We start from the raw sequence: 57671 nt of genomic DNA on the forward strand, positions 1-57671 counted from the left end.
GCCACAGCAGTGTCTTGTCCAGCATGTATGGCTGAACGGTGTGGAACATATACCGACGCCGGATGCGTACCAGCTCAGATTGCTGTGTGGGATTGATTATATTCCGTTTGAAAATGATAAGTATTACGAAGTACCCGCATCATCGCGTTGGAAATTCGGTATCGGTTACTTGGCTTTGGCCGTATTCCTGATGGGGATGATGTATGTGGTGCACCAGCATATAGGGGATATTAGGCTGTGATCCGATGATGAGAGCTTGGTCAAGATTTTAGATCATTAAGGCAACGGGTACAGCTTATAGAAAATAGAGTCAAAAGAGCGCGACAACCGCAATATTCGGTGTCACGCTCTTTTTTTTGTTGAATAACACGGAGGAGCCTTTGCTATCCGTCCTTATATCTTAATCCTTTGTTCATCAGTAATCGGCTTTAACGTTTGGCGGTATTTAAGTGGGCTGGTGCCTGTCCAGCGCTTGAACTGTCTGCTGAAATGAGCCAGACTGGAGTATCCGAGCAGGGAAGCTACCTTGTTTAGTGGTAGATTGGGCTGCTGGATCAACACCTTAGCTTCATGCAACTTGGTCTCCGATAGATAGTGACGTGGTGAATAGCCGTATACCTTGCGGAACACTTCCTGGGCATAGCCAGGACTGATCCCGAGAGAAGCCGCCACATCTTCAAGCCGGAACGCTTGCTCGCCAGATTCATCTTCCCGATAAGGCTTAAACCTCGATTGAATAGCTTCCATGATGGCCTTGGCATATTGAACGGATGAAGGCGCAATTCTGGGCTCCAAACTGGTAGATATCATTTGCGAGAATATCCCGAATAGCTCAAATAAGGCAATCTGCATGCGAAAACGGTCTGCTGTCGTATATTCTCCGCTTTCCCGCACCATGCCAATCCAGCTATGGACAACCTTTTGCAGCTTGGCATTCGTTTCAGTACCCGCCGGAAAAAAGAGCTGATTGCTCTTAATCATTTCCTGACGGAATAATGGATCATCGACATTAAAATGAGAGCTAAAATAGTACATGCCGTTTGGGGAAACACACTGACTCACATGTTTAAAACCCGGCGGAATGATTAAAATATCACCTTCTCCAACCGAATATACGTTATTTTCCATGATCGTTTCCTGACGACCTTCCAAAATGAGTGCAATTTCAAAACCGATATGAGATTCCTCAGGCATGCACCAATCCGCTTTGACCCGGTGAATATGGGCGCCAAAAAATTTCACATTCCAGTCAATAATGGGCAGCCATTGGCAATCATGGAATAGAGCTGGATCAACATCAGGATTTAATATCATCAGATCACCTTCGATTAGGGCAAATTTTGCACCGCTTAGACAATCTCATTGTATCTAACATTCAACTATAATAAAAGAGCGTTTACAAATGCTATAGTATAAGCTTTTATATAAAAGAAAGCGCTTATATATAGATATTTTGAAAGCGATGCGGATTATGTTGACATATCTGTTTCAATTATCAGTACTTTATTTGTACTAGTCCGTATATGGAATGCACTTAGTGCTCCGATCTTCGGCGTGACTGGAATAGAATTTTGCACAATCCTGATGAACCTAATTGGAGGACGACTCGATGAAAAAGCTACTGTACGGTGTTGCCTATTATGATGAGTATATGCCTTATGACCGTTTGGATCAGGATATCCAAATGATGAAGGAAGCGGGCATCAACGTGGTACGGATTGCCGAATCCACTTGGAGTACGCATGAACCGCAAAATGGCGTGTTTGATTTTACCTCTGTGGATCGGGTGCTGGACGCCATGCATAAGGCAGGCATTGAAGTCATTGTGGGAACGCCCACCTATGCCGTACCCACATGGCTGGTGAAGGAGCATCCCGATGTATTGGCGACAACGCCTCAAGGTCCGGGCAAATATGGATCTCGCCAGATTATGGACATTACGAACCCGGTGTACCTGTTCCATGCCGAGCGAATCATACGCAAGCTGATCGGACGGGTGAGTCATCATCCGGCGGTCATTGGCTTTCAGACAGACAACGAGACCAAGCATTACCACACGAGCGGTCCCAATGTGCAATTGCAATTTGTGAAGTATCTGCGGGAGCGGTTCGAATCGCTGGAGGAGCTAAACCGCAAATTTGGTCTGGACTACTGGAGTAATCGCATCAATAGCTGGGAGGACTTTCCTTCAGTGGTCGGAACAATTAATGGGAGTTTGGGCGCAGCCTTTTCCCAATTCCAGCGCAAGCTGGTGACGGATTTCCTGGCATGGCAGGTCGCGCTGGTGAATGAATATAAGCGGGAAGACCAATTTGTTACGCAAAACTTTGATTTTGAATGGAGAGGTCATTCCTTTGGTGTTCAGCCAGACGTGGATCACTTTGCGGCATCGCAAGCCTTTGATGTGACTGGGGTGGATATTTACCATCCATCACAGGATGACCTGACTGGAATTGAAATTTCTTTTGGTGGCGATGTAGCGCGTTCGACAAAAAATAACAACTATCTGGTGCTGGAAACGGAAGCGCAGGCTTTTACCCACTGGGTTCCCTATCCGGGGCAATTGCGTCTGCAAGCGTTCAGCCATCTGGCCTCCGGGGCGAATATGGTAGCATACTGGCACTGGCATTCCATCCATAATTCCTTCGAAACCTACTGGAAGGGTCTGCTCAGCCATGATTTTGAGCCGAATCCAGTGTATGAGGAAGCACAGACTATAGGAGAGGATTTTGCCAGATTGTCTCCGCATTTGGTTAACCTGAAAAAGAAAAATAAAACGGCGATTCTGGTCAGCAATGAAGCATTGACGTCAATTGACTGGTTTAAATTTAATATGAGCAGCCCGTTAAATTACAATGACATCGTACGTCGTTTGTATGACGAGTTGTATAAACTGAACATCGGGACAGATATCGTTCATCCAGGTACAGAATCGTTTGACGACTATGATCTCTTGATCGTCCCGGTTCTCTATTCTGCCCCAGACGCACTACTGGAGAAGCTGAACCGATATGTGGAGAAAGGTGGTCATGTAGTATACACATTCCGAAGCGGATTTACCGACGAGCATGTGCAGGTGAGAACGTCCCGACAGCCGGGCGTGATTAGCGAAGCCTGCGGCATTCATTACAGCTTGTTCGTGGAGCCGAAGAAGGTGACGCTCAAAAATAATCCTTTTGAGGTGGCAGCAGAGGACAATCAGGTAGATACGTGGATGGAGCTGATTACCCCGACGACTGCCGAAGTATTGGCCTATTACGATCACCCGCATTGGGGCAAATATGCAGCAATTACGCAAAACCGCTATGGTCAGGGAACAGCGACCTACATCGGCTGTATCGTTAGCCCGGCGGTTATCCGCGAACTATTCAGCTCTGTAGCCAAAAAGGCAGGAGTATGGGGACTGGATCAGGAAGCGTCTTATCCGATCATTGTTAAATCCGGCACGAATGAGCTGGGACGGACAATCCGGTACTATTTTAACTATTCCGAACAAGCAGGCTCGGTGGTCTATCCGCATGGAGACGGCAAGGAGCTGATTGGGGAGCATGCGGTTACCCAAGGAGAAACGCTTCCATTAGAGCCTTGGGGTGTTATAATTATCGAAGAAGCGTAAATGATGAATAATGAGCTGAAACCAACTTACGAATAATATCATATAGGTTTTCCCCGGGAGTATCCGGTACATGAAGCGCCCCTGCGAATTGCGGGGCGTTTTCGCATATGGCTGAATAGAGGAGTGCATCGCTATGACAACCCGAGCAGTTCGCTGGTTCCGGGCGCTGACGGCCCCGTATCGACGCAGCATTCAGCTCAAGCTGATCTTGACGATGATTGTTCTATCTGTGCTGCCGGTCATTGCTGTCACGGTGCTGGCTGCGGAAAAAAGTAGAGCTTCCATGGAAACGGAAGTAGTAGAGACGAACATGTCCAATATGAAATGGACGGGGATTTATATCAGCGACCAGCTAGATCGTCTGAATCATCTGATTTACAGCATTCAGATCAGCCCTGATCTGAGCGATTACTTGAATGAACGCGAGCCTGACAATCTTTCAAGCCAATTTAATGCCCAGCGAAAAATGCTGAATACGATGGCGAATGTGTATTATTCGGCCGGAAGTCATGTGATCGGCATCCAGCTTTATTCGAAGCAATCGCAAACCCTGTTTACCTTCAATAGTATGCAAAATGAAATTACGACAGTGAGCGGTATTCCCTTGCAGTATGCCGAGATGTGGCAAGCGAATAAGGATTATTTGATTCGCCCAAGCTCTACTGACCCGGAACGCTTTACTCTGACGCGCAGTATTCGGCGTTTTGAAGACCAGAAGCAGACGGGGGCCATTTCTTTGGATGTATTGTGGTCGCAATTCGATCAGACGCTGGGCCTGCTGGGACGAGGGGATCAGCATCAGGTGCTTATTACAGATGGGGATGGCAGGGTTATGTACCCAGCACAGGCTCGGCACTCGCCTCCACCTGCAGGTGTGCTGACAGCTCTTCGTGACGTTAAGCCGGGCCCCGGAGTGATTCAAACGGCTGAGCATTATGTGTTCTATAATGATCTGGATGTGGTTGGGCTGAAGCTGGTCAAAATCGTACCCACTTCCTCTATTAACCACAGCGCTTTTTCAACCATGCTGTATGGTATTATCGTCGGCGTGATTTCAATCCTGGTTTCTATCTGCATTGCCGTTTTCATCGCATGGCGGACTGCACGTCCGATTGTTCATTTGGCACGTTCCGTACAGGAGCTGGATATGATCAAAGGGCCGGTTGGACAGCCAAGTACACGTCCGGATGAGATAGGACTGCTGGAAAGAAGTCTGCATGGGATGGCAGGCCGAATCCGCGAGCATATCCAGACGGAATACAGTATCAATTTGCAAAAAAAGACGGCTGAATTGAAAGCGCTCCAGGCACAGATTCATCCACATTTTCTGCAAAATACACTGCAAATGATCGGGAGTATGGTATTTTCTCAAAAGCCGGAGGACACCTATGAAGTTATTCGGTCGCTGAGTGAGATGTTCCGTTACGTGGTACGGGAGCCTCAGGATTTGGCCTCTTTACGCGCAGAGCTCGACCATGTAGGGCATTATATGCGCATCCAACAACGTCGATTTCCCCAAAGATTAGTGTTTCAGGTGGAGACGGAAGAACAGGCGATGGATATTCGTCTGCCTAAGCTATCGCTTCAGCCATTGTTAGAAAACGCGTTTCAGCACGGTCTTGACCGTAAGGCAGGGGCATGGCGAATGGGAATTCGAGTGGAGATTATGAGAGAAGATGTGTGTATTACGGTTTGCGATAATGGAAACGGCATGACCCCGGACAAGCTGGAAAAAGTACGGGCAAAGCTGGAAAACGCGTCGGAGGAACCGATCTGGGCGCAGGGTAGTCATATCGGATTGAGCAATGTGTCTTCACGCATACGGATGAATTTTGGAGTGCACTACGGAGTGATGATAGATAGTGAGCAGGGTGTTGGTACACGTGTTACCATCCGCATTCCATTCATCTCAGCAGAGGAGGGAAAAGTATGATCAGAGTATTAATTGTGGACGATGAGCCGTGGAATCGCGATATTCTGAAGACATTTGGCACATGGGAAAAACTCGGAATGTTGGTAGTGGGTGAGGCTGAGGACGGAGACGAGGCGTTCAGACTAGTCGGGGAGTTAGCTCCCCATATTGTGATTACGGATATGCACATGCCGGGTGCGGACGGAGTGGAGCTGCTGCAAGCGCTAAATAACCATTGTCCTGATGTAAAAATCATTGTCGTGAGCGGATATGATGACTTTGCGTATGCCAAACATGCCATCCGTTACAAGGCCGTCGATTATTTGTTAAAGCCAGTCAATCCTGCCGAGCTGAATGCAGTGTTGCTCAAATGCAAAAACGATCTGGAGGTCAAGGCTGCTGAACAGCAGCAAGAAGCGACGGAGCTGGATTATGAGTTTTTTCACAAGCTGACCCGGTATAAGCAACTGCTGCGTCTTTATTTTAATGAGTTGAACTGTGACGGGGTGAACCTAACCTGCAGACAGGTTATGCAGGAGCTGGAGAGTTATGGAGCGCCGAGTCCACCTATGCTGGGCAGGCTGGTGCAGGAGCTTCTTTCCCTGCTGAAAGAGCTGGCAGCGGATAACGGGCTGGATACTTCTACGGCAAAGGCAGGATTTCTACTGTCGCAGGATGCCGTATCCTCTGTGGAACATGCGCTGGAATTCGTATCGTCGTGCTATGTTCAGGAACTGGATCAGCTCATTCGGCAGCGGAAATACAAAAACAAGCTGAATTTAGAAGAGGTACGGCGATATATCGACAGTCACTTTGCTGGGCCGATTACACTGGAGCAGTTGGCGAAAAACTTTTTTGTGAGCAAAGAGTATATGAGCAAGGTATTTAAGCAGGAGTATGGTCAAAATGTAACGGACTATATTGTAGCGCGAAGAATGGAAAAGGCGCGAGAATGGCTGGTCAATAAACAGGTTTCAATTAAAGCAGTTGCGGAGATGGCAGGATATGAGGATGTGTCTTATTTCTATCGGGTATTTAAAAAGCATTTTGGCATGGCACCCGGTGAAATGAGGAAGGAAGTTTAAAAAAGTCCAATCCAATAAGCTAAGGGTGTCCAATGGCAGAAGTGACCTCCCATCCTATAATGAAAGCGTATACAAAAGGGGCGATACAAAGGAATTTGGCCTCTATGAAGTTCGCACAGAGCTGAATAGAGGTTGAAGACCGGCGGCATAGCTGCTTTGAATAACAACTGATTTGCCGGTGGGTAGCAGTTATTTTCAAAATAGGGGAGGTCATTTTTTATGAAAATGTGGAAAGGTGTATTGAGCACAATGCTGGTTGGCACGTTATTGGCCGGGTGTGGAGCGAATTCTTCAGGCAGTGACAGCAGCGGTTCCGGTGGAGACGGCAAAACGGTGAATCTCAAAATGTTTATTGCTCAGCCCCGTTTGAAGGAGCACTACGATAAATACATTAATGCGTTCGTAGCGAAAGAGAAGAAAGATAAAAATATCGACGTTACGGTTCAACTGGAGATGCCGCCTGCGGACAACGCTGCACAAATTTTGAAGACAAGACTCGCATCCAACGATGCGCCGGACGTATTTGCATTGCACGCGGTGAATGAAATCCCTCCGTTTTATAAAGCGGGCTATTTGGAGGATTTGTCCGGTCAGCCTTTTGTTAACAAATTGATGGATAGTGTGAAGCCTTCGGTGACAACCAAAGACGGAAAGGTCGTAGCGGTTCCTTTGGAGACGATCTCATGGGGCTACTTGTACAATAAAAAGATATTTAAGGATTTGGATTTGCAGCCGCCGGGAACGTTGACCGAAATGAAGGCAGTGGTCGAGAAGCTGAAAGCGAATAATGTGAAACCGTTCCTGTTGTCCTACAAGGAATCCTGGATTCCACAGCTGTTCGTGCCGCTGACAGCGGGTGCGATGATGAACACACAGAATAAGGATTTTATCGACCGGATGAATCAGGATAAAGGCTCCTTTTCCGAAATGAAGAGCATGTTCGATATTATTGATCTGGTGAATAGTAACGGTACAGACAAGGCGCTGGAAATCGGTGGGGATGATGGATCGGCTGCGTTTGCCTCGGGTAAAGCGGCGATGTGGATTCAGGGACCGTGGTTTGCGGAAACGATTTTAAAATCGGATCCGAAGATGGATTTTGGGGTAGCACCGCTGCCAATCAATGACGATCCCAATGCGACACTGATCAATTTGTCCACTTCGACTTCGCTGGCTGTATCCTCTACAAGCAAGAATAAGGAGGTTGCGCTCGATTTTGTTAACTATGTACTGGATGACAAGGATTCTAGCGCGTTCTATGAAGCATTGAAATTTAACCCGATCTCCAAAGTGCATACGTTTAAAAGCTATCCTTGGGTTAATGACGCTACCGAATATGTGAAAGCAGGCAAGTCGTACCAAGATCCATCGATCCCGCAAGCGGTCAAGGACGAGGCAGGCAAATCGCTACAATCCTATTATGCGGGTCAGCTCTCGCAGGATGACGTCATTAAGGCGCTGGATAAGGCATGGAAATCGTATAACAAAGTGAACAAGTAACGGTAACCTATAGAATTACACCAGGAGGGAGAGACTCCATGCCTTTTAAAATCTATAAAAAATACGTCATGCTACTGGCGTTTACCGCCCCGGCGCTGATCTTTTATGCCATCTTCCTGCTCATTCCAACGATCAGCGGCATGTACTACAGCTTTACAGACTGGAACGGATTGAATCCCAATTACAGCTTTATCGGCTTGGGGAACTTTGTGGAATCGTTGAAGGAAGACCCCGATTTTCTCAATTCCCTTTGGTTTACCCTTAAATACGTATTCGTCATGATTGTGCTGCAAAATGTACTGGCACTGGCTCTGGCAGTGTTGATTGAGTCGCGTACACGTACCAAAGGATTTTTCCGGACGATATTTTTTATGCCCAATATGATCAGTACCATTATTAGCGCATTTATGTGGACATTCGTTTTTTCCTCCGTGCTGCCACAGATCGCCGAAAAGACGGCTATCGCCTTTTTGGGCCAATCGTGGCTGGGCGATCCGAAAGTATCTTTCTTCGCTATTATTATCGTGTCGCTCTGGAATGGCGTCGGTTATATGATGATCATCTATCTGGCTGCGCTTCAAGGCGTGCCACAAAGCTTGAAGGAAGCTGCGATTATTGACGGGGCGAACGCATTTCAAACATTGCGAAGCGTAACGATGCCGATGATTACCCATGCGATTACGATCTGTTTCTTCCTGACGCTGAATGGTGCCTTCAAGGTTTATGAGGTCGTATACGGACTGACTGGCGGGGGGCCGGGGCGCAGTACACAGGTGATTACAATGAACATTTATGAGGAGGCGTTCTCCAACAACTTCCGTTATGGTTATGCGAGTGCCAAATCTGTAATTTTGTTCGCGATCGTTCTCATTTTCACCCTGATTCAGCTGCGTGTCATGAAGAAGAGGGAGGTGGAGGCATGAGGTTGAAGAAAGCCAATTCCTTGCTGATTACGCTGATTTTGTGCATGGGCGCAGTCGTGTCCTTCTTCCCCATCTACATGGCGGTAATTAACTCGTTTAAAACACAGGGTGAGATGTTTGTATCCTTTACGGCGCTGCCGACAAAGCTTCACTTTGAAAATTACAGTCAGGCTTTTCATCAGACTCATTTGCTGAACAGCGCCCTTAATTCCACGATTATTTCTTTTATCGGCATTGGTGGCATTGTGATCTGTTCGGCGCTGGCAGGCTACAAGCTGTCTCGTACACAGGGGAAACTGAGCAGTGCGATTTTCTTCCTATTTGTCGCATCGATGCTGGTGCCGTTTCACTCCATTATGATACCGATTACACGAATGGCAAAAGATTTGTCCGTTCAGGGCAGTACGTACGGCTTGGCCCTGATCTATATCGGCTTGGGCGTGAATATGGCGATCTTTTTGTATCATGGATTCGTCAAATCCATCCCGCGTGAGCTGGAAGAATCCGCGCAAATGGACGGCTGTAATGAGTTTCAGACGTTCTTTCGCATTATATTTCCTTTGCTACTGCCGATTACAGTTACTATCGCGATTTTGGATTTTCTGTGGATTTGGAATGACTTTTTGCTTCCATTGTTGATGCTGACGGATGTGAACCATTACACCTTGATTCTCTCGACCAATATGCTGTTTGGAGAGTACAACAAGGAATGGTCACTTATTCTGGCCGCACTCGTGCTGACCTCCATCCCGGTTATCCTGATCTATGCATTCTTTCAGAAATTCATTATGGAAGGAATCGCGGAGGGAGCGGTTAAGGGATAAGGTGGAGACGTGGGTAGGCGGATGGTACTTCCCATCATCCCCATGACATAAATACCAAAGCCTTCCTATAATTAAGGAAGGCTTTTGTTTTGGAACGACGCAGATCCAATTTTCACTTCGAGAAATTACTTATTATAAAAAATAAAAGCGAAATGATGATCAAAAATAGATATATACTAGAAATCCGTTTTCCGATTGTAGCTCCAAACTCTTTAGGATTTTTATATCCAATGATTAAACTGGGAATAAAAAAAATACTGGATAGATAAATGGTGTAGTGAAACCTAGTATTATCGACAGGATTGGACCATGCGGACAATCCAAAAAAGGAAAGCAACTGGTCTCCCAATATGTAATCGCCAAATTCAAAAGAAACAGCTATGCCAAGAAGAGATAACAGCAGTGAAAGTGATCCCCAGCCTACTTTTTTTCTGTTTTTTCTCAACAATTCAAAGATAATTAGTAAAATTGCAATTGCTTGTATGCTGTATGTCAACATGATTGAAAACATAAAGTACCTCCTTGAACATCAGAATCAAATGATAAGATGTCAATTTCGGAAATAAGTATACCATTTTATGGTATGTCTTCATATGCCTTTCAATACAGCGATCGTAAGATCAAATGGAACGCGAAGCGGCCTTAGCCATACAATATTTCATCTGAATGTAAAAGGAGATGATTATGTTGGCTACCTTCTCGGCCGCGCTTCAAGTGAAAAAGCGGATGGCCAAGCGAGTCTTAAAAATGTCCGGTGTCCACGGCATTGGCGTAGGATACAGGGACCCTGCCCATCCCAAAAGGGGAGCCGCTGTCATTGTGTACACGGACCGTTTAGCGTCGGCCTCTACTGGACTCCTGTCGGCCACCGCATTAGGAAAGAAAACGAACGTTCCAGTCCGAATTGTAAAGACTGGAAAGATCAGAGCCAATGCTACGGACTACAAAGTGCGCATACGCCCGGTCATCGCCGGCTACAGTGTCGGGACGATTGAAGGCTCCGGTACAACCGGACTCATCGTTGCCCCAACTGGAGCGCCGGCTACACGTTATCTTTTTAGCAACAACCATGTCCTCAATCCCTCCAATACAGACAATCGAGAGGCTACAATTCAGCCAGGCGGAGCCGATGGGGGGACGGTTGCTCAGGATCGTATAGGACGGCTATATCGTTACGTACGCTTGAATCCCACCGGAACGAACCTGATTGATGGGGCGCTTTCGCTTCCGACCCGTAACAACCTGCTCAATCCGCGTTATGCCACAGTAGGAGCGATTCCGGGTCATGTGACCGCTTATCGCATAGGGGATAGGTTGAAGAAGGTTGGGCGTACGACCGGACGAGTCAATGGCACGGTAGAGTCCGTCTATACGGACCTGCAAATCAATTATGGTGGAGAGTTGGGCTTACTGACCTTCGAAGATCAGACGGTTATTAGAGGTACGACTCCTGTATCACTACCCGGGGATTCTGGCTCTGTATGGCTCAGACAGTCAGATAATTATGCAGCTGCGGTTAATTATGCAGGCACGGCAGATGGTCGCTTATCCATAGCCTTTCCAGTGCAGTGGGCCATGCAGGTATTCAACACACGGGTAGCCCGCCCCAACGGGGCAGGCAGGGTGCTGAGGGTAGATACAGGGTCTTCCCCTCGCTCCTATACTAGACAACTCACCAGTGAGGAACTCGTACGTTTAAGACCAAGAACGACACGTATTAGACGAAGCTAATTGATCTATAGATGGAATAGCTGCCGCTGATTGCTTTGGTAAAGTGGTCGCTTTAAGAGATTTCCACAGGAAGGCTCACTTCGGAAGCATCACCTCCCCGGATTTCTCCCCTGATTACAGAATTAATATAAGAAATCCGGGGTGGAGGCAATGAGAAGCACCAGCAGAAATAATTCACGATCCCAATCATTTACGATGCAAATGTTTCACGATACAAATCATTCATAATACAAATCATTCACAATCTAAAACGTTAACGGCATGAATGAATGCATAATGCATTCTAATCTGCCCCCTCAGCATATGCTTGGACTCCCACATCAGGGGCTGTAATGATGCTACTTGCCGAGGCCAAGCCCCGGATTTCCTGAGCGGTCAGGGCTCTGTTGTAAATGATCAGTTCATCTACTGCGCCGTTCAGATAGGGATCATCAAACTGGGATTTCCCAATATAGTTCCGGTTTGTCAGTCCAAGACTGGAAGGATTCAGCGTCATGTTCGTGTTACGCGTCGCCTCTACACCGTCCACATACATCATTCCAGTATTGCCTGACAAAGTCACGGCGACATGCTTCCAAACCCCTGTTGCTAGCTCTGGCGCATTCAACTGTTGTTCCTTTCCGTTCCCCGAGATAGTGATAGCGAAGCGCATACCAGTTCCCTCGGCCTTAGGTGTCAAAAACATATACCGATCCGTGCCTGCTCCAAAATCAAACAGGCGTGCCCAGCCATTATGCGTGTTCACTCGTACCCATGCGGCAATGGTAAAGTCATTGAGGCTGCTAACTATTCCGCCGGGCAGGCTGGCATAGGCGTCTGTACCGGTAAGGCGCAGAGCATTGCCATTCCGTCCCGCGCCCCACGAGCCTCCATTTACACTGGCCTGCTGTCCATAACCGGAAGAATCGACTGCGGTAGATCCGGTCGTTTCGTCAAATTCATAATGGGCTATAATGTCTCCAGCGGGAGACGGATTACCTGTACTCGACTGAATACGGATATCATAGTTGGCTGCCGTACCGATATTCAGTCTGACCGTGATCGCAGAGCTGTTAGCAGCCGTGACTGATCCGGTTTTTGTGCCGTCTACGAGCACGTCATACGTACCTGCCGCGAGTCCGGTCAAGCTCATAACGGTAGTATGAGTCGTGCCTGGGGTCATATTTTTCAGTGTCAGGCGCATGTTGTTCTTGGACTTGGACACGATGGCCAAGCTATATTGATCCCGGTTCAACTCCAGACTCAGCTTCTGGGTGATCAGATGCAGACGTTGGAATACGCCGTCTTTTGGAGTAACTGTATAGCTGTTATTGCTTTCTGTAACGTCACAGCCGTAACCGAACAAACCGAATATGGGATCGACAGCAACATCCGAGCTTAGGATTTTAATGGCTCCAAACAGCCCTAGATCGGCTTCCCCGGACATGCCGCGCCATCCGTTAAACAGAGGGCCGCCGTCCAGACCCAGGGCGCCGTAATTGCCCTTGCCTGCCTGATATGTCCACGATACCGCTCCGATATTGGCAGGATCAGAGCTGATCTGTCCCGAGTTAATCGCCCCGATGTTCGCCAGCTTGGCGGCATAGGATAGGCGCTGGTCCACTTCGGGGTTGGACGAATAACGGCGTGTCCAGTCATCCATCGCATAGCCTGCCAGCGAGGTCGTGTACTGGAAGTTCCACCAATTTTCTCCGGTGATTGTGACCGGATCGGCGTAATAGTACCAGACAGGCATATGACCACGTGCAGCACGCGTTTTGGCGTTGATTTTGCTCATCATCGTCGTGTTGTTGTTCATTTTGGCGAGTGTATATACGGCTTCTTCGCCTGTATTGTCATAGTTATACTCAGAGCCATAAGGATAGGTGGTGTTTTTGAAATTGTTGTACTTGGTAGTCATTTTGGCAATCAGGTCGTTAGCCTCGGTGGTCAAGCCTTCTTCCTGAAGCGCTTTAATCATATCAGGTGTAGTTAGCTCACCCATGAGTCCCGTGTTCCAATTATAGGCAACAGGGCCTTCATACAACGCTTTAAAAATACGATAAGCACGTAGCAAATATGTGTTTTTGCTATTTCGATAGCTGATCAGGTTGGGATACAGCTTGGCAAGTTTATACATGCTAAAAAACGTATTATAAATATGCGGATAGGCATAGCCCCGGTATGTTGGTGTCGTATTAGGCTGCGCCATCAGGAAATCAGGAACCAGATAATCGGTATGATGGCCTTCCATCAAATTCGTCCAGATGGCCACTTCCAAATAATCATCGACTGCCTTGATCTCAGATGCCACGGGCTTCTGAACGTTTTTCTCCGCCAGAAACTGACCGTGAGTTAGCCCCCAATCATCACCCCAGCCCCAGTAACCAGCAAAGCTGTTGCGTTTGGCCTTGTACTGCATCATCCAGTCATCAAAGACCTTGTCCCTCAGGTCGCCCGGCACGTTCCATTGGGTGCTGTTGACCATGAAGGTAGAGTGACGCTGAAGTGCAGCTTCGACTGGCTCGATGGCATAGAACTGGAGAACGGTTTTTTCGCCGTTACCATAGTTAACCGTAATATTGTTATGTCCCAGTCGTCCCAGTGTAAGTTCATATATTTTATGGTTTGTAGGGGCTGTTTCCAGATAGCTGATGGTCGTTTCCGACGGATATTGCGCGGTGACAGAGGTAATGGATTTGCTGGTATGCAGATCGAATTTAGCCTTGAGATTGGTTGGGAAGATCATACCCGGAACCACGGTCACATCCACATGTCCCTCACTGTACAGCCTGTCCTTTACGGCCTGCTCGTCCGCTACTTTGTAAAATTTAAAAGCATACGTTTTGCTTTCCCCAGGAGCCAGCGACAGACTGGTGCTTCCAAGATAGCCACGGTTGGTGCTCTTGATGACATTGGAGTGGATATAGAACACATTCAGTCCTTCGGACCAGCCCCCTTGCTCCATAGCCCATGTGCTGCCGGGATGCTCCTCAGTTCTCCAATGGTCCTGATATTCGAGACCAGCCCCCGTTGAGGCATCAGGGATTAGTAGTACATACGGTCCGATGCCGCTAGGTCGTCCGGCGGTAATAAAGAAGCTATTATGGCCTACAAAGGAGTGTGAGAGTACTCTGGTTTCATAAATTTGTTCATTATTGCCACCGGACCAGTACTCGTTAAACGGAAGTGGCAGTCCCCAATCTCCGATCTCCAGCGTTTGATTAGAGCTGTTCGTTACTTTCATTTGCCAGTGCAAATAATCGTTAACCAACGAATAAGTTTCATGTAAAATGAAATTACGTATTCCCTGATGGTTTGATGAATTCTGATAGGCTACCTGGACACTGTTTCCAGAAGAGGTGATCTGGCGCGCATCAGCAGAATTGCTTGTCCATGCCCGAGTCCACGCTCCGTTGCCGAGACGATAGGTGAACATGAGTTCACCCAGCCATTGATGATCCGACGTATTCTGTTTAGGTGCGTTGGAGCTGTTCATAACATAGTTGGTATTAAAAGTGTCCCCTACCAGTCGCAAGGAAGAGAGATCCCCGTAATCTCCGACAGAGATGGAGAACACTTGATTAGATAGCTGTACTGCCATGTTATCAACCTCCTAACAAAGGTTCGTGAGTGTGCTCACTACGTTAATATATGTGTGAGAAATACTTTTGCTACCCTATGTATGAGAATTGATAGAAAATAGATTCATATAGATGTCCCACAGGGCTCTCAACCGTGGAGGTAGAGGTAATATGAAAAATAAAATGGAGTCACCAAAGATTCCTGCGGATTTACCCGTATTAAATGAAGAAATGCGCTCCATACGATCCAAAGACGAACTCAGTATAGGGTCTGTAGAGGATATCATTTTGGACAATATGGAAGCGGTTAAGGTTTCATTAGAGAAGATGACTTTTAAAAATGTAACGATCATGGAATCGTCATTGCCGGAAAGTGAATGGACAGACGTTATTTTTGATAAATGCGATCTATCGAATGTTAATTTTTCAGGTTCCTTTATCCATCGGGTAGAGTTCAGAAACTGCAAATTGCTCGGAACGGATTTTTCGAGAAGCAGGTTCCAAAACGTTCGTTTTTCGGATTGTTTAGGGGATTATTCGATGTTCCGTTTTGCTAATTTCAAGCAAGTTGGTTTTGAGGATTGTTCTTTGATAAGTGCAGATCTGTATCATTTAACACTACAAAAAACCTCTTTTGCCCGTTGCAATCTGGATCAAGCCACCCTGTCGGGGTCCAAGCTCAAGGGAATTGATCTCAGTGATTGCGAATTTGATGGATTACAAGTAGAGATAGAAGACTTGAATGGCTGCATCATCTCACCGCATCAGGCTTCATCCTTTGTGGGCCTTTTGGGGCTAGTAATTAAATAAGGGGATATATTCGAGTCATCCGCCGCAAATAACGAACGTAGTCTCCACGCATCATAAAACGTGCCAGAGCGCGCTGTTCCAAGAGGGGAGGCGGCAGGGGATCGTATAGTCGTTTGGCAGCAGCCAGTGCTTAGACCCATTCCAAATTTCCGCTCATAACAAAAAAAGACCCGCCAAAGCGGATCTTTGCATTTATTGATAGCTTACTTTTTCTTAATAACCGGCCGTACAGGCTTCGTTGTCAAGACATTAAGCGCGTCACGCACTTCTGTGGCGAAAACAAGCGGTTTTTCTACTTTTTCGAAGTGGATGTACCAGAGATTGGGGTTATCGAATAGCCAGTGATTGTGCAGTGCCGTCACTTTGATATCATGTTTACGAAGTCGAGAAATAAACGGATTAATTTCTGCGGTCAAAATTACGGTTTCACCAAGACATAATCCTTTTCCGTTACGGCCAATACTTTCGAAAGAAAATGCTTGGGGTATTGCAAGAAAGGATCTGGTCTTTTTCCCTAAAATGATCGGCTTGATGTTATTTCTGACTGTAGATGCAGTACAAACTCCGTTAATGATTTGAGGTGTTGCTTTTAATATAGCTGCAAACTGTCTACAAAGAGGACTAATTGCCATTTCTCTCACTCCAATTCTTTTAAGTTATTAGCATCATATGAAAAAGTAAGGGAATGGAAAGGGCAAGTCTTCTTTATCGTTAGTCTAATTTGCTATATACAAAGTGCGAATGGAGCACCCTTTTAAAGCCTCAGCGTTGCTCCGTGATACTGATGTTTGATACTGTCCCAAGCCTGGCGCAGACGGTTACACCCTTCAATAATTTGTTGCTCCGTTAAATGAGCAAAGATAAAGCAGGCAGATGGAGGTCCCGGTGTCAGTTGGTAATCGGCGGCATCACGCCATGTGACTCCGTAAAATCGTGCTGTCTGCATCAAATGATGATACTGGGCAGACTCATGCTTCCAGATGGCATAGGCATGTAGTCCGCAATTGTTCTGATGCCAGTGAAACAGTTCATTCAACTGCTGTATTTCCCGCTGGAACACGTCGTAGCGTGATCTGTATATGCGAGTCATCCGACGCACATGGCGAACGAAGTCGCCGCGCATCATAAAACGTGCCAGTGCGCGCTGTTCCAAGCGGGCAGGCGGCAGGGGATCGTATAGTCGTTTGGCAGCTGTCAGCGCTTGGGCTAATTCAACGGGCAGGATTGCAAACCCGAGTCGAAGGCTGCTGAACATGCTTTTGGAAAAGGAACCGACATAGATGACACATTCTACGCGATCCAGTGCTTTTAACGGTTCAATGGGTCGTCCTGCCCAGCGGAATTCACTGTCATAATCGTCCTCAATGATCCACGCACCCTTGGATGCTGCCCATTGCAAAATATGTTGACGGCGTGTTAATGGCAACACTGCACCGGTTGGAAACTGTCGTCCAGGAGTAACAAACAGTAATTTGGAATCCCAATCCTGTGGGACAATTCCGTGTTGATCCATTTCGGCAGCGAGTATCTGTCCGCCTGAGGCAGTAACTGCACGGTAGATGCCGGAATAACAGGGATTCTCCAATACAATTTGATCTTGTTCATGAATAAGCAACTGACTTAATAACGTGATTACTTCCATGGAACCACTGCATAATACGACTTGATCCGGGCTGGCCGTAATTCCGCGTGTTCTGCCAACATGATGGCAAATCGCTTCACGTAGCCATTCATCACCGCTCACTGGTGCAGTGGTCTCGTCAGCCGAGGGCTTTTGCAGATCTTTTCCAGCGGCAGTCAGTGCGCTTTTCCATGCGATCTGTGAATTGCCCTCCAATACAACTTCTCCTGCCTGAAAAGAAATCAAAGGCTGTTGTGCACGGTCTCTATCTGTAGCAGAAACAGGAGACGACTGTAAGTTTCGTTCCCTCTCGATCTGCATGATTCGTTGTCCCCATGCTGACAGAGTAGGGGATTTTTGCTTGGCAACGGGTGGATTCTGATTCTGCTGGCCGATTTGAGATGGGTTTGGTAGCACCGCTATCTGTTGCATAACAAAGGTTCCTCTGCCTACTGCCGAGTCTACATATCCTTCTGCCAGCAGCATATCGTATGCTTCTTTAACACTCCCTCGCGAAATTCCATACATCACAGCCAGATCACGAGTGGAAGGCAGACGCGTACCACTGGCAAGGGAACCATTGAGGATTCCCTCACGAAGAGCATGATACAATGCCAAATATTTTAGATGATATTTTTGAAGCGCGCGTTGATAAGCAATCGTAATATCCATACTCTTCTCCTTCGATTGGGCCACTCATTTTCGTTCATATTGGGTCTTTTTATGAATCCATTTTCAACATAATCTGAAATGTATCATTGGTCAATAGATGGAAGGAGAGTTCACTATGAGAAGGAAAGAATTTGCGGTGGCAGAACTAGAGGAAATAGAGCAGTTTCTAAGCGAGGTCAGTTTCGGATTTTTAGGCATGAACAGCGAGGATGGTTTTCCGCGTGTAGTTCCCTTGAATTTCGCTTATGGAAATGGCGTTTTTTATATTCATGGCAGCCGTGCTGGAGAAAAGATGGAACGGATGAAAGAGGATAATCGGGTTACTTTTTCAGCCGCCAAAGAATATGCGCTCATTCCATCTTATTTTACGGATGAACATATGGCATGTCCGGCGACTTCATTTTTTAAAAGCATTACCGTGCGTGGTCATGCGGAGCATGTAGTGGATTTGGAAGAAAAAGCATCGGCCTTTTCCATTTTTATGAGTAAGCTGCAACCGGAAGGCGGGTATGACACGATTGATGCTAGCGATTCTCGGTATGCTTCACGTTTGAAAGGGGTCGCTCTGATCAAAATTGTACCGGAGGATTGGACCGCCAAGTTTAAATTCGGTCAAAATGTCAAAGATCAGGAACGTCAGCGAATTATCGACGGCTTGCAACAACGGGGGCTGGATGATGATCTGACGACGATTGAGATGATGCGCAAATATTGTCCTCATCACTGAGCGTAATAAATCCTGCTCGCTCACCATCGGATTGGTTAATTATACCTTGTAGGGAGATGCCCTTGATTTTCCGAAACTTTCAGTCCTTCCGTATTAGGACTTTTGAAGGACAGGTATATATCATCCTCAAGCCCGTTGTTCTTACTGCAAAGGAACTTTATAATACGATAGATTTGTGGCGTAAGGGGGCAAGACCGTGATGGGAGCAGGAGTCAGAAGTCAGGAGAGTCGACGGTTGTTACTGGAAGCAGGGGCTGAAGAGTTCGCTCAGACGGGGTTTTATCAGACAAAGGTAAGTTCGATCGCGGCACGCGCAGGATTGACGCAGCCGGATTTTTATATTCATTTTGAAAGCAAGGAACAGATGTATGATGAGCTTGTGGAGAGCTTTCGTACTTTGGTGAATGAAACGGTACAAAGCATGAAGATAGGCCCGGATCAAAGCGAAGCTGAAATTTTGCAACGGGGACAAGTGTTTCTGGAAGCTATTTTTCGCGTGTTGTCTAATAATCCGGCGATCACTCGTGTCGGATTTTACCAGGCGGCAGACTCAGTGCGCATTAAGGCGGAAATGGCCGAGCATATCAAAAAGCATCTACTGGCGGCGCAACGATGGGGCTCCTGCCGTGAGGAACTGGACCCTGAACTGACAGCAGAATGCGTGATCGGCTTGATTGAACGGCTGACGTTAACGAAATTGCTGCCTGGACGTGAAAGTCCGTCTGTGCTTGCCAAGCAGGCACGAAACCTCCTGTATTACGGTATGCTCGGATCTGAAGAATAACAGGACTGTACAACCCCAACCTAGATTTGGGCGGCAGGCGCGGCATTTGTCCCTATCATGGATGACGGCATAAGCATAAGATGCTTTTGTAAACCATGAAGGGAGGAATCACCATGTCTGGAGTAGGCGCTGGTTATGGAGCTTTTACATCTACAGGAGCGATTCTGGTACTTTTCATTCTGCTCGTTATTATTTCCAAAGCATTCGTCATCTAATTCGTAGCTCATGAATCTGATTTCGGGCGATTTGTTGTAATCGACAGAGGGAGGAGGAACTTAAGATGGGTGAAGTAGAAAGAGGTTGCGGTGGTGGCGGCTATAACATGTTTACTTCCACTGGTGTTATTCTGGTACTCTTTATTTTGCTGGTTATCATCACACGTACCATTTTCATCTAAAGCGATAATCATGGGCTTGAGCGCCGATGCTTCGGGTCTATGACCGTGCAAACCAAACTAGGAACCGTCTCCAACAGGGGCGGTTTCTTTTTTGCGTAAAAGTTTACGTTGACGTTAACGTTATAGAGGCGTAGTATTTATATATAATCTTTTTCATAAGGTGGGTGTCATGGTTACGTATAAAATTGATGAGGTCGCCAAGCAAAGTGGTCTGACGAAGCGAACCATTCGTTATTATGAGGAAATCGGATTATTGCCCTCTCCGCAGCGCAGTGAAGGGAATATGCGGCTGTATACGCAGGAGGATGTGGATTTACTAAAAAAAATAGTGAGTGCTAAGGAAGTACTTGGATTCTCCTTGCAAGAGCTTCAGCGTTACATGTCCGCAGCGGAAATGCTCAAGGGCCAGCGGGAGGAATATCGCGAACGAACGGAGCATTTGCAACCGAACGAGCGACGGGCCATGTTGGAGGATATGGAAGGTACACTGAACGAACAGTTGGAATTAATGGAGGGAAAAATCAACAGCATCCGTATGCTCCAGACTGAGTTGGAGGAGTTGCGGGTCAGGGTTCGTGAACGCAAGATCCTTTTGGATGAGGAACTTGATCACGACCCATCATAACAAGAACATTTACATTCAGATGTGGAGGTAACATCATATTATGAGTTCACAACATGCATTACCTGAAGAGTTAAAAGAACGCTCAGGCTTGCTGTCTCAGCCCAAAGCGGTATGGGCGGTTGCCTTTGCTTGTGTTATTTCATTTATGGGCCTGGGATTGGTCGATCCGATTCTTCCGGCCATTGCTGATCAGCTTCATGCTACGAAAAGCCAAGTGTCATTGCTGTTCACCAGCTATAATCTGGTAACAGGCGTCGCGATGCTGATTACAGGCGTCGTATCTAGTCGATTGGGTGTCAAATGGACACTACTAACCGGGATTTTATTTATTATTGTGTTTGCCGGACTGGGTGGCACGGCCAATACAGTTGGCGGAATTGTAGGCTACCGAGCAGGCTGGGGTTTGGGGAACGCTTTGTTTATCGCAACAGCGCTGTCTGCGATTGTAGGTCTGTCTACTTCTGGAACAGCTAAAGCAATTATTTTGTATGAAGCGGCCTTGGGCCTCGGGATTTCAGTCGGTCCGCTACTGGGCGGTGAGTTAGGTTCCATTTCCTGGCGTGGTCCGTTTTTCGGTGTAGCCGGACTGATGGTAGTGGGATTTTTGTTCATTACGTTTATGCTGCCTTCGATTCCAAAGCCCAAAAAACGCGGTTCCATTGCTGATCCGTTCAAAGCGCTTAGTTATCCAGCTTTACTCACGCTCGGCATTGTAGCGTTGTTATATAACTTTGGATTTTTTACGTTGATGGCGTATTCTCCATATGTAATGCATCTGGACGAGCATGGTTTGGGTTATGTATTTTTTGGCTGGGGAATTATGCTGGCCTTTACCTCGGTGTTTGTAGCACCAAAGATTCAAGCACGCTTGAGCGTGGTATCTTCCATTAGTATCATGCTGACGCTGTTTGCCATTGATTTAGGTGTTATGGCGATTGGGACGGTAGCCGGTTCGCCAACGACTGTCATTGTCGCCGTCATTGTAGCTGGTATTTTCCTGGGGATTAACAATACATTGATTACAACTGCTGTTATGCAGGCTGCTCCAGTGGAGCGCTCGACAGCATCTGCAGCCTACAGCTTCATGCGGTTTTTGGGCGGGGCCATTTCGCCGTGGCTTGCAGGGAAGCTGTCAGAGTGGTACTCAGCAGAAACCCCGTTTTATTTTGGAGCATTGATGGTACTGATTGGTGTAGTTGTGCTGATCGGACGTCGTCGACATATGCAGGATATTCAGGTGGATGCACACTAAGATCGAACTTCTGAGGAGGAAAAGAGGATGAGCGAATACAAACATATTCTGGTCGCGATTGATGGTTCGGAACACGCGATGAGGGCGTTGGAGACCGCCAAAACGTTGTCTAAGCAGCTTCAGGGGAACCCGCATCTGACTGTATTGCATGTAAACCCGGCTTTATCCATGAATGAGCCCCCGATTGGGGTCGATGTGGATGAGCGGATCGAAGAGGAAGGTCGTCATATCCTGGAACCTGCATCCGACTATTTAAAGGACGCGGACATCCCTTGCCGTATGTTGGCGGGTCATGGTAATCCGGCGAGTATCATTTGTGAAATTGCAGATCAGGAAAAGGTGGATCTGATCATTATGGGAACACGGGGAAAAGGACTTGTTTCTGAAATGATACTGGGCAGCGTGAGCCATCATGTGATTCAGCATGCACCTTGTCCGGTGCTGACGGTAAAATAGATGGTAAAAGAGACGTTAATATAGAGAAAAGGAGGAAAAAGCATGCAGCAGCATTTATTTATTGGAGGAGAATGGAAGGTAGCTTCAACGTACGCGACGTTGAAATCACCGTACTCCGGGGAAATCATTGCTGAGGTGGCAGAGGCCACGCCAGAGGATGCCAAGGCTGCTATTCAGGCGGCCTCTGATGCACGCTCGGAGATGCGATCCATGCCAGCGCACCAGCGGTCAGCCATTTTGGAGAAACTGGCTGACCTGCTGGAAGAGCGGCGTGAGGATGCAGCGCGCATCATTGCACGCGAAGCGTCAAAACCATGGAAAGCTGCGCTGGCGGAGGTTGACCGGACGGTGCAAACCTACAAGTTCGCAGCTGAAGAAGCCAAACGGATTCACGGGGAAACCATTCCGCTGGATGCCGCACCGGGCGGCGAGGGCCGTATGGCCTACACGCTCAAAGAACCTGTCGGAGTAGTAGGGGCTATTACACCATTTAACTTCCCGATGAATCTGGTTGCTCATAAAGTGGGTCCCGCACTGGCAGCAGGCAATACGGTCGTATTAAAGCCTGCGGAGCAGACGCCGTTGTCGGCTTACTTAATCGCGGAGCTGCTGGAGCAGGCTGGATTGCCTGCGGGCGCTCTTAACGTGATCAGCGGCGATGGTAAAACCATTGGCGACGTACTTGTCACTGATCCGCGCGTCAGCTATATCACTTTTACCGGTAGCCCGGCGGTTGGTACAGAAATTCGCTCCAAAGCTGGCTTGAAGCGGGTCACGCTGGAGCTGGGTTCCAACGCGGCCGTTATTATCGACCGTGATACGGATGTGGAAGCGGTCATCGACCGTTGTGTGAGTGGAGCCTTTGCCAATCAAGGGCAGGTGTGCATATCAGTTCAACGTATTTACGTTGTCGATGAACTGTATGATACCTTTGTATCCCGATTTATAGAAGCAACTCAACGTTTAAAAATGGGAGATCCGCTAGAGCCGGACACGGATGTATCTGCGCTTATTTCAGCCAAGGATGTCGAACGTGTCCGTGAGTGGCTGGAAGAAGCGGTTCGAGCAGGTGCGAGAATCGCTCTGGGTGGCCAAGTCAAGGGAGGTATTTTGGAGCCGACGGTTTTGCTTAATGTGGACCCGACTTCCAAGGTATCCTGTCGTGAAGTGTTTGCCCCGCTTGTGCTGATTCATTCTGTTAGCTCTATAGATGAAGCCGTAAACCATGTGAATGATTCGATCTATGGTCTGCAGGCGGGAATTTACACACGTAATATCACGACCGCGCTGGATGCAGCAGACAAGCTTGAGGTTGGCGGCGTGGTGATCAATGACATTCCAAGCTTCCGTGTCGACCATATGCCGTATGGTGGTGTGAAGCAAAGTGGCACCGGACGCGAAGGCGTAAAGTATGCTATGGAAGAAATGCTGGAAACAAAGCTGATCGTTATTAAACGGTAGTAGTTATATAAAAGCCTATCTGATGGACATAGATAATACGTTTTGCGTATGTCTGCTCATTAGATAGGCTTTTTTGGCATCTTCTGCGTGATTGTCAGATGAAAATAAAGTGTTTTCTTAGTGCTAGATTAAGATAAGGCTCCTTTAAATCACTACTGCTACCCGCGTATGTTCTTTAATTAATATTTAAAAAATGGAATATAATAGCGGATGGTCGTAGCCCCAAAAAGACAATAACAAAATAGACCTAGCCAAATGATTTTTTAAAAAAGGCAGTGCCTGAGAAGAGTTATGAAATTAAAGTATCAAAGATCTTTCAAGGCTAAACGTAAAGCACGTTTCTCCTTGGAAGTTTACAGCAACAAGGAATTCACCCCAAAAAAGGTTGTTTTAGTTCATTCAAATGATTAAACTAACGGTTAACAGTAGGTTCAAGTAATCGATGAGATGAAGAGGGGGAAACCGAAATGAAGACGATCAAGTGCATGATGGACCACCTGTACTGGGCGGACGGACGCATCTTGGACGCGCTCGAGGAGAGTGAGACGAAGAACAAGGACCTTCTGAAGCTGGTTCGGCACGTCGCGGTCGCGGAACGAGTCTGGCTGTCCCGATTGCAGGGCAAGGGCAGCGCGCAATATTCGTTGTGGGGGGAAGCTGAAGACCTGTCGGCGATCCGGACGATGTTCGAAGAAAACGCCGAACAATATCGTGTCTATATCGAAGGGCTCGAGGAATCCGAGTTGGACGAGATGATCGACTATGCGAACCAGAGCGGGGTTCCGTTCCGAACGTCCGTCCGGGACATCCTGTTGCAGGTCCTCTTACATGGGCAATATCACCGGGGACAGATCAACCGGGCACTTCGGATCGAATCGGCAGAGCCTGCCCAAGTCGATTACATCACGTTCGCGAGGCTCTGAAAAGTTCCGCAATGAGAAGGAATGGAAACGCAGTAAAACCGAAATATCCTACTGCATAAGAAATGGCAAAGGTAACTCAGGATGAACTTAGGCAAACTCTAATTGCGATTGGAGCAAAATCGGCTGCTACAAAGCCTCCACGGTTTTAGCAGAGCTGTTTAGAATCAAAGAGAGCCCATACCCTTATAAATTGGAAAATTAATTTGCTTCCAAATATGGTTATGGGCTTATTGATAAAGCGTATTTAACTTGAGTTTTAGACCGTTGGAACTGTTCCACCGTCAATATTATATTCACTTCCTGTAATAGAAGCGGCCCGGTCGGATACCAGAAAAGCAACAAGCTCAGCGACTTCTTCTGGTAGTCCTGGACGACCAATTGGAATTCCTCCCAACGAGTCCATCAGTTGCTTTAATGCACTTTCTCGGTCACCTGTCGTCTCAGCAATCCGATCAATCAAACTTTGTGCAGCCTTCGTTTCGATAAAGCCTGGCGCAACTGTATTAATACGAATGCCTTGAGGCGAAAACTGCTTGGATAACCCTTTGCTGTAAGTAGTTAAAGCTGCTTTGGCTGCAGCATAAGCCAATGTTGCATCATATAGCGGCAAGCGACGTTGAATGGATGAAATATGAATAATAACACCGGCTCCCTTTTCAACCATAGCCGGCAGCAATCCACGGTCTAAACGAACAGCAGCAAACAGATTGGCGTTAAAAGTTTGCTGCCAATGCTCGTCTGTCAAGATAAGAGCTCCCCCGGATGGGGCTGATGAGCCTCCAACATTGTTGACAAGAATATCTACACCGCCTAGGCGCTCAAGAACACCGTTTACTACTTTATCTACACCTTCAGGCGTACTAATATCGGCTGGAATAAACAGGTCCGGATTTTCTGAATTAGCTGGAGTAGTTCGAGCCGTAGTTATTACGGTAGCACCTGCAGCCGTAAGTCTCTTAGCAATAGCCTCTCCCATTCCTTTGGTACCGCCCGTGACCAAGGCCTTTTTGCCTTTAAACTCACTTAGAATGTTTTCTAATTGAAAACTCATGCGAATAATTCCTCCTGATTTTCACAATGTGGTTGAGAAATACCTCTGGGGATCTCCACTCCGAGTTCACTTGTCCTGCGAACCTTACAAACTAGCGACAATGACGCCCCGGTACCGCCCTCCGCGCAGTCGATGCTTTAGGGCTTTTTGGTAGGCTGGACTAAAATACCAAGCTTGTGCTTCCTCAAAAGTGGGGAATTCCAGGATGGCCAACCCTTCAATATCGGGTCCTTCGAGGACCTGGTATGCGCCATACATTGCTAGAGGTTTGACGGAATGTCCCGCCAAACCTGCCGGTGCCAACTGAGAATAGAGTTGGAGTTCAGTTTGATCGGTACTCTGTTCACGTATAAAAACAACATAAGCGGACATATGGGTTTTCCCTTTCTTGTTTTTTCAGGATTTTGCAAAATTCGATTCCAACCGCTCCGAAGTGCAAGATATAGACGAACTAAACCATCTCGATCTATATCTTGTTCATTGGAAGTCGCTTATGGGATTTTTGCAAAATCCTCTTTTAATTACTTTATGGAAGTGTAATAATCAGTTCTTTAATTTTATTGTTGTTTACTAGAAATTGATGTTTGAGTAGGAGTGGATCGGGAAGATTCGATTTATCAAAGTCTCCGTCTACTTTCGCAGTTACGACGACGGTATTATTTGTGTCATCCGTATCCACGATCTCGAAGGTGACATTCGGCCCCAATATTTCTGCTTCACACCATGATTTTATGGCATCCATACCTTTGATTTCGCGATGGTTATCCAAGATCAACGCATCTTTATCGAAAGCGGAAGTAAATGCTTCAAGTCGGGATTTGTTCGCTGATGTAAAGTAAGTTTCTACTGCTGGTGGCATGGGTCTATGTGGATTCATTGATTCTTCAACCTCCTATGGTGAGATGTTGTGAGCGATAACTTCAAACTCATCATAGCAGTGATAATATGACTACATGGTGTCATATTATAGAGGATCATTTAAATTTCTTTTCATCGTTTCTAAATGAGACAATATTCTTGTACGTACTTGTTCGGGGCTAACTTCTATAAGGAGGGGACCAAAGGACAGCAGATAACTGTCCAGCCAATTGCCTACAGGAAATTGTGCCGTAATGGAATAAGAGCCGTCTTCCTTCTGAGTAATTGTTTTCTCGGCAAATTCATCGTATACGCGGTAAGCTCCTTGAGCAGAAATATGAAGAGTTACTTCAATGGTATGAAGCAAGTTGTTCATCTTTGTATCTGTAGATGCTACCACCGTTCTTGGCTCATAACTAATTTCGGTAACTGCAATCTCTTTCATTCGGCTAATCTTAAATACACGATGACTTTCGGTATTTAAACAGTAACCTTCCACATACCAGGATTTATCTTTAAACAAGAGCTTGGCAGGTTCGACGCTACGATAACTCTGTTCCCCGGCGACGTTATAATAGCGGAACTTTATAACATGGTTTGTAATTATTGCGTTGCGTATGAGTGTAAATAGCTGTCTCTGACTGTTTTGGCTTCCCCATGGCGAAAAATCTACCTCGATCCAGTTACCCATGTCTTTTTTAAAAAGCCTACTCAATTTGTTCAGCACTTCTTCTACCTGTGGAATGGTAGCGGTGGCCACACTCTGAAGGGCCATTAAGATATCATCTTGTTCCTGCTCGGACAGTAAAGAGGTGTTAAAGACATAACCCTCCATCAATGATATTCCGCCACCCTTGCCTCTACTGCTGTAGATGGGAATCCCAGCTGCGCTTAAGACATCTATGTCCCGATAAATGGTTCGTGTGGAAACCTCAAAATGTTCTGCCAATTCATCAGCAGTCACTTTTTTCTTATGGAGTAACATATAAATAATTTCAAAATGTCTGCTTAGTGGCATACGCTTCACCTCTCTAGGAGCATACACCTAATAACATGGCATTATAAAGTCATATTAAGTGATTGTTTGACACCACACCCTAATGGACATCAACTGGGGGACCAATCTTTTATATAAAGTTGAACAAAAAGCACTTGCAAAGTAAAAAGGAATAAACTATACTGAGACCAATCATTAGTAATTGATCAATCACTAACTAAATTAACAAGCAATGGAGGTGCTATTTATGAGCAGGATACCGCTCAAGGTTACTCAAACGTATCTTTATCGGAACTATGGATTGAGCATATTCAGTTAATTGAAGGTGTACAAAATTAAGTGATTGATCAATCACTTACTTTAAAATAAATGGAGGAAAAACAATGAAACATCTTATTATTTACGCACATCCATCTGAGGGAAGTTTTAATCATGCGATTTTGAACACAGCAGTCGAGGGGCTAAAGCAAAAAGGACATGATGTGGTTGTTCGTGATCTATATGCAATCAATTTTCAACCTGTGGTTAGCAGCAGTGAGGTCATTGGAGGCATTGGAGAAGATGTTGTACGGGAGCAGGAGTATTTGCAATGGGCAGAGGTAATCACCTTTATTTATCCTATTTGGTGGACGGGGATGCCAGCTATTATGAAGGGGTATATTGACCGCGTATTCTCCTACGGATTTGCTTATAAATATGAAAATGGAGTGCAGATGGGACTGCTCAAGGGAAAGAAGGCTATTATCCTCAATACGCAGGGAAAATCACGTGCGGAATATGCCAGCATTGGTATGGATCAAGCACTTCGCTTGACGTCCGACAAAGGCATATTTGAATATTGTGGACTTGATGTCATGTATCATCTATTTTTTGAGTCGGTACCCCAATCTGATGAAGATACGCGTAAAGAGTGGCTTAACCAGATTGCAGACATGGCTAGCAGATCCTAATATTTATGTTCAGAGCCAGTGGCTAACCCAAAAGGCAACGCGTGCATTTGCAGGCGACGCCTTTTGGTTGGTCCAACATTGAATGTGTTCCAATCGACAACTCGCTTATGACAAGTGGCAATTGCTATAATAAGGGTTGGATATTAGTTTTTTCGATTTTTCCGATTGGCGCTACGAGATCCACTGGAAGGCCACTGTGATCCACCGCCTTGGCTCCCACCCTGACGCCGCTTTGTCCTGGAATAGAAGGCATGCTTGGATAAGGGCCTTGAGCCTGACTGATTTGAGTAACATCAATATAAGACTGTGTGCCATTAGGATATAGCACTAACATAGATTTGTTAGCGGGATCTACGCTTTTACGAAAGCAACAATCTGTTGACCACTCACAGTAAAAATCCCCCATAAATTAACAAAATTGCTCACTTCAGTAGTGGTTGCGAAATGTGGTTGTAACGGCCCCATCGAACGGTGAGAAGAATGTTTTGACAAGGCATCATATGTGCAAACGTACTCGTTGGAATGGGCAATGTTGCTACAAATCGAGATAAATGCATCTTAGAGAATTTAGTTAATCAATTGAAACAATTTGCCATGCGCCATCTTTATCCTTTTCAAAGTAAAAGGTATATCGTATATCGGGTGAATATCCTTCTTCATTATTCAGCCGTTCCCCTACAACGGGTATCAATGTCCGATTATTTTCTTTTATAGCTTCAGCGATACCAGTAAACTTCACCGGATGATCGAAGAGGTAATCGTGACCTGTTCCAACGTCTGGACCGAGCGTAGCATGGAATTGTTCCAAATCTTTTGACACGAAGGCAGCTATTGCAGCTTTGAGTTTTGTTATCATGGCATCTTCAATTAGAGGATCTTTAACATCATTCCATTTGATCTCGTCTAAGCTTTGCAGGGCGGCTGGTTGATCTGTTCCTTCTTTGACTACCGTTTCTGAGGTTGTTGGTACTGTTTCATTGGTAGATGTATCTGTTGTTTCCTGCTTTCCACAACCAGCAAACACACTTACACTTACGGAAAGTATAAGAATAGAAATAATTTGAGCAGGTTTGTTCATATTAGGTTCACACATCCTTTCTCTTTCTATAAAACGAATATTATTTTTTATGAGGAGAAGATGTAATGAAATGACGAAAAACTGACGAAAAGGAAAAGTATAGGATGTTTTACTACAGAAAAATGAATAAATAAATGAAATGACCTTCTCTAATTAAAGAAGGTCATTTTTTAATTCAGGAACCAATATTAAATGTAGCACTGCCTTTTGCTATAGGCGTTCTCGCTTGTAAGTCATTCAGTGGGTCTTTATACCTGGTTTGGAATTTTCGCATGGACGTTTTTGCATTTTGTCGGTTAGCTATGATGCTGCGTATCACGGTTCAAAAGTAGCTGTACATGATGAAATCACTGGTGTATATCTATGTAGGGTATCAAGCTGTGGTTATAGCATTTTTTTGAGCTGGGATATACGGGCTTGGGAAACCTCAAGTATTTTGGCATATTCGTGCTGTGCTGCATTGGGGTGTTTTTGCATTAATTCTTTTAGACTTTCGATCATCTGTTGTGTCGATCGCCGCAGACGTTTGGACTCTTTATTAGATCGTTGTGAGTTGGATAAAGCTGATTTGGCTGGTCTTAGGACTGGGCTGAAATTTACCCCCTTCTTTAAACTCTCAATACATTCCCCGCAAATAAAGCTGTCTCTAAAATAAGTTAATTGTTCTGTTGAACCACACATTTTACACGTCACCCCAGTATATTTTCGAAAGGCGAGAATGCCGGTTTCCTCATCTGCAAAAATCTCAACAGGATCACCCACATTATAATCCATGGAAATTCGCATTTCTTTGGGAATAACGATACGGCCTAACGCATCTAGGGGACGTGTCATACCTGTACTTTTCAAATGATAACCTCCTTTTTTATATCCTTATAATACTAAATAGTTATGATAAAAAAGAATAGGCTTAGAGAAGCAATCGCATATATTTAGTAAACTGTTGAAAAGTATACAAGTAATTACCGATATATGTTTATTTATTGAGGGGTGTGTGAGGGTAATTATAAAGAATTACCGATATATATTCATAAATAATATTCTAGTTGGCAATAAAATTTTTAGTAATACCGGATAAGGAGCAAGCTGTGGTGGCAATCGATTCCCATGCTGTATGAGGTGGCGTTTGGTGTGTAGAATTGGACGAAATATAAGGCGGTGCGGGTATGAACTCGATTAGCACGTGAAGGTCTTCAGACCGACCAGATTGTGGACGATATTATCAGCCATGTTGACGATTTTCGTTATGAGGCACAAATGCCCACGTTCTATTTTCTGTCCGGACTGACGGGCAATAAGAAGGTTGCCTCGCTGCTGCAAGGTAGTAGGAATCTTAATTTTGCACTCTTTACTATGAAAACTTATACTTATCGTTAAAGCTGACTTGAAGAGAAAATAAAAGAATGAGGAGGGGAATAACCATGTACTCCATTAAAGAAGTTCAAATCAAGAGTGGATTACCCGCATCTACCCTTCGTTATTATGAAAAAGAAGGTATATTACCTGATGTCGGTCGGGATGAAGGTGGAAGAAGGGTATATACCGAAAAACAAATCGATTGGATCAGGTTCCTTATGGCCATGAAAGATACAGGGATGACCATTGAAGAAATTAAGGCATACCTTGAGCTAAATGTAAAAGGAGAAGCCACAATCCAAGAGAGAAGAGATTTCCTTGTAGCCCACAAAAAGAAGGTGGAAGAACATGTGGCACAAACGCAGCACAATTTGGAGAAAATTATTCAAAAGATAGCTTTTTATGATCGTGTGGTTATGGGAAAAAGCCTCTCTTAGGTATCGTTTGATCTGTAAATAGTGGTTAAGTCAAATCGAATATATGGAGCCCCCGGCATATTTGAAAATACGCGTTGGTGGGCTTTTTTTGCATAGTTATCTAAAGATGCCGATTGTAGGTCGCAAGTATGAAAAATGGTTGGCAAATGAGCGGTTCACAATGCGCTTATAGGGTAAAAGTGTAGTACCAAGGTGGGCAAGTGGGGGCGTTGACTCTCACGCCACGTGAGACTGTAGACTGTCAAGCAAGGGAGGTGAAGCGGAATGGCTTATACGGTGAAGGAAGTATCTAATCTGTCGGGAATCAGCGTACGAACCTTGCATTATTATGATGAAATAGGATTGCTGAAACCGCATCATATTGGAAATAATGGATATCGCTATTACGAACAGGAACAACTGTTGAGGCTTCAGCAAATCATGGTATATAGGGAACTGGATTTGCCTTTATCTGAAATTGGAAATGTGCTGGAGCAAACCAAGGAACAAAAGGCCGAGGTTTTGCAAGAGCATCGAGCCAAGGTCGAGGCCAAAGTCTTCCGCTTGCATACTCTCCTACAAACCATCGACGAAACGGTGGCTCATTTGAAAGGGGAACAAGCAATGAAACCAGAGCAAATGTACCAAGGGTTTAACCCGGAAAAGCAGGAAATGTATGAACATGATTTGACAGACCGTTATGGTCAAGAGGCTCAGAAAACAATTCAGGAGAGCAAGACGGCGACGAAGAACTGGAGCAAAGAGGATTATTTGGATTCGCAGGCAGAGGCTGACCAGATTCATCGACGGCTGGCTGAAGCCATGAATAAAGGATTGAAGCATAACAGTGAAGAAGTACAGGCGCTGATCCGCCGTCATCTTCAATGGGTAAGCCGATTTTATACTCCTACCGCAGAAATTTATAGCGGGCTGGGAGACTTGTATGTCGAGCATGAGGATTTCAATAAAATGTATGAAGGCTATCGCCCCGGGCTGGCTGAGTATTTGCGAGACGGAATGAAGGTGCTGGCCGAACGGGAATTAAACTAGCAACAGCTGATGAAAGGGCTTAAATGATATGAAAAAGAGGTGAACAACAAGCCGATCCGACGGCCTGCTGTTCACCCTTTTTTTTGTGTAAAACAGCTTACATGCTGCTTGGTACTGTTCTCATGCCTTGCTGACTGCTGTTTCCGAACTGCTGCATGTTACCACTGCCTGCAAAATGCTGTCCGGTCGACCCCATATGCTGCGGAAAGCTGTGATTCATGTGGCTTCCTGCACTAAAGGTGGATGGTTGCATACTACGGGAAGCATAGTTATCGCCAAATCCAGGCTGAGTCATTTGGCTGCTCGAGCGGATAGTGTTTTCCAGCTGACTACACAGTTGAATAACTTGTTGGTATTGTTGCATAGCTTTTTGGTGGTCCTGGATTGCGGTTTGGATCATTTGAGCTGCATTACGTTCACGTTGCATCAGGTTTTCAAGGCTGGATGCATTTTGTTGCTCTTGTTGCAGCAACTGCTGATACATGGCGGTTCCTTGCTGTGTTTGTTGTGCCAATTGCTGAATAATTTGTTCACATTGATGAAGTTGTTGTTGTGGAGCCATGTTGTTGAACATTGATCATCAATCTCCTTCGCCGGATAGTTTTGGGTTTCAGACCCTCCTATATTGTGGCGAAGGAAGACGATATATATGCGCTATTTTTGGTTATAGGCTGGCTAACAGAATAGCCGTAAATTCCTCTAGGAATACACGATCTTCGTGATCAAAACGACCTTTAAGTGGGCTGTCAATGTCCAGCACTCCTATCAGCTCCCCATTCTTGACAAGGGGAATAACGATTTCACTATTGGAAGCAGCGTCACAGGCAATATGTCCTGAAAACGCATGTACATCATCTATAACAAGCGTTCGTTGTTCTGCTGCTGCGGTACCGCATACGCCACGTCCCAACGGAATCCGTATACATGCAGGTAAGCCCTGGAAAGGACCAAGTACAAGCTCAGTGCCATCATAAAGATAGAAACCGCTCCAGTTAATATTTGGAAGGAAGTGACCGAGTAATGCTGAAGCATTTGCCAGATTAGCAATGGTATTGGATTCATCATGAATCAGTGCCCGGAGTTGTCCGAGAACGGATTCGAATTGTTCATGACGTGTGCCTTCGTAAGGTATAGTTTGAAACATGTAGAGTTCACGCTCCTAACATTAAATTTTCACATGAAGTGCTGTATAAATCACCAAAAATAGGTAATAATGCAATTCACTTTTACCATTGGTTAATTAATTTAAGATATAACGATTGTGTATATTCAGTCAAGTAGAAAACTATACGTTTTTAGCGGGGCAAACAATATCGAAAGTAATTCAGCAAGGGTTGCCCTCATCTGTTTCCAGCTTATCCTCTATGGGTAAAAACAGTGTAACATGGTTGGCCTAGGCCAGAGAGGAGTTACAATTATGCATGCAGATGTTCAGAACTTGTTTATCCGTATACAGATGCTTTCTTATGCACATCAGAACGATCTCACGATAAGAGATATTCAACCTGTGTTGGAAGAGCGCGGTTACCGTGTAGGAGAACGTGAGGTCAAGCAGGAGCTTGAAAACCTGACGCAGGAAAACTTTCTGACACCGCATGATGATATGTACAGCATTACCGGTGCAGGGATCGATGAATTACAGGAAATTCAGTCGATGCTGGATGTACTGTACAAGGATGTTGTGAAGAAAACGACACGCACCACTACCCGTGTCTCTTCTTAAAAGGCTTAGATGCTCAATACTTTTGATTCGGAAGACAAGCTCTCAAACGGTTTAATCTCTTATAAAATAGAAGATGCCCTTCTAATTCCTAATCCTAGGAACAGAAGGGCATCTTCTATATATAAGCTTCTCAGCTTTAAATAAGGTTGTGTTTGTTGAAGGTGTATGCTTAAATGTAGCGTATATTTATTGTCATTTTAAATGCTGGAAGGATGATTGAACATGTGTGCATATGCATGTAAGGGGCATATACCATCGCTGGAAAGTCCGCGTCTTCGGCTGCGCAGAATGGAAAGCGGAGATGCGGCTATGATGTTCGCCTGCTGGTCTGATCCGGAGGTTCACCGTTATATGAACCTTTCTGGTATGTCAGGACGTGAGGACGCAGAGGATATGATTGAGCTGTTGAATGAGCTGGCGAAGACGGAGGATGCGCTGCGCTGGGGAATAGAGCTGAAGGAGAACGGGAAGTTGATTGGAAGCTGTGGTTTTAATTATTGGCAGACAGCGGGAGCTTATAAAGCTGAGATTGGTTATGAGATAGCCAAGCCTTATTGGCGACAGGGTTACATGACCGAGGCGCTACGCTTGGTGCTGTCATTCGGGTATAACACGATTTGGTTGAATCGGATCGAAGCGCTGGTGGACCCGCGCAATACAGGCTCGCAAGCTCTGCTGTCCTCGATGGGCTGGACACAGGAAGGACTGTTGCGGCAGGTACAGCATACATCTACAGGCTTTAAGGATATGCTGATATATTCTTTACTGCATGAAGAATGGCTCAGACTGGAGGCACAACGAAATGCTGTTTCAGTATAACGGCGGTTCATCACCACTGCACAGGCTAGGGCCGTTAAGTAAGCTAATATGGGTGGGATGCTTTAGCCTCCTGTCGATGGTTTGGGATTCGACGTTGCGGGAAGCAGTTCTCTTGGCTGTACTGATTGCTGTGGCTGGCTTGGGCGCACGTTTGACCTTAGCACGCCAACTTCGGGCTATGTCATTCCTGATTGGGTTAGGCATCCCGTATTTTATACTGTCTATCCTAGCGATTCGAGAAGGACATCCCGTGGCTTCATGGGGACCCATTGTCATTACAGCAGAGGGACTGGATATCGCAGGGGCGTTAACGTTGCGGATTTTTGTGTTGTTTTTGGCATCTTATATCTATCTCTCGACGACCGATCCCCGAGATTTTGTGCAGGCATTGAATCTGCGCTTGCGTGTTCCTTATCGGTTTGCGTTCGGTATTTCAGTGGCACTAACGTTTCTCCCCTTATTGGAAGAAGAAGGGCGAACCATTATGGCAGCACGGCGTGTTCGTGGACAGGAACCACCACGAGGGTGGAGCCATCGGTTATCATGGTGGAGCGGGTATGCGGCTGCCGTATTGGTGAATGCTGTAAGGCGGGTTCAGCAGACGGCGCTGGCTATGGAGGGCAAAGGTTTCGGCGCTTATGCAGAACGGACCTATCTTCGCACACTGAAGAATGGGCGTTTAGGCAACTTATGTGCTGTGACTGCTGTAGTAGCTACGGCTGTTTTAGGGTGGAGCTTATAAAGTGAAGCCTCTTATTTTTGTTCTTATTGTCAACCTTTTAAATATAATTAGGTTGACAATAAGGCTGCAGATGAATACATTTATACAGTAGCAGCTTGTATAAGGATCAGAGCTGCAATCTTATAGATTAGATAGGGAGAGGAGTCAAGAATACATATGAAGGAATCTCGTATGTTTGCAAAGTTTACAACGCTGGATATCGTACTCATGGCGATGCTGGCCACGTTGAACGGCGTCATGACCGTGTATTTGTCGATCATTAACAAAACATTAAACAGTCTGGGAGGGCCTATCGCAACTTCCACTATTGTCGGTCTGTACATGATATACGGTTTGTTGGCCTATTATATTATTCGTAAGCCGGGTACGGCGGTTATTGCTTATGCTTTTGGTGCGGTAGTGCAGTCTTTTATGGGCTCTGCCTATGGAATTGCTTCTATTATTGCGGCGGCTGTCTGCTATATGATTGCGGCTGAGTTGGTATTTGCCTTGTTGCGGTATCGGCGCTGGAACGCAGTTTCGCTGATGCTAGTGGGTGGGGCTATGGTTCCGCTGTGGTTTATTGTGGCAGCCAATATGTTTGGCTATATGCATTGGGGGTGGAAGGTGCTGACGATTGCACTGGTCGTTCGTATCCTGAGCGGCATTGTCCTGTGTGGTCTGCTGACGAAAGTGCTGGGCGATGCCTTAAATCGTACGGGACTGTTAAAACGGTTTGAACTGGGACGCGCTTCACGTGCATAGCCGTGGGTGGCTATGCACGTGGTTATATCTTCAACAATGGGGATCGAGGATATCTCAGTTATGAATGAACATAGCGATGATAATTTGAACAGTAAAATAGCCGTATCCTTGAAGAATTTTGGCTATCGGTATGATGATCAGGTGGAGCCAGCGTTACATGGCCTGACACTGGACATTGCGGTGGGCGAGCATGTAGCCATTGTCGGAGCCAGCGGAAGTGGAAAATCTACGCTATGCCAGTTGCTTCATGGCGGATTGTCCCGTTCTGGCGAGGGCGAACGAACGGGTGAGCTGACCGTGTACGGGATGGACCCCGATACCGCTGATCTGGCTACTGTCGCCACCACTGTCGGCGTCGTGCTTCAGGACCCGGATGCCCAGCTGGTGCAGGGAATCGTCGAAGACGAGATTGCTTTTGGGCCGGAGAACCTGCGCGTGCCTCCGGCAGAAATAGCGCAGCGCATTGCCGCTGCGCTGGAGGCCGTCGGCCTAGCTCCCGAGCGCGACTCCTTCGTGCGGCGCCTCTCGGGAGGCCAGCGCCAACGCACCGCGATTGCAGCGGTACTGGCGTTGGAAGCGCCGCTGGTCGTGTTCGACGACGCAGCTGCGCAGTTAGACCCGCCGGCTGTCTGCGACTTCGTCCTGTTATGTCGGCGGCTCCATGCCGAAGGCCGGACGGTAGTTACCGCGTCCGGCCGCATAGACGATGGCGCGCGGGCAGCGCAGCGCATCATCGTCCTGAAGGGCGGGACCGTGCAGCTGCAGGGTCCGCCCGAAACGCTGCTGCGCGAACATGGTGCGCAGCTGGCCGCCTTGGGGCTGCTCCCCTCTCCGGCAGGGAGGGAAGACATGCCGCGTGAGCCGGGGGTGAATCCCGGCTCAGCAGCGGACCGCCCTGGGCAGCCGTTGCTGAAGGTGAGGGGATTGCCCTTCACCTACCCCGGCAGCCAGCGCCCGGCGCTCAAGGGCGTGAGTCTTGCCCTTGCACCTGGCGAACGAGCCGTGCTGTTGGGCGAGAACGGCTCAGGTAAAACCACGCTCGGCAAGCTGCTCATGGGCCTACTTCCTGCACCGAAGGGGTGCATGTGGTGGGAGGGGCAGGATATGGCGAAGCTGCCCATTCACCAGCTGGCTACCGAAATCGGCTATGTGTTCCAGCAGCCAGAGCATCAGTTTGCAGCTGCAACGGTGTGGGAAGAGTGCTTGTACAGCGTTCGCGCCAAGCTTGGTTTACGGACCGGGGAGCCGGTTCCCGCCGCATATGTGGAACGGGCGCATCACTTGCTGGCTGCCGCAAGGCTGGAGCACAGACTGGATGCCTCCCCGTACCTGCTAAGTGGAGGCGAAAAAAGACTCTTGAGCGTTGCGGCACAATTCATCTTGCCCAAAAAGCTATACATTTTGGATGAGCCTACCGCAGGAACGGATTACGAAGGGGCGAATATTATGCTCCGTATGTGCACAGAGCAGTCTGCCGAAGGCTCGGCTTTCCTGATCATCACCCACGATATGCAGGTAGCTGAAAGCTTTGCCAGCGATGTTCTTCGTATGGAAGAGGGGTATCTCTATAGAACGGAAAATTGCTGGAATGATCATACGATTACAGTTGACAAAAATTAAGGATATGTAGACAATAATATATATACATCGTACAAAACAGGCGGCCTATATAGGCCGCCTGTTTACGATTATGCAGTGAGGGTTATAATCCATTCAGGAAAGGCTTGCCGCACAGATACAACACAGTTTTTATAAGGAAAGGATTTGTGATTTGCTTGGGAGACGATAAACCTATGAAGCGCGGACTCGTGCTGACAGGTGTTCTATTGGCCACTTTTTTGGCCGCAATTGAAGGAACGGTTATCGGTCCAGCGGGACCGACGATTGTTAGTGAACTGGGCAGCGTGAATTTGCTCAGCTGGATTTTTACGGCATATTTACTGACGATGGCTGTGACCACACCTATTTTCGGAAAGCTTAGCGATTTGTTTGGCCGAAAACCCATTTTTTTAATCGGTTGTTCGTTGTTTGTACTTGGCTCTTTACTTTGTATGATAGCTGGTACTATGGAGCAGCTTATTATCTACCGGGCCATTCAGGGGATTGGTGCGGGTGGTGTCATTCCTGTTACCTTTACCATCATCGGTGATATATACAAAATGGAGGAACGTGGCAAAGTCCAAGGCATGATCAGCTCAGTATGGGGAATTTCTTCCCTGATCGGGCCACTCTTGGGCGGTTATGTGGTCACCTATTTTGGTTGGGAGTGGATTTTCGGCTTTAACGTTCCTTTTGGATTGCTGGCTATGTACTTCATCGCCCGTTACTTGCGTGAACAGGTAAGCAAGCGTACCGCACGTATCGACGTACCCGGAGCGGTTACCTTTACCATCGGGATGACGGCTCTCTTGCTCGTATTGGCACTGGGCGGACAGTATATCGGTTGGGCTTCTCCTGAATTGCTGGCCTTGGCTGCCGTAGCCATTCTGTTCCTGATTCTGTTTTTGGTTATAGAAAAACGCGCTCAGGAACCGATGGTGCCACTAAAGTTATTTCGGATACGGGATATCGCTTTTTCCTGTGCCGCAGCCCTGTTAGTCAGCACCCTGCTGATCGGATTGACTAGCTATCTTCCACTATGGATTCAAGGTGTATACGGTGGGGATGCCGCTTCATCTGGTCTCGCATTGGCTCCAATGTCCATAGGCTGGCTATTTGGCTCTATGATCGGAGGACGCATTTTGCTGACGCTGGGCTCGCGTCGAACCTCATTGATTGGACTGACCCTGATTGTATTGGGAGCCTTCGTCATGACCTTGATGGGCCAAACGGCTCCGATCTGGCTGCTCTTCCTGTCTACATTGTTGTATGGACTGGGATTCGGTTTCTCGATAACTGTGTTTACGATTATTGCCCAGTCCTCGGTCGGGTTCCAGTTGCGTGGCGCGTCTACAGCTTTGAATACATTCCTGCGCACGTTGGGGCAAACGATCGGGGTTGCTGCCTTCGGTTCATGGCTGAATTATCGCATTGCTGCCCAGACAGCAGACGGACAGCTTACACAGCAAGGGGTTACGCAGGAGGATATTAACGGTCTGCTTGCACCTCATGCTTCACAGAGTCTAAGTGACAAGGTTGCCGGATTGCTTCGTTCTGTACTGGAAAACAGTCTGCATTCCCTGTTCGTTATCATGGTCGTTATTGCAGTGATTAGCTGGTTTGTCGTGCTCGGACTGCGGAACCGTCCGCCGGGTACGGAAGAAGAGGCAGATCAGCGCGTAAAGACACCACAAAGAGAACACGCATAAAAAATAATATAAATCTTTCATTATAAAAGAGATAGCCCGGACCTTTGAATAAAAGTCCGGGCTATCTCTTTATTCAAAGGTCTCTCCTCCTAATGATTCAACAAAAAACCACCTCGCATAGGACCAATAAATTTCCCAGCATACAAAAAGGAAATAAAAATCCCCTTGAGATTGCGATATATTCATATGGTATAGGTAACAAAATAGTAAAAAAGTCTTAAAAAATTGTAACTAAAAATCTGTTTCTGCATTGAACTATAGGGTACTAAGGAACTATTTTTTTGAACCCGCTTACAAATTGGGTTTTGTATGATTTATTTTAGAATGATTTTGCATGTGAATGAAGCAACCAAGCTAGCAATATGAAACACGGAAAAAAATCAAGTAGCAAATTTTTCTGAATGTAATAGGAATGAAAAAATAGGAATTTTCAGAAAATTACTAGGAAAATATGAGGATGAAATTCATAGAGGAACCTGTTTTCTTACCTCACATAATAGGGCTTTTCAGTCTATATCAATCGTTTGACATACCATATAAAATGACCCTACCAACCAAAAAGTTGGGTTTCAAATCTAGAACATAATTAGATTAAGGGAGATGGAGTACTTGAAGTTTAACAAATGGTTCAGTAAAGCAGCCACTGCAACAGTAGCAACTACCTTGCTGTTAGGAGGCGGCGTTCAGGCTTTTGCCGAGGAAAATGATGCATCTGATCTCAAAACAGACAATGCATTTACGCAAATTACGCGTAATGACATGCTGAATATTTTCAAACAGCAAGGCAAAGAGAAATATGAGGTTCCGTCCTTCGATGCGTCTACAATTAAGAATATTCCTTCTGCTATTGGTCGCGACAGCTCAGGCAAGCTGACTGATTTTGATGTCTGGGACTCTTGGCCGTTACAAAATGCCGATGGCACAGTAGCCAATTACAAAGGGTATAATATCGTTTTTGGATTGGCAGGCGATCCTAAAAGAGCAGAGGATACATTTATATATCTGTTCTATCAAAAAGCGGGTAATACCTCGCTGAGCGGCTGGAAAAATGCCGGAAGAGTATTTAAAGACAATGATAAATTACTTGCCAACGATCCGATTCTAAAAAATCAGTCAGAAGAATGGTCCGGTTCTGCTACGTTAACCTCTGATGGACAAGTACGTTTATTTTATACCAGCAGACAGCCCTTTGAGCCAAGTAACCAACTATACGGCAAACAAACCTTGAGCACGGCTCAAATTAATGTCTCTCAGCCTGATGACAAGACACTGAAAGTAGATGGAGTCGAGGATTTGAAATCGATCTATGACGGTGGAGATGGGAAAACCTATCAAAATGTACAGCAAAGCGTCGGAATAGATATGGACAACCATACGTTTAGAGACCCTCACTATGTCGAGGATCAAGGCCACAAATATATTATATTTGAAGCGAACACAGGGACAGAAACCGGCTACCAAGGCGAAGATTCGCTTCAAAACCCAGCTTATTATGGCGGCAATAAGAAATTCTTCACGGAAGAGCAACAAAATTTGTTGCAAAGTCCCAAGAAAAAGGGAGCTGAGCTGGCTAACGGCGCACTGGGCATCGTTGAATTGAATGATGATTATACGTTGAAAAATGTAATGCCTCCTTTGATTGCTTCCAATTTGGTAACAGATGAAATTGAACGGGCAAATGTGTTCAAAATGAACGGTTTGTGGTATTTATTTACGAGTACGAGAGGTTCCAAGGTGACTGTAGATGCGATCGGTGACGATGATATTTACATGCTGGGTTATGTTTCTACTTCCTTGACAGGGCCTTATAAACCCCTGAATGGAACCGGTCTCGTTCTTCATCAGGATCTGGATCGTGATGATATTACCTGGACGTATGCCCATTTTGCTATCCCGCAAGGCAAAGGCAATAACGTAGTCGTTTCGAGTTATATGACCAATCGCGGGCTTTTCCCGGATCACAAATCTACTTTCGCACCAAGCTTCCTGCTGAATATTAAAGGCTCGAAAACCTCTGTTGTGAAAAACGGTATTTTGGAGCAAGGGCAAATCACGATTGATCCAACGGATGACAAAAAAGAATCTCCAAATGAGTATGGAAAGAAATAAGTAGGTATATGTAATGCAGTATGCCCGAAGGCGGCAGATTGGTAGCAACCCGATCTGTCGTCCATCGGGCGGTACATAACGATGCAATGAGAGGTAAGGAGGATCGTCATAATGAAAAAAAAAACTCCCAAGAGCATTTGGATACGATCCGTTGTAATCATCACAGGCTTAACTATATTCATAGCTATGGGTTGGAGTATGTACCAACAGGATACAGCCGAACCCCCAAAATCTGCTGCAACTCCAAAAAATCAAGCTAATCAAAGTAAGCATACAACACCGACCTATCGGTCAGCCTATCATTTTACCGTTCCGGATAAGTGGAAGAATGATCCTCAACGTCCCATTTATTTCGATGAAAAATATCATTATTACTATTTATACAATCGTGACTATCCCAAAAAGAACGGTACAGAATGGCGACATGCCACATCAACCGACCTGGTTCATTGGAAAGATGAAGGGGTGGCGATTCCCAAATATACGAACCGGAATGGAGATCCTTGGTCCGGTTCGGTCGTGATCGATGATAAGAATACCGCAGGTTTTGGAAAAGGGACGCTGGTAGCCATTGTGACACAGCCCTCCGCAGATGGCGGAAAGCAGGAACAATTTTTGTGGTACAGTAAGGATAAAGGCAAGACGTTTACTTCTTACCGCAACAAGCCTGTGATGTCCAACCCCGGTACAAAGGACTTCAGAGATCCCAAAATCATCCGAGATACTCAACGTAATCAATGGGTGATGGTCATGGCAGAGGGAACGAAGATTGGCTTTTATAAGTCTAAAAATTTAAAGGATTGGCAATTTACGAGTGGCTTTCAAACGGAAAATATCGGGCTTGTGGAATGTCCTGACCTTTACCAGATGCGTGCAGATGATGGAACCTATCAATGGATTTTGGGCGCGAGCGCCAATAGCAAATCAACAGGCGGACCCAACACGTATGCCTACTGGACGGGAGATTTTAATGGAGAAGCATTTCTCCCTGATCACAGTGAACCTGAGTGGCTGGATTATGGGTTTGACTGGTATGGTGCAGTTACGTTCGAGGAAGGAAAAGACAAAGATAAATACAGTCACCGTTATGCTCTGGCCTGGATGAATAATTGGGATTATGCCAATAACACGCCTACCCTAAAGGAAGGCTTTAATGGAATGGATTCGATTGTTCGTCAAATTCGGTTGAAGCATACAGCGGATGCTGGATATCGCTTAGTTTCACAGCCAGTAAAAACTTTGGAACGATTCCAAACTTCTACGAAATCATTTGGACAGATCAAAGTAGACGGTGTTTACTCGCTTCCGGTAGCAGGCGATACCTATCAGTTAGAGGCGGATGTATCTTGGTCAACGATCAAAAATGCGGGACTGAGGCTTCGAGAGTCAGCAGATGGCAAGCGCCATGTGGATGTCGGTGTTTCGGTGGATGGGCAATACTCCTACGTAAATAGAGCCAATACCGGACATCCGGATCAGAGTGGGAAATATGTAGAGAGCAAGGCGCCTTTTGATGCTAATAAGAAAAAGGTCCACCTAAACATTCTCGTCGATAAAACCAGCATTGAAGTGTTTGTAGATGATGGAGAAGTAGCTTATTCCTCCTTAATATTTCCACGATTAGAGGATCAGAAAATTACTCTTTTTTCCGATGGCGGTCCGGCTATGTTTAACAATGTAGTGGTCAAACATTTTAGTCGATAGCAGATACTTATGCTGCTCGTAAGCTTGGGCATATTTCGCTCTATTCAGGTATATAAAAAGTCCACCCATGAATATAAGGGTGGACTTTTCTAGTATAAATCTAATCTACGTTTAGCACAGCTAAAGATTGTTCATTTCTTCACAAATGATCGTTTGCTAAAATTACTATACATTCTATTTGTGATAAGGTGACAGGTTATCGGCGCTACGGCCCAATTTTTTAAGCAAGCCGATGAGTTGATCTCTTTCTGTTTCACTGATTCCGCTAAAGGCACGTTCAATCTGACGTGTATAATCAGGATAAATTTCGTCCATGACACGTTGTCCCTCGTCCGTCAATTCTGCATATATAATCCGACGATCTTGGTCGCACGGGTGACGGTGCAAATAACCGCGGCTCTCCAGCTTGTCAATAACATAAGTGACATTTCCGCTTTGCAGAAGCAGCTTTGCTCCAATTTGTTGGATTGGCTGCGCGCCCTTGTGATATAAAACTTCCATCACGGCAAAGGCCGTTGGGTTGAAGCCCACCGTTTTGATGCCAGCAACCGCATGTTCGTTTACACTTTTGAATGACTTGGCAAACACGCTATACAAATGCATGGATTGCTGTGTCACCAATGTTCGGTAATCTATCATCTTCATTCCGCCTTTATGTATGGATTTGGGCATCCTTTGACCGCTCGGCTCGGATGACCGGGCAACCATACCCTTGTTACTAGCATAAAGGGATTTACATAGCGAAAACATGCGATTTGTCACAGTAGCTGCTTTTTTAACTATTTAATTTCAAAGCATTAAAGTAAATTTTTGAAAAATAAAGGATTTGAATGTAAAAATACTGTTCTGGTTGGTTATATTAAAAAAGAACATACCTAACCTAATGAACAAATTAACAAAATAAGCTAATTTAGAGGAGATGAAACACATGGATACGGGTTCTTTCCGTTTTCAATTTCGTGATCCGCAGCAAGCTGCTCAAGCCTGTGAAACATTAAAGGAAATTGGATACTCTGCCAGCACGAACGGTGACACAGGTCTCAATGTACATATTGAGAACCAAGATGTACTGTCTGCATTGGAAATTTGCCAAGCCTATGAAGGAAGCATGATTGAGGTAGGGACTCTTTTCTCTAAACCGGATGAATATCCCGGTTTGCAAGGAAATATAGGTGTACATAATCCAGGTTATAGCCCGGAAGACTGGATTATCCCAGCACATACGATCAACGAAGACTGGAGCGAAGCTTATAAAAATGGCTCCTCTCAAACGTACACTAATACGACGGAGGAGCACAACGTCAGCTCTGATCCTCAACCCGAGGACGATGTGGATGGATTTTCTGGAAGCATCCATACCTGATTTTTATCCTAAAATCATGATTAGAAATTTGAGTCTTCACTGTCCAGCACATTTTAAGGAAAAGTTCCTATAAGACCATGGATTATTGTGGCTTTGAAGGAGCTTTTTTTGTGTGAGAAAAACTCAGTTAGAGCTTTTGCCAGAACTGAAACTCTGTAGGATTTGCATAAATAGCAGCGACAACAGGGAATAACAATTTCAGAAAGGAGGTCTTGACCATGCAAAAATTAGGAGTTCACGAAAAATTGGAATTACATGAGCTGCTTACGTTTAAAACAACTTGCCTCACAAAAGCCCAAACCATGATTCCTTTAGTGTCAGACACAAACTTAAAAAACATTTTGCAGCAGGATGTCAACGGTGGTACACAAGATATTCAACAGCTTAGAAATCTACTTGTGTAATTTTAAAGGAGGATTAACGTGAATTCTTTTATTGAGAATATGACTGGAATGAGTCCCATGAACGATCAGGTGATTGCTTCTGATTTATTAATTTCAGCTAAAAGCGGAATTAAGAACTATGCTCTTGCGCTGATAGAGTCAACCAGTTCGGAAGTTCGCAATGTTCTTTGTGACCAATTGAGCAAAGCGGTTAATCTTCATGAACAAATCTTTAATTACATGAAGAACAACGGTTACTATAACGCTTATGATCCGGAGCAGCAAATACAAATGGATATTCAAAATGCAGATAAGGCCCTTTCTTTATCTAAAGTTTGATCGTTTGAGTTTCACTTAACCCCTCGGACAATTTTATACATTTACAAAGCACCAGTAAACCTTAACGGGGTTCTGGTGCTTCTTTATTCATAAATAAAGCCAAGTCATGCTTCACATGAAATATGGTGAAATAGGCAATCTTAAAATGGAGAACTCGGTCTCAAATTCAGGAATAGGGTGATTCTCTTTATGGGTAAGTCTTCGGATCGTATGCAAAAAGAAAAAAAACTAAAATGGTGGCAACTAAGCTTGTTAGGAGTTGCAGGTACCATCGGTACAGGATATTTCCTCGGGTCCGGCTTAGCGATTTCCATCGGTGGCCCAGCCGTACTCATTGCATACTTTTTGGCAGCGGTGGGAACGTATGTGGTGTTTGACGCCCTTTCGCGCATGACGGCAGATCATCCAGAACAGGGCTCTTTCCGTTCCTATGCCCAAAAAGCATTTGGTAATTGGGCAGGCTTCGGTAGTGGCTGGGTGTATTGGTTCTCAGAATTGCTTATCAATGGGAGCCAACTAACGGCGCTATCTATATTCTCACGCTTCTGGTTTCCTCAGGTACCGATGTGGATTTTTGCGGCAGGCTTCGGGATTTTAGGGCTTGTGATTGTTTTTTTTGGTAACAAGGGTTTTGATCGAGTTGAAAATGTATTGGCTATTATTAAAATGGCAGCTATTGTTATGTTTCTGGTCTTGGCCGTTGCTCTTTTGGCAGGCTGGATCGGAGGAGGAAAATATAATCCAAAGTTCCCCATCAGTTACAAGGATTTTTTCCCTACCGGCGGTATGGGATTATGGTCATCTTTTATTTTTGCCTTTTATGCATACGGAGGTATTGAAGTGCTCGGAATAATGTCTAATCGGCTACAAAAACCGGAAGATGCACCTAAAGCAGGAAAAGTAATGCTGATGACGCTCGTTGTAGTATATGTGCTTTCGATTGGTCTGGCTGTGTCTATGGTGCCATTAAGTGCGTTTAACCCGAAAGAAAGTCCTTTTGTGCTTGCGCTGAGCAGCGATCATCTGGTTTTTGTGCCTCATTTATTTAATGGGGTGCTTATTATTGCAGGGTTCTCAACAATGACAGCGTCCCTATATGCAGAGACATCTATGATGATTACACTTGCACAGGAGGGAGATGCGCCCACATTGTTTTCACGGAAGTGGAAGGGCAAATATCCTCTGTATGCACTTAGTTTGATCTCCGTTGGATTAATCTCAGCCATCGTAATGTCGTTGCTGCTGCCGGGAAAAGTGTATGAATATATTACAACAGCTGCAGGGTTAATGCTGTTGTATAACTGGTGCTTTATTTTGCTGTCTTCAGGTAAGTTACTGGAATCGAGCACATCTAGCAACATTAAACGCTGGGTTGGATTATTGTTGATAGCTATGGCTGTGGTCGGATCCTTTTTTCATAAGCTTAGCCGTCCTGGGGTTTACATCAGCTTACTTCTGGTCTTGTTCATTGCAATATGTGACCTCATTGTACAATGGGTTCGCCGAAAGCACGCCAAGGAATCTCGTTAACTTTGTCAGGGAGTTATTCGTCAGTGTAAAAAAAGTAATTGAAATGCCTGTACACCAAAATAAAAACCAAAACCGATAAGAGATAATCCAGACATCCAAGAGATGGCTTTAAGTAATCCGGTTTTTAGAAACCTCCGGAAAATACTTGAAGCGGCTGCCATGGTTACGTCCCAGAGTAACACACCTAATACAATCGCTCCGCTAAAGATCATTAGCTGTTGTACTGGATATGTATTAGCGACGTTGGCCAGTATGGACCCGTAAATGCCAAGCCAGAAAAGGATGGAGAGAGGATTAAATAATGACATCAGAAAGCCTGCCAAAAATGAGTTGGTTAAGGTATTGCCATTTCCCCTTAATTCAGATTCTGAAATCACACCTGCATTTTTGATGCTTTCAACACCTGTATACACAAGTACGAAAAAACCAAATAACCATAAAAAAGCTTTAACAAACGGGGCATTGAGAAGGTGGATCATTCCCAAATAGACAAGGAGCATATAGATTATATCTGCGGTTATTGCCCCAAGCCCGATGAACCAAGCATGCCAAAATCCATTCTTAATACCTCGATCCAACTGTGCAGCATTAATCGGCCCAATAGGGGCCGAAAGTGACAGACCAAGAAAAATATAACTGATAAATGTATTAATGGTGTTTTCCTCCTTGATTTTTTATGGGCTGTTATGTATTTGTCTACTTTAGTTTATTCGGACAAACCCATGGGTAAGACCAATTTTTTGCGTATTTTGTAGGTGTAATCTCGTTATGACCAAACACTCAATAAATCAAATCCCAATAGGAGCTCTAATTCTTCGACAAAAGGATTAGAGCTTTTTGAATGCAGATCATTAAAAGTTCATTGAATAAATGGGCTTGACACTTTTGGTGAAAGCGCTTATATTTATCCCATATACAATACGTTATATAACGTTATACAAAAAGGAGAGGTAAAAATGATGAATGTACAACAGACGGTTCAGACGATTTATGAACAATCAAGTGGAGAGATTTCTGAGGTTTATTTAGTAGCTTGCGGGGGCTCATTAGTCGATATGTATCCCTCAAAATATTTCTTGGATAGTGAAGCAAAGAAGCTGGTAGCAGGCATGTATACAGCAAATGAGTTTGTGCACGCGCTGCCAAAACGATTAGGTAAAAACTCAGTTGTCATCGTGTGTTCCCATGGAGGAAACACGCCGGAATCGGTTGCGGCTGCTAAATCAGCCAAAGAGAAAGGCGCTTACACCATCGGCTTAACCCACAATAGTGAAGCGACACTGCTCAATTATTCTGATTATTCATTCCTCTACGAGTGGGGAGATGAGAGCGATGTCAAAAATAACCCGATGGCTATTATTTTGGAGCTTACTGTTGAGCTGCTTCAAGTCGCTGAAGGCTATATGCATTATCAAGCTTTCCAGAACGGCTTGGGAGCAATCAATGGAATTATTAACAGGGCCAAAATACAAGTCGAACCGCGTGCCAGTGTATTCGCTGACAAATACCGCAATGAAGATCTCTTCTATATCCTGACCAGCGGAGCTTCTTATGGACATGCCTACGGATTTGCTATCTGTTCTCTAATGGAAATGCAATGGCTTCATGCTGCTTCAATCCATTCCGGTGAATTTTTCCACGGTCCGTTTGAAGTAACGGATAAAGAAACTCCATTTATTCTGATGATCAACGAAGGACGCACACGGGCATTGGATGAGCGGGCACAGACTTTCCTGAATCAATATGCCGAGAAAGTAGAAGTAATCGATGCGAAGGAGCTTGGAATCGGAACCATTGCCGACGAGGTTGTCGAGTTCTTTAACCCGGTTTTATTTTACAGCATTGTATGTGTTTATCGTGAAGCACTCGCAAATGTACGCAATCACCCACTGGAAACTCGCCGTTATATGGGCAAAGTAGCTTACTAAGCGCACTTACCAACAGGAGGAAACCATCATGAAAGTTCTAGGCATTGGCGATAATGTGGTAGATAAATATGTTCATCTGCGCATGATGTATCCTGGCGGCAATGCGCTTAATTTCAGTGTGTTTGCCAAAAAAGCGGGAGTAGATGCAGCCTTTATCGGAGTATTCGGGGATGATAACGAAGCACAGCATGTAGAACACATTCTCCGTGAGCTGGAAATCGACATTTCACGGTGCAGATATCACAGCGGTGAGAACGGCTGTGCACGTGTAACCCTGGAAGACGGGGACAGAGTATTTCTGGGCAGCAATGAGGGAGGAGTTACACGTCTCCATCCGCTGAGGCTGAGTGAAGATGACAAGGCCTATGTTGGCGGGTTCGACCTTATTCACACGGGCTTGTACAGTCATACAGGGCACTTGCTGCCTGAATTGGAGACGCTGGGAATCCCTCTTTCTTTTGACTTTTCAGATGATTTCGTAGATGAACAGGTGGAGAGATATATTGCGTACGCCGATTTTGCATTCTTCTCTTGCAGCCATATGACGGATGAAGAGACACAGAACTATATCCGCTCCAATCGAAAAAAAGAGGGGCAAATTCTGGTAGCCACACGCGGCGGAGATAGATCTATTGCCTATGATGGTACCAAGTTCTATTTTCAAACGCCTGATTCCGTGGACGCTGTGGATACGATGGGGGCAGGAGACTCCTATATCACCGCCTTTTTACTGAGTTTTTTGAAAAAGGGTAATATTCAGGACGCTATGGCAGAAGGATCGAGGGTTGCCGCCCAGAGCTGTCTGGTAGAAGGTTCATTCGGATACGGCGTCCGTTACTAATTATTTTTTTCAAATATCTTCACTTGTAAGAATATGTAACATTTGATACTCTAAGTGGGAGTAATATAACGTTATATGACAAGTGAGGGTACATTATGTTGAATTCAGATCAAGCAGAGCCATTATATATTCAATTACAAAAAGCGGTCAAAACTGCTATTCATAATGGAACATATACGCAGGGAAGTCGTATACCGACCGAAACTGAGCTAAGCGAGACCTACAATGTAAGTCGAATTACCGTAAGAAAAGCGATTGCCGAATTGGTTCATGAAGGTTATCTGACCAAACGTCAAGGAAAAGGTACCTTTGTCAATGTACCCAAAATTGGGCGGAAGATTGAACATGTCATCAGCTTTACGGCTGCCTGCAAATCCAACGGCCTCTCTTCACACAGTGTGGTCACAGAACGTGAAATCATAGAAGCAGACGAGGAAATTGCACATCAGTTACAGTTGCCACAAGGAGAAAAAGTGTTATATATTCAGCGCCAAAGATACGCCGGTGAACGACCGCTCATGCTGGAGAATAATTTTTACCCTTATGACCGATTTTCTTTTCTAATGGAAGAGCAATTGGAGGGCTCTGTATACGAACTGCTGCGGAATAAATACAGCATCGATCCTAACCAACCGGGAGAAACGATATTGCAAATCGCTTTGGCGGATGAATACCAGGCAAAGCTGCTAGAGACGGCCATCGGACAGGCGTTGTTCTACATGCATACGATTATTTATGATCAGCATGGAAGCCCCGTTCATGTAGGTAAGCAGTACATCATTGGGGACCGTTATCAATTCTCAATATAAATCCGTTGCCTGTTATGTAATGTTATTCAGGTACGGCGCAGCTTCTGCTTCCACTCCATGAGAGAAGCAGAAGCAATATTATAACGTTATATTACGTTATGTTATGAAGCGGATAAATAATGAGGAGGTGAAACTGTGCAAGGGAAGAAGGACACATTAGCGGACAAAGTTCTACTGTCAAATGCTATTTTTAATGGCTTAGTAAATGAAGCTTCGCCTGGGTTTATTGCACTGCAGGGAGAATGTATTGCAGCAGTGGGGCGTCCCGAGGAAGCACAAGCTTGGATAGGAACTGAAACGGTTGTCTGTGATTTGGGTGATGCTTTTATCATGCCAGGAGTTCATGACAATCATGTATTTTTTACCGGATATATGTCGATGCATCGGGGCGTGGATTTGACTCATGCAGCCTCGATCGAAGAAGCAGTGGAATCCATGCTGCAAGCGGCAAACAATCTTCCGCCAGGAAAAGATGTAACCGCTTACGGTTGGAGCGAGGAAAGATGGGGCAAGCTGCCGGAACAAAGCTTGTTGGATGAGATGTTCCCTGATCGGGCGGTAATTGCCATTAACCTAAATAAAAGCTACTGCTGGATGAACCGACTGGCTCAGGAGAAATATCAATTTTTGCCGGATCAATGCAGTGCTGAGGCACGCGCTTTGCTACTCCAGGCCATGATGCAGGATCGCAGCCTTGTCAAACAAGAGTTTGTAGAGTTTTGCCGCCTGCTGGCTGCACGAGGAGTTACTTCCATAAAGGATATTGGCTTTGACCGACATAGCGAGCTACTGTCGATTCTAGAAGAATTGAAAGAAGTAGGAGAACTGCCACTCCGATTTCACTTTTCGCTTGAACCCGTTGTTGAACCGTTGGATATTGGCACCGGTATCAAGTATAAAGCACTTTATAATGGGGACCTTATTCGTTTTCAAGGATACAAGCTGATGCTTGACGGCGTTGTAGCCGATCATACAGGGGATATGTTGGAGCCTTACGCAGATATGCCTGAAGTCACGAATTTAAGAACGGTTGATTATGAAAACATTGAAGCCTCAGTTCTGGAAGCAGACAGCCAAGGTATCAAATGCTGCCTAACTGCAGAAGGGGATGCTGCAATTCGCCAGGCAGTATCGATGATTGAAAAATGCCGCGAACAACAAGGTAATCACCTTATTAGACATTCGATCAGTGATCTAGAGTATCCTCATCCAGATGATCTGATTAGAATGGGCGAGAACGAAATTTTTGCCGAAGTCTACGCCCAAATCCTGCTACTGAATCCTTCTTACGAGGATGCTTATATGTCTGCTGTGGTAGGTAAAGACAATGAAAACCGCTTTTATAATTATAAATCCATGCTGGAGGCTAACGTGCCAATAACCATTGGGACTGATCTGCCTCTATTTATCACTAGTGTCCCTGATTCGCTGTATGCAGCCTCTCACCGATTATTCCCGGATGGCTCGCCTGCAGGAGGCTGGTATCCTGACCAAGGGATGCCGCCATCCGAAGTTTTAAAGGCATGGACCATTAATGGAGCCAAACATTGTTATATGGAAGAGGCTACAGGTACGCTGGAGGCTGGAAAATATGCTGACATCGCCGTTTTTGATCGCGACCTCCTTAACGCATCCGCTGGGGACATCAGGGATGCCCAAGTGATATTGACCATTATGGGAGGGAAGGTTACGTATAACCATTCTTGGAATGAGGGATAAACATGAACATCAAGAATAAGAAATGGAAATTATCCTTGCCCCATAGTTATACTTTAATATTTTTGATTATTATTACGGTCGCTGCGTTGACATGGATTGTACCCAGCGGACAGTTTGAGCGTCATGAAGTGACAGTGAACGGTGTGACCAAAACGGCAATCGTTTCGGGAACCTATCACACTGTACCCAAAACGGGTGAGAACGGTGATTTAAGACAGGGAATTCCCCAAATCCTTAGCGCCCCGATTGAAGGGATTATCAATGCCGCCGATGTGGTCTCTTTTGTCCTTATTGTAGGCGGCTCCTTCGGGATTATACTGCAGACGGGAGCCATCGATCGTGCCCTGACAGCCCTTGCCAGACGGCTGAAGAATAAGGGGATTTTGCTTATTCCAATTGCCATGGTTATATTCAGTCTCGGAGGCTCTACCTTTGGGATGAGCGAAGAAATTATTCCGCTTTATGCGATTTTTATTCCGTTAATGTTTGCTCTAGGGTTCGATTCTATGACTGCTATTCTCATTCTATTTCTGGGAACGCAAATTGGCTATGTTGGTTCGACTGTGAATCCATTTTCAGTATTGATTGCCCAGGGAATCGCAGGAGTGGAGGGGAATCCTCAGCTCTGGCTGAGATTTATTGAATGGCTTGTATTTACTATGATTTCTATTGCCTTTACGATGTGGTATGCGCACCGGGTTAAGAGAAATCCGGATAAATCCATTGTTTTTCAGAGTGATATTATAAATCGCGAGCAATTTATAAAAGAAAATACAGGTGAGGACGTCGTCTTCACGTTTCGGGACAAATTAATTATAGGTGGATTTATTGTAACGCTTGGAGCTATTGTCTGGGGAATTTTGGCCAAAGGCTGGTATATGACTGAAATCGGCGCCCTTTTCTTCGCACTCGGTCTTTTTGTCGGGGTAGTTACCAAAATGAGCCAGAAGGAGATAGCTGAGAATTTTGTAAAAGGGTGTGGAGAATTCATCTATGCTGCAGTGATTATAGGTCTCGCTCGCGGAATTCTGATCATCGCCGAGCAGGGTATGATCATTGATACCGTATTGAATGCACTCGCAGGCATCCTGGAAGGATTGCCAAATTACTTGTTCACAACCATTATGTTGGTTGCACATAATATTATTACTTTCCTGGTCCCATCTTCTTCGGGGGAAGCAGCACTAACTATGCCTGTACTAGCACCGCTTGGCGATCTTGTAGGCATCAATCGTGAAGCCGTAGTCACAGCGTACCAGTTTGGTAACGGGTTAACCAATCTCATTTCACCGACAGGTGGAGTTCTGCTAGCAGGATTGGCCATTGCCCGGATCAGCTTTGGACAGTGGCTGAAGGTAATCTTCAAGCTATTCCCCATCCTGTGGTTAGTTGCTGCTATTTTCGCTGCTATTTCGGCTGCGGTGGGTATCTAATAAATCAAGTGAGAACCCCTGTCTTTTAGAGACAAGGGTTTCTTTTTGTGTATAAGTTTACGTGGAAAATGAATAATATGGATAGCATTTTTCTAAGGAGGAAATAAACTTGATGCTTGATGATAATAGATTACTCATTGCTGCTCTAGGCGGTGTGAATGAAATCGGGAAAAACATGTATTTCATCCAATACGATCAGGATATCGTCGTAATTGATTGTGGTTCGAAGTTTCCTGATGAGAACTTGCCTGGTATTGACCTTATTGTGCCCGATGTCACCTATCTGCTGGAAAATCAGGATAAAGTCAGAGCGCTCATTGTGACTCATGGGCATGAGGATCACATCGGAGGTATTCCCTATCTGCTCAAGCAGATTAACATGCCCGTTTATGGGACAAAGCTCACCATCGAATTAATTAAGATTAAGTTAAGGGAACATAACCTTTTGCGTGATGCCGAGCTTCATCTTATAGATGCGGATTCAACCGTTCAAGCGGGAACGATTCAGGCATCCTTTTTCACCACGGTCCACAGTATCCCAGATTGCCTGGGTGTCTTTTTTCAGACACCGGAAGGAAATGTGGTCCATACCGGCGATTTCAAATTCGATATGTCTCCCGTAAGCGGACCTTTTCCGGATCTTCATCGAATGGCTGAAATAGGAAAGAAGGGGGTGAAAGTGCTGCTCTCCGAAAGTACAAATGCGGAAAGGCCAGGATTTACCCCTTCAGAACGTTTGGTTGGCGGGCATATTCTAGATGCATTTGCCAGAGCCAAACAGCAGGTATTTATCTCCACGTTCGCTTCTAATGTTAACCGTGTCCAGCAAGTCATTGATGCGGCTGTGGAAACAGGCAGGAAACTGGTTTTACTCGGACGCAGTATGATAAATGTGGTGTCAGTGGCCAAGGAGCTGGGCTTCTTGCATATGCCTGAGGATTTACTGATTGAGGCGGGAGAAACAGAGCGGTTTCCCGCAGAAGAAATTGCAGTTTTATGTACCGGAAGCCAGGGAGAGCCGATGGCCGCATTGTCACGTTTAGCCAATTCCCTGCATCCCAAAATCGAAATTTTGCCTGGTGATACGGTCATCATTGCTGCGGGAGCCATACCGGGGAATGAGCGAAACCTTTCCCAGGTCATTGACAACCTGTATGTGCTGGGTGCCCAGGTTATTTATGGATCAGGCAGCTCTACAGGAATGCACGTATCCGGTCATGGTAGCCAGGAAGAACTGAAATTAATGATGACTTTGATGAAACCACAGTATTTGATTCCTATACATGGTGAATTCAGAATGCTGTATCAGCATCGTCAACTAGCGGAGTCTGTGGGGATTCCGATGGAGAATGTATTTATCGTCCATAACGGTGACACGATTCAAATTGAAGAGGGAAGGGCATCCCTGGGCCCTAAAGTACCAGCCGGCAATAGCTTGGTAGACGGGTTGGTAACCGGTGACGTAGGTAATATTGTCCTACGTGACCGTAAAAAACTTTCTTCAGACGGAATGCTGATTATTGTGATGACGTTGAGTAAAAATGAGAAGCAAATGCTCGCAGCGCCAGAGGTCATTTCAAGAGGCTTTGTATATGTTAAGGATTCCGAAGAGCTCATGAGTCAGATCCACGACACGATTATGTCCACAGTGAACGAGCTAACAGAAATCGAAATGAGTCAGTGGGGACTGATTAAGCAGATGTTAAAAGATGATGTTGGCCGGTTCATTTACAATCAGACGAAGAGAAGACCCATGATTTTACCTATCATTATTGAGGTTTAAGAAAATAGCATAGAATTTGGTCGTTACGCTTAAATAAAAAAGGCTTAAATCAGCAATACAACTGATTTAAGTCTTTTTCATTTCCTTTTCCTATCTCCCCCAAAAAATGAGGATGCAGTGGTGGTATGCAGCGAAGCGGAGGATTTGAATCTGGAGAAGCGACAGCGTTCGCCTTTGCCACGGAATTCTTACCCTTAAATATTTTATATAATCAAGAGAATCCCGTGGCAACAGCGATCGTAAGATCAAATCCTACGCGCAGCGTCTTAATCGCTTACGGCCGCTTGCATTCCTGCTGTATGCCCTGTCGTAAACGCCGCTGTAATATTATAACCACCTGTGTAACCGTGAATATCGAGAATCTCACCGCAGAAGAACAATCCAGGCATCAGCTTGGACTCCATCGTTTTCGGATTAATTTCCTTCAAATTCACACCGCCCCCGGTAACAAATGCTTCCTTCAGAGAGAGCGTACCGTTCACACGGATTGGAAACGCCTTAATGCGATGAGCAAGTTCTTGCCATTGCTGCTTGGGAATATGATCATAGGTCAAGTCCTCACGCAGTTCGGCTTGCTGGAGCAACAATGGAATCAAGCGTTCCGGTAAATAAGGCTTAAGCACATTTTTGATCGCTTTTTTAGCATCGACCGATGCCAACTCCAGCGTCTCACGGTAGACTTCATCGGCATGTTTATGAGGCTGCAAATCGAGAGTCAATAACACCGTGTTTACCTTATCTTTTTTCATTCCCTTGACGACAAATTGACTGCACCGCAAAGCAGTTGGGCCAGATAGACCGAAATGTGTAAAAATCATATCTCCTTCATGGACGACAACTTTCTTTTGCTTCGCATTCCATACGGTCAGACTGATGTCGCGTAAGGATAGTCCCTGAAGCTCTTTCGTCTGGATGAACGTTTCGCCTGAGGTCAATGGCACCTCTGTAGGATACAGCTCTGTAATGGTATGCCCCGCTTGTTCTGCCCATGCATAGCCGTCACCTTCCGAGCCGGTATGCGGGACGGACTTGCCACCGACGGCTACAATGACATTACGGCTATGTAGGATTTCACCGGAACGCAGCCGTACCCCAGCTGTATGACCTTCTTTGTAAATAACCTCTTGAACAGGACAACTTGTCCGAATTTCGACTCCTTGAGAGCGTACCTTGTTAATCAAAGCATCGACTACTGTTTTGGCTTTGTCCGTCACTGGAAACATACGCCCATTGTCTTCTTCCTTTAAGGCTATACCCAGCTGTTCAAAAAAGGCGATGATATCCCGATTGCCAAAAGCCGCCAGTGCACTGTGCAGAAAACGGCCATTGCCGGGGATGTGCCGAATGAGTTCGTCCAGCTCTTTGGCATTCGTGACATTGCAACGGCCTCCACCAGAGATCCCCAGCTTTCGCCCGAGTTTATTTCCTTTTTCAAGTAAAAGCACCTTGGCGCCCTCACTGCTGGCAGCGGCAGCAGCCATTAATCCGGCTGAGCCGCCTCCGATCACAATAACGTCGTAAGTCATAAACCTCTTCCTTTTCGTCGAAAAATTTTCAAAAAATTCAGAACGGCGTAACCAATTTTTCATCATATCGTAATACCGTCATTTTAGATAACCTAAGAGCACAGTGAACGTGTATATCTTTCAATTTACAGGATTTTAAAACGCGTAAAAACGATCTTCTTATATACATCTGGTATTTAGCAGATTTTGTCGTTCTATACCGGAATTTTAACACATATATTGTAATATAT

General features: G+C 45.5%; 55 protein-coding genes and 1 pseudogene (1 of these 56 cut by a window edge). 39 read left to right on the forward strand and 17 right to left on the reverse strand.

The window, feature by feature from the left end:
• Positions 1 to 241, forward strand: partial view of a site-2 protease family protein gene (locus tag MKY35_RS03315; RefSeq protein WP_342445588.1) — the final stretch only. The gene continues 848 nt to the left of window position 1, outside the view; the window shows 241 of its 1089 coding nt (coding positions 849–1089); the start codon falls outside the window, past its left edge; its stop codon occupies positions 239 to 241.
• 152 nt (positions 242 to 393) lie between these two features.
• Here the strand turns inward: MKY35_RS03315 and MKY35_RS03320 are convergent, their stop codons facing one another.
• On the reverse strand, positions 394 to 1314 hold the full coding sequence (locus MKY35_RS03320; protein WP_342445589.1) for an AraC family transcriptional regulator: 921 nt from the start codon (positions 1312 to 1314) through the stop codon (positions 394 to 396).
• A gap of 295 nt (positions 1315 to 1609) precedes the next feature.
• On the opposite strand from MKY35_RS03320, the gene MKY35_RS03325 reads away from it, so the two are divergent.
• The 6 genes from MKY35_RS03325 (at position 1610) to MKY35_RS03350 (ending at position 9860) form a co-directional block, all read left to right on the forward strand.
• Positions 1610 to 3616 (forward strand): beta-galactosidase, encoded by a 2007-nt coding sequence (locus MKY35_RS03325; RefSeq protein ID WP_342445590.1) that lies wholly within the window; start codon positions 1610 to 1612, stop codon positions 3614 to 3616.
• Positions 3617 to 3749: 133 nt separating this feature from the next.
• The gene (locus MKY35_RS03330; RefSeq protein ID WP_342445591.1) at positions 3750 to 5549 is read left to right on the forward strand and encodes a histidine kinase; all 1800 of its coding nucleotides are present in this window, start codon (positions 3750 to 3752) and stop codon (positions 5547 to 5549) included.
• Positions 5546 to 6613 carry a response regulator gene (locus MKY35_RS03335; RefSeq protein WP_341038686.1) on the forward strand — a complete coding sequence of 356 codons (1068 nt, stop codon included), beginning with the start codon at positions 5546 to 5548 and terminating at the stop codon, positions 6611 to 6613. The genes MKY35_RS03330 and MKY35_RS03335 overlap by 4 nt, the downstream gene beginning before the upstream one ends.
• 219 nt (positions 6614 to 6832) lie before the next feature.
• Entirely contained in the window at positions 6833 to 8113 is a 1281-nt protein-coding gene (locus MKY35_RS03340; protein WP_069010949.1) for an extracellular solute-binding protein, read from the forward strand.
• Positions 8114 to 8151: 38 nt separating this feature from the next.
• Positions 8152 to 9036, forward strand: coding sequence for a sugar ABC transporter permease (locus MKY35_RS03345; RefSeq protein ID WP_029515844.1), 885 nt, complete (start codon positions 8152 to 8154; stop codon positions 9034 to 9036).
• Positions 9033 to 9860: a carbohydrate ABC transporter permease gene (locus MKY35_RS03350; RefSeq protein ID WP_342445592.1), complete on the forward strand. Its 828-nt coding sequence runs from the start codon at positions 9033 to 9035 to the stop codon at positions 9858 to 9860. Before MKY35_RS03345 ends, MKY35_RS03350 begins: the two co-directional genes overlap by 4 nt.
• Positions 9861 to 9972: 112 nt before the next feature.
• Here the strand turns inward: MKY35_RS03350 and MKY35_RS03355 are convergent, their stop codons facing one another.
• Positions 9973 to 10371, reverse strand: coding sequence for a hypothetical protein (locus MKY35_RS03355; RefSeq protein ID WP_342445593.1), 399 nt, complete (start codon positions 10369 to 10371; stop codon positions 9973 to 9975).
• A gap of 173 nt (positions 10372 to 10544) precedes the next feature.
• Between MKY35_RS03355 and MKY35_RS03360 the strand changes: the two genes are divergently transcribed.
• On the forward strand, positions 10545 to 11591 hold the full coding sequence (locus MKY35_RS03360) for a hypothetical protein (protein ID WP_342445594.1): 1047 nt from the start codon (positions 10545 to 10547) through the stop codon (positions 11589 to 11591).
• Between the two features lie 283 nt (positions 11592 to 11874).
• Here MKY35_RS03360 and MKY35_RS03365 read toward each other — a convergent pair whose 3' ends face one another.
• On the reverse strand, positions 11875 to 15174 hold the full coding sequence (locus MKY35_RS03365; RefSeq protein WP_342445595.1) for a DUF5695 domain-containing protein: 3300 nt from the start codon (positions 15172 to 15174) through the stop codon (positions 11875 to 11877).
• 151 nt (positions 15175 to 15325) lie between these two features.
• Here MKY35_RS03365 and MKY35_RS03370 point away from each other — a divergent pair, with 151 nt between their 5' ends.
• A complete protein-coding gene (locus tag MKY35_RS03370) occupies positions 15326 to 15964 on the forward strand; it encodes a pentapeptide repeat-containing protein (RefSeq protein ID WP_342445596.1) in 639 nt (212 codons plus the stop codon).
• A gap of 203 nt (positions 15965 to 16167) precedes the next feature.
• Here MKY35_RS03370 and MKY35_RS03375 read toward each other — a convergent pair whose 3' ends face one another.
• Together MKY35_RS03375 and MKY35_RS03380 are read right to left on the reverse strand one after the other, a co-directional pair.
• Positions 16168 to 16596 carry a DUF1259 domain-containing protein gene (locus tag MKY35_RS03375; RefSeq protein WP_049816906.1) on the reverse strand — a complete coding sequence of 143 codons (429 nt, stop codon included), beginning with the start codon at positions 16594 to 16596 and terminating at the stop codon, positions 16168 to 16170.
• A gap of 122 nt (positions 16597 to 16718) precedes the next feature.
• Complete coding sequence (locus MKY35_RS03380; RefSeq protein ID WP_342446591.1) at positions 16719 to 18257, reverse strand: PLP-dependent aminotransferase family protein; 1539 nt, start codon at positions 18255 to 18257, stop codon at positions 16719 to 16721.
• A 115-nt stretch (positions 18258 to 18372) separates the two neighbouring features.
• Between MKY35_RS03380 and MKY35_RS03385 the strand changes: the two genes are divergently transcribed.
• The 8 genes from MKY35_RS03385 to MKY35_RS03420 all read left to right on the forward strand — a co-directional run bounded on the left by MKY35_RS03385 (position 18373) and on the right by MKY35_RS03420 (position 24882).
• Positions 18373 to 18984 carry a pyridoxamine 5'-phosphate oxidase family protein gene (locus tag MKY35_RS03385; protein WP_039270554.1) on the forward strand — a complete coding sequence of 204 codons (612 nt, stop codon included), beginning with the start codon at positions 18373 to 18375 and terminating at the stop codon, positions 18982 to 18984.
• 199 nt (positions 18985 to 19183) lie between these two features.
• Positions 19184 to 19768: a TetR/AcrR family transcriptional regulator gene (locus MKY35_RS03390; protein ID WP_342446592.1), complete on the forward strand. Its 585-nt coding sequence runs from the start codon at positions 19184 to 19186 to the stop codon at positions 19766 to 19768.
• Between the two features lie 113 nt (positions 19769 to 19881).
• Positions 19882 to 19983 (forward strand): hypothetical protein, encoded by a 102-nt coding sequence (locus MKY35_RS03395; protein WP_014599460.1) that lies wholly within the window; start codon positions 19882 to 19884, stop codon positions 19981 to 19983.
• 351 nt (positions 19984 to 20334) lie between these two features.
• On the forward strand, positions 20335 to 20790 hold the full coding sequence (locus MKY35_RS03400; RefSeq protein WP_039270608.1) for a MerR family transcriptional regulator: 456 nt from the start codon (positions 20335 to 20337) through the stop codon (positions 20788 to 20790).
• Between the two features lie 40 nt (positions 20791 to 20830).
• Positions 20831 to 22042, forward strand: coding sequence for an MFS transporter (locus MKY35_RS03405; RefSeq protein WP_029515832.1), 1212 nt, complete (start codon positions 20831 to 20833; stop codon positions 22040 to 22042).
• Between the two features lie 27 nt (positions 22043 to 22069).
• Positions 22070 to 22498 carry a universal stress protein gene (locus MKY35_RS03410; RefSeq protein ID WP_039270609.1) on the forward strand — a complete coding sequence of 143 codons (429 nt, stop codon included), beginning with the start codon at positions 22070 to 22072 and terminating at the stop codon, positions 22496 to 22498.
• 42 nt (positions 22499 to 22540) lie between these two features.
• Positions 22541 to 23959, forward strand: coding sequence for an aldehyde dehydrogenase family protein (locus tag MKY35_RS03415; RefSeq protein WP_342445597.1), 1419 nt, complete (start codon positions 22541 to 22543; stop codon positions 23957 to 23959).
• 467 nt (positions 23960 to 24426) lie between these two features.
• Positions 24427 to 24882: a DinB family protein gene (locus MKY35_RS03420; RefSeq protein ID WP_342445598.1), complete on the forward strand. Its 456-nt coding sequence runs from the start codon at positions 24427 to 24429 to the stop codon at positions 24880 to 24882.
• A 256-nt stretch (positions 24883 to 25138) separates the two neighbouring features.
• Here MKY35_RS03420 and MKY35_RS03425 read toward each other — a convergent pair whose 3' ends face one another.
• The 4 genes from MKY35_RS03425 to MKY35_RS03440 form a co-directional block, all read right to left on the reverse strand.
• Entirely contained in the window at positions 25139 to 25933 is a 795-nt protein-coding gene (locus MKY35_RS03425; RefSeq protein ID WP_342445599.1) for an SDR family oxidoreductase, read from the reverse strand.
• Positions 25934 to 26017: 84 nt separating this feature from the next.
• Complete coding sequence (locus tag MKY35_RS03430) at positions 26018 to 26305, reverse strand: DUF1330 domain-containing protein (protein ID WP_342445600.1); 288 nt, start codon at positions 26303 to 26305, stop codon at positions 26018 to 26020.
• Positions 26306 to 26459: 154 nt separating this feature from the next.
• Positions 26460 to 26810 (reverse strand): nuclear transport factor 2 family protein, encoded by a 351-nt coding sequence (locus tag MKY35_RS03435; protein ID WP_342445601.1) that lies wholly within the window; start codon positions 26808 to 26810, stop codon positions 26460 to 26462.
• 87 nt (positions 26811 to 26897) lie between these two features.
• Positions 26898 to 27809, reverse strand: a complete 912-nt coding sequence (locus MKY35_RS03440) for a YafY family protein (RefSeq protein ID WP_342445602.1) — start codon at positions 27807 to 27809, stop codon at positions 26898 to 26900.
• Positions 27810 to 28171: 362 nt separating this feature from the next.
• On the opposite strand from MKY35_RS03440, the gene MKY35_RS03445 reads away from it, so the two are divergent.
• Positions 28172 to 28738 (forward strand): NAD(P)H-dependent oxidoreductase, encoded by a 567-nt coding sequence (locus tag MKY35_RS03445; protein WP_342445603.1) that lies wholly within the window; start codon positions 28172 to 28174, stop codon positions 28736 to 28738.
• A gap of 124 nt (positions 28739 to 28862) precedes the next feature.
• Here the strand turns inward: MKY35_RS03445 and MKY35_RS03450 are convergent, their stop codons facing one another.
• The 3 genes from MKY35_RS03450 to MKY35_RS03460 all read right to left on the reverse strand — a co-directional run bounded on the left by MKY35_RS03450 (position 28863) and on the right by MKY35_RS03460 (position 30665).
• Positions 28863 to 29072, reverse strand: a complete 210-nt coding sequence (locus MKY35_RS03450) for a hypothetical protein (protein WP_342445604.1) — start codon at positions 29070 to 29072, stop codon at positions 28863 to 28865.
• A gap of 237 nt (positions 29073 to 29309) precedes the next feature.
• Positions 29310 to 29816, reverse strand: a complete 507-nt coding sequence (locus tag MKY35_RS03455; RefSeq protein ID WP_342445605.1) for a hypothetical protein — start codon at positions 29814 to 29816, stop codon at positions 29310 to 29312.
• A gap of 384 nt (positions 29817 to 30200) precedes the next feature.
• Complete coding sequence (locus tag MKY35_RS03460; RefSeq protein WP_029515828.1) at positions 30201 to 30665, reverse strand: AbrB/MazE/SpoVT family DNA-binding domain-containing protein; 465 nt, start codon at positions 30663 to 30665, stop codon at positions 30201 to 30203.
• A gap of 572 nt (positions 30666 to 31237) precedes the next feature.
• Here MKY35_RS03460 and MKY35_RS03465 point away from each other — a divergent pair.
• Complete coding sequence (locus MKY35_RS03465) at positions 31238 to 31609, forward strand: MerR family transcriptional regulator (protein WP_029515827.1); 372 nt, start codon at positions 31238 to 31240, stop codon at positions 31607 to 31609.
• 264 nt (positions 31610 to 31873) lie between these two features.
• Positions 31874 to 32638: a MerR family transcriptional regulator gene (locus MKY35_RS03470; protein WP_342445606.1), complete on the forward strand. Its 765-nt coding sequence runs from the start codon at positions 31874 to 31876 to the stop codon at positions 32636 to 32638.
• Positions 32639 to 32735: 97 nt separating this feature from the next.
• Here the strand turns inward: MKY35_RS03470 and MKY35_RS03475 are convergent, their stop codons facing one another.
• Both MKY35_RS03475 and MKY35_RS03480 read right to left on the reverse strand, forming a co-directional pair.
• The gene (locus MKY35_RS03475) at positions 32736 to 33212 is read right to left on the reverse strand and encodes a hypothetical protein (RefSeq protein ID WP_029515825.1); all 477 of its coding nucleotides are present in this window, start codon (positions 33210 to 33212) and stop codon (positions 32736 to 32738) included.
• A gap of 90 nt (positions 33213 to 33302) precedes the next feature.
• Positions 33303 to 33782 (reverse strand): GAF domain-containing protein, encoded by a 480-nt coding sequence (locus MKY35_RS03480; protein WP_342445607.1) that lies wholly within the window; start codon positions 33780 to 33782, stop codon positions 33303 to 33305.
• A gap of 273 nt (positions 33783 to 34055) precedes the next feature.
• Here MKY35_RS03480 and MKY35_RS03485 point away from each other — a divergent pair, with 273 nt between their 5' ends.
• From MKY35_RS03485 to MKY35_RS03525, 9 genes and pseudogenes are all read left to right on the forward strand, one after another.
• Positions 34056 to 34361: a hypothetical protein gene (locus tag MKY35_RS03485; protein ID WP_322251867.1), complete on the forward strand. Its 306-nt coding sequence runs from the start codon at positions 34056 to 34058 to the stop codon at positions 34359 to 34361.
• A 222-nt stretch (positions 34362 to 34583) separates the two neighbouring features.
• Positions 34584 to 35180 carry a GNAT family protein gene (locus MKY35_RS03490; protein WP_342445608.1) on the forward strand — a complete coding sequence of 199 codons (597 nt, stop codon included), beginning with the start codon at positions 34584 to 34586 and terminating at the stop codon, positions 35178 to 35180.
• On the forward strand, positions 35164 to 35922 hold the full coding sequence (locus MKY35_RS03495; protein ID WP_029515821.1) for an energy-coupling factor transporter transmembrane component T: 759 nt from the start codon (positions 35164 to 35166) through the stop codon (positions 35920 to 35922). Before MKY35_RS03490 ends, MKY35_RS03495 begins: the two co-directional genes overlap by 17 nt.
• Positions 35923 to 36078: 156 nt before the next feature.
• On the forward strand, positions 36079 to 36666 hold the full coding sequence (locus tag MKY35_RS03500; RefSeq protein ID WP_322251863.1) for an ECF transporter S component: 588 nt from the start codon (positions 36079 to 36081) through the stop codon (positions 36664 to 36666).
• Between the two features lie 60 nt (positions 36667 to 36726).
• Positions 36727 to 37260, forward strand: a pseudogene (locus MKY35_RS03505) (ABC transporter ATP-binding protein); the annotation flags it as partial.
• A 159-nt stretch (positions 37261 to 37419) separates the two neighbouring features.
• Positions 37420 to 38286 carry an ATP-binding cassette domain-containing protein gene (locus MKY35_RS03510; protein WP_342446593.1) on the forward strand — a complete coding sequence of 289 codons (867 nt, stop codon included), beginning with the start codon at positions 37420 to 37422 and terminating at the stop codon, positions 38284 to 38286.
• A gap of 173 nt (positions 38287 to 38459) precedes the next feature.
• Positions 38460 to 39974 (forward strand): MDR family MFS transporter, encoded by a 1515-nt coding sequence (locus MKY35_RS03515; protein WP_342445609.1) that lies wholly within the window; start codon positions 38460 to 38462, stop codon positions 39972 to 39974.
• Positions 39975 to 40583: 609 nt separating this feature from the next.
• Positions 40584 to 42083 (forward strand): glycoside hydrolase family 68 protein, encoded by a 1500-nt coding sequence (locus MKY35_RS03520; RefSeq protein WP_342445610.1) that lies wholly within the window; start codon positions 40584 to 40586, stop codon positions 42081 to 42083.
• 111 nt (positions 42084 to 42194) lie between these two features.
• Entirely contained in the window at positions 42195 to 43787 is a 1593-nt protein-coding gene (locus tag MKY35_RS03525) for a glycoside hydrolase family 32 protein (protein ID WP_342445611.1), read from the forward strand.
• A 174-nt stretch (positions 43788 to 43961) separates the two neighbouring features.
• Here MKY35_RS03525 and MKY35_RS03530 read toward each other — a convergent pair whose 3' ends face one another.
• Positions 43962 to 44426: a MarR family transcriptional regulator gene (locus tag MKY35_RS03530; protein WP_013369372.1), complete on the reverse strand. Its 465-nt coding sequence runs from the start codon at positions 44424 to 44426 to the stop codon at positions 43962 to 43964.
• Between the two features lie 289 nt (positions 44427 to 44715).
• On the opposite strand from MKY35_RS03530, the gene MKY35_RS03535 reads away from it, so the two are divergent.
• The 4 genes from MKY35_RS03535 (at position 44716) to MKY35_RS03550 (ending at position 47402) form a co-directional block, all read left to right on the forward strand.
• Positions 44716 to 45150: a hypothetical protein gene (locus MKY35_RS03535; RefSeq protein WP_029515814.1), complete on the forward strand. Its 435-nt coding sequence runs from the start codon at positions 44716 to 44718 to the stop codon at positions 45148 to 45150.
• A 218-nt stretch (positions 45151 to 45368) separates the two neighbouring features.
• Positions 45369 to 45554, forward strand: a complete 186-nt coding sequence (locus tag MKY35_RS03540; RefSeq protein ID WP_029515813.1) for a hypothetical protein — start codon at positions 45369 to 45371, stop codon at positions 45552 to 45554.
• 18 nt (positions 45555 to 45572) lie between these two features.
• Positions 45573 to 45872 (forward strand): spore coat protein, encoded by a 300-nt coding sequence (locus MKY35_RS03545; protein ID WP_342445612.1) that lies wholly within the window; start codon positions 45573 to 45575, stop codon positions 45870 to 45872.
• A 189-nt stretch (positions 45873 to 46061) separates the two neighbouring features.
• Complete coding sequence (locus MKY35_RS03550; RefSeq protein ID WP_069012138.1) at positions 46062 to 47402, forward strand: amino acid permease; 1341 nt, start codon at positions 46062 to 46064, stop codon at positions 47400 to 47402.
• Positions 47403 to 47422: 20 nt separating this feature from the next.
• On the opposite strand, the gene MKY35_RS03555 is transcribed toward MKY35_RS03550, so the two are convergent.
• Complete coding sequence (locus tag MKY35_RS03555) at positions 47423 to 48055, reverse strand: LysE family transporter (RefSeq protein WP_342446594.1); 633 nt, start codon at positions 48053 to 48055, stop codon at positions 47423 to 47425.
• A 303-nt stretch (positions 48056 to 48358) separates the two neighbouring features.
• On the opposite strand from MKY35_RS03555, the gene MKY35_RS03560 reads away from it, so the two are divergent.
• The 6 genes from MKY35_RS03560 to MKY35_RS03585 all read left to right on the forward strand — a co-directional run bounded on the left by MKY35_RS03560 (position 48359) and on the right by MKY35_RS03585 (position 55915).
• Complete coding sequence (locus MKY35_RS03560; RefSeq protein ID WP_342445613.1) at positions 48359 to 49330, forward strand: SIS domain-containing protein; 972 nt, start codon at positions 48359 to 48361, stop codon at positions 49328 to 49330.
• A gap of 28 nt (positions 49331 to 49358) precedes the next feature.
• Entirely contained in the window at positions 49359 to 50171 is an 813-nt protein-coding gene (locus tag MKY35_RS03565) for a PfkB family carbohydrate kinase (RefSeq protein ID WP_322251860.1), read from the forward strand.
• Between the two features lie 95 nt (positions 50172 to 50266).
• Complete coding sequence (locus MKY35_RS03570; RefSeq protein ID WP_342445614.1) at positions 50267 to 50980, forward strand: GntR family transcriptional regulator; 714 nt, start codon at positions 50267 to 50269, stop codon at positions 50978 to 50980.
• A gap of 135 nt (positions 50981 to 51115) precedes the next feature.
• Positions 51116 to 52699 carry an amidohydrolase family protein gene (locus tag MKY35_RS03575; protein WP_342445615.1) on the forward strand — a complete coding sequence of 528 codons (1584 nt, stop codon included), beginning with the start codon at positions 51116 to 51118 and terminating at the stop codon, positions 52697 to 52699.
• A gap of 2 nt (positions 52700 to 52701) precedes the next feature.
• Positions 52702 to 54132: a YfcC family protein gene (locus MKY35_RS03580; protein WP_342445616.1), complete on the forward strand. Its 1431-nt coding sequence runs from the start codon at positions 52702 to 52704 to the stop codon at positions 54130 to 54132.
• 112 nt (positions 54133 to 54244) lie between these two features.
• Positions 54245 to 55915 carry a ribonuclease J gene (locus MKY35_RS03585; RefSeq protein ID WP_342446595.1) on the forward strand — a complete coding sequence of 557 codons (1671 nt, stop codon included), beginning with the start codon at positions 54245 to 54247 and terminating at the stop codon, positions 55913 to 55915.
• 266 nt (positions 55916 to 56181) lie between these two features.
• On the opposite strand, the gene MKY35_RS03590 is transcribed toward MKY35_RS03585, so the two are convergent.
• On the reverse strand, positions 56182 to 57441 hold the full coding sequence (locus MKY35_RS03590) for an NAD(P)/FAD-dependent oxidoreductase (protein ID WP_342445617.1): 1260 nt from the start codon (positions 57439 to 57441) through the stop codon (positions 56182 to 56184).
• Between the last annotated feature and the right edge of the window lie 230 nt (positions 57442 to 57671).

The sequence above is a fragment of the Paenibacillus sp. FSL L8-0638 genome (assembly GCF_038593075.1).
Classification (GTDB): domain Bacteria; phylum Bacillota; class Bacilli; order Paenibacillales; family Paenibacillaceae; genus Paenibacillus; species Paenibacillus polymyxa_D.

What these genes read in the sequence shown, in the direction of transcription:
- MKY35_RS03590 (WP_342445617.1), bottom strand. Translation starts at nt 57,441, where the DNA reads ATGACTTACGACGTTATTGTGATCGGAGGCGGCTCAGCCGGATTAATG.
- MKY35_RS03425 (WP_342445599.1), bottom strand. Translation starts at nt 25,933, where the DNA reads ATGAGTTTTCAATTAGAAAACATTCTAAGTGAGTTTAAAGGCAAAAAG.
- MKY35_RS03535 (WP_029515814.1), top strand. Translation starts at nt 44,716, where the DNA reads ATGGATACGGGTTCTTTCCGTTTTCAATTTCGTGATCCGCAGCAAGCT.
- MKY35_RS03495 (WP_029515821.1), top strand. Translation starts at nt 35,164, where the DNA reads ATGCTGTTTCAGTATAACGGCGGTTCATCACCACTGCACAGGCTAGGG.
- MKY35_RS03515 (WP_342445609.1), top strand. Translation starts at nt 38,460, where the DNA reads ATGAAGCGCGGACTCGTGCTGACAGGTGTTCTATTGGCCACTTTTTTG.
- MKY35_RS03500 (WP_322251863.1), top strand. Translation starts at nt 36,079, where the DNA reads ATGAAGGAATCTCGTATGTTTGCAAAGTTTACAACGCTGGATATCGTA.
- MKY35_RS03350 (WP_342445592.1), top strand. Translation starts at nt 9,033, where the DNA reads ATGAGGTTGAAGAAAGCCAATTCCTTGCTGATTACGCTGATTTTGTGC.
- MKY35_RS03525 (WP_342445611.1), top strand. Translation starts at nt 42,195, where the DNA reads ATGAAAAAAAAAACTCCCAAGAGCATTTGGATACGATCCGTTGTAATC.
- MKY35_RS03410 (WP_039270609.1), top strand. Translation starts at nt 22,070, where the DNA reads ATGAGCGAATACAAACATATTCTGGTCGCGATTGATGGTTCGGAACAC.
- MKY35_RS03465 (WP_029515827.1), top strand. Translation starts at nt 31,238, where the DNA reads ATGTACTCCATTAAAGAAGTTCAAATCAAGAGTGGATTACCCGCATCT.
- MKY35_RS03375 (WP_049816906.1), bottom strand. Translation starts at nt 16,596, where the DNA reads ATGGCAATTAGTCCTCTTTGTAGACAGTTTGCAGCTATATTAAAAGCA.
- MKY35_RS03390 (WP_342446592.1), top strand. Translation starts at nt 19,184, where the DNA reads ATGGGAGCAGGAGTCAGAAGTCAGGAGAGTCGACGGTTGTTACTGGAA.
- MKY35_RS03430 (WP_342445600.1), bottom strand. Translation starts at nt 26,305, where the DNA reads ATGTCCGCTTATGTTGTTTTTATACGTGAACAGAGTACCGATCAAACT.
- MKY35_RS03580 (WP_342445616.1), top strand. Translation starts at nt 52,702, where the DNA reads ATGAACATCAAGAATAAGAAATGGAAATTATCCTTGCCCCATAGTTAT.
- MKY35_RS03480 (WP_342445607.1), bottom strand. Translation starts at nt 33,782, where the DNA reads ATGTTTCAAACTATACCTTACGAAGGCACACGTCATGAACAATTCGAA.
- MKY35_RS03560 (WP_342445613.1), top strand. Translation starts at nt 48,359, where the DNA reads ATGATGAATGTACAACAGACGGTTCAGACGATTTATGAACAATCAAGT.
- MKY35_RS03330 (WP_342445591.1), top strand. Translation starts at nt 3,750, where the DNA reads ATGACAACCCGAGCAGTTCGCTGGTTCCGGGCGCTGACGGCCCCGTAT.
- MKY35_RS03445 (WP_342445603.1), top strand. Translation starts at nt 28,172, where the DNA reads ATGAAACATCTTATTATTTACGCACATCCATCTGAGGGAAGTTTTAAT.
- MKY35_RS03475 (WP_029515825.1), bottom strand. Translation starts at nt 33,212, where the DNA reads ATGTTCAACAACATGGCTCCACAACAACAACTTCATCAATGTGAACAA.
- MKY35_RS03470 (WP_342445606.1), top strand. Translation starts at nt 31,874, where the DNA reads ATGGCTTATACGGTGAAGGAAGTATCTAATCTGTCGGGAATCAGCGTA.
- MKY35_RS03485 (WP_322251867.1), top strand. Translation starts at nt 34,056, where the DNA reads ATGCATGCAGATGTTCAGAACTTGTTTATCCGTATACAGATGCTTTCT.
- MKY35_RS03565 (WP_322251860.1), top strand. Translation starts at nt 49,359, where the DNA reads ATGAAAGTTCTAGGCATTGGCGATAATGTGGTAGATAAATATGTTCAT.
- MKY35_RS03540 (WP_029515813.1), top strand. Translation starts at nt 45,369, where the DNA reads ATGCAAAAATTAGGAGTTCACGAAAAATTGGAATTACATGAGCTGCTT.
- MKY35_RS03370 (WP_342445596.1), top strand. Translation starts at nt 15,326, where the DNA reads ATGAAAAATAAAATGGAGTCACCAAAGATTCCTGCGGATTTACCCGTA.
- MKY35_RS03345 (WP_029515844.1), top strand. Translation starts at nt 8,152, where the DNA reads ATGCCTTTTAAAATCTATAAAAAATACGTCATGCTACTGGCGTTTACC.
- MKY35_RS03335 (WP_341038686.1), top strand. Translation starts at nt 5,546, where the DNA reads ATGATCAGAGTATTAATTGTGGACGATGAGCCGTGGAATCGCGATATT.
- MKY35_RS03455 (WP_342445605.1), bottom strand. Translation starts at nt 29,816, where the DNA reads ATGAACAAACCTGCTCAAATTATTTCTATTCTTATACTTTCCGTAAGT.
- MKY35_RS03320 (WP_342445589.1), bottom strand. Translation starts at nt 1,314, where the DNA reads ATGATATTAAATCCTGATGTTGATCCAGCTCTATTCCATGATTGCCAA.
- MKY35_RS03355 (WP_342445593.1), bottom strand. Translation starts at nt 10,371, where the DNA reads ATGTTTTCAATCATGTTGACATACAGCATACAAGCAATTGCAATTTTA.
- MKY35_RS03400 (WP_039270608.1), top strand. Translation starts at nt 20,335, where the DNA reads ATGGTTACGTATAAAATTGATGAGGTCGCCAAGCAAAGTGGTCTGACG.
- MKY35_RS03415 (WP_342445597.1), top strand. Translation starts at nt 22,541, where the DNA reads ATGCAGCAGCATTTATTTATTGGAGGAGAATGGAAGGTAGCTTCAACG.
- MKY35_RS03340 (WP_069010949.1), top strand. Translation starts at nt 6,833, where the DNA reads ATGAAAATGTGGAAAGGTGTATTGAGCACAATGCTGGTTGGCACGTTA.
- MKY35_RS03385 (WP_039270554.1), top strand. Translation starts at nt 18,373, where the DNA reads ATGAGAAGGAAAGAATTTGCGGTGGCAGAACTAGAGGAAATAGAGCAG.
- MKY35_RS03435 (WP_342445601.1), bottom strand. Translation starts at nt 26,810, where the DNA reads ATGAATCCACATAGACCCATGCCACCAGCAGTAGAAACTTACTTTACA.
- MKY35_RS03440 (WP_342445602.1), bottom strand. Translation starts at nt 27,809, where the DNA reads ATGCCACTAAGCAGACATTTTGAAATTATTTATATGTTACTCCATAAG.
- MKY35_RS03550 (WP_069012138.1), top strand. Translation starts at nt 46,062, where the DNA reads ATGGGTAAGTCTTCGGATCGTATGCAAAAAGAAAAAAAACTAAAATGG.
- MKY35_RS03530 (WP_013369372.1), bottom strand. Translation starts at nt 44,426, where the DNA reads ATGATAGATTACCGAACATTGGTGACACAGCAATCCATGCATTTGTAT.
- MKY35_RS03360 (WP_342445594.1), top strand. Translation starts at nt 10,545, where the DNA reads ATGTTGGCTACCTTCTCGGCCGCGCTTCAAGTGAAAAAGCGGATGGCC.
- MKY35_RS03365 (WP_342445595.1), bottom strand. Translation starts at nt 15,174, where the DNA reads ATGGCAGTACAGCTATCTAATCAAGTGTTCTCCATCTCTGTCGGAGAT.
- MKY35_RS03325 (WP_342445590.1), top strand. Translation starts at nt 1,610, where the DNA reads ATGAAAAAGCTACTGTACGGTGTTGCCTATTATGATGAGTATATGCCT.
- MKY35_RS03490 (WP_342445608.1), top strand. Translation starts at nt 34,584, where the DNA reads ATGTGTGCATATGCATGTAAGGGGCATATACCATCGCTGGAAAGTCCG.
- MKY35_RS03450 (WP_342445604.1), bottom strand. Translation starts at nt 29,072, where the DNA reads ATGTTAGTGCTATATCCTAATGGCACACAGTCTTATATTGATGTTACT.
- MKY35_RS03395 (WP_014599460.1), top strand. Translation starts at nt 19,882, where the DNA reads ATGTCTGGAGTAGGCGCTGGTTATGGAGCTTTTACATCTACAGGAGCG.
- MKY35_RS03420 (WP_342445598.1), top strand. Translation starts at nt 24,427, where the DNA reads ATGAAGACGATCAAGTGCATGATGGACCACCTGTACTGGGCGGACGGA.
- MKY35_RS03380 (WP_342446591.1), bottom strand. Translation starts at nt 18,257, where the DNA reads ATGGATATTACGATTGCTTATCAACGCGCGCTTCAAAAATATCATCTA.
- MKY35_RS03585 (WP_342446595.1), top strand. Translation starts at nt 54,245, where the DNA reads ATGCTTGATGATAATAGATTACTCATTGCTGCTCTAGGCGGTGTGAAT.
- MKY35_RS03570 (WP_342445614.1), top strand. Translation starts at nt 50,267, where the DNA reads ATGTTGAATTCAGATCAAGCAGAGCCATTATATATTCAATTACAAAAA.
- MKY35_RS03405 (WP_029515832.1), top strand. Translation starts at nt 20,831, where the DNA reads ATGAGTTCACAACATGCATTACCTGAAGAGTTAAAAGAACGCTCAGGC.